Raw genomic sequence first — 57,671 nt, 5'->3', positions numbered from 1 at the left:
ATTACAAGCGGATTGCTTGCAGAGACTGAATCACCGGTTATACTATTTTGCCATTTCTGAAAATGATAACCCTGATTCGGTATCGCGTGGACCCCGGTTGCGTCATTTCCATATTCAACAACCTGGATCGTATCTCCTGCCAATATTCCGTTACCTCCGGAAGTAAAAATCACATCATATGAATTTATAGTAAACAGGGCTTCGTATGAAGCATCAAAATCCAATATTCTTGTAACAGAGCTTGAATCGCTGTTATTTTGCCAATTGATGAATGTATATCCGTCCCTGGTAACATCGGGTAATTCCACGGAAGCTAACCCCACATTTCCCGCAAACGCTTTCTTACCAATAAAATTGATATGATCGGGTAAGATGATGTTTCGCAAAGAATTGCCGTTAAAGGCACGGTCGTCAATTGACAGAATACCGGCCGGAAGAATTAACGAATCCAATTTGTTGTTCTCAAAAACTCCAATACTCAGGTTTGTCATGTTTTCGGAAAGCGTTACCCTGTTAATTAAATTATTAGAGAATGCAAAAGTTCCGACAGAATTGATTGTATTATTAAGGAATATACCGGATAACTGATTATCGGCAAAAGCACAACTACCTATAGAAATAACAGTTTCAGGTATATAAATGCTGTCCAGTAAATTGTTCTGAAAAACGCATGATTCCAAATGAGTAAGACTTCCCGGTATCCGGACATATTTGAGTACATTATACTGAAAGGCATTGCCTCCAACTGAATTCAAATTCTCAGGCAATTGAAGCGTATCGATCAGATTATTCATAAACGCCCCGGAACCAAGGGATACCAGAGAATTTGGCAGAGTTATTTTTTTGATATGGCAATAGGCAAAGGCATTGAAATCAATTGATGTGATTCCTTCAGAAAAATTTACTTCGATGATTGTCCGATAATCAAAGGAGGCGCCCGGAATGGTATTAATTGCAATTCCGTCTATTTCATGCGGAATAATAATTTTCGGGTAGCTTCCTGAATAATCAATAATCTGGTCATTGTTAAACTGCACATCTTTTGTGGTCAGAATGTGAGGCGGGATATCGGCAAAATATATACCTGAAAAATCCGTGATTGAATTTCCTTCATTATACACATTACCTTGTAAATCCCTGTATGCGGTAAATCCGGGGTTCATATTGGTTGGAAGAGTGACGGATGTAAGGCTTGAGTAACCACCGTCCTGGAAACAATTCTCATCGATTAACCGGATGTTACTGTTTTCTTCAAATTCAACATGCTTTACATTATTATGCTGAAAGATACTTTTACCCAGGTAAGCTACACTTTGAGGGATAACAACACTGTCAATTGAGTTGTAGCCAAAAGCGCTGCTGCCGATATATTCAATGTTAACCGGCAACGTAATTTTGGTCAGGGAGCAATGTTCAAATACACCGGCGTTAATTTTCAGAAGACTGGCCGGAAAGTGGATTTCAATGATAGGATTTGAACCGAATGAATACGCTTTAATTTCTTCAATACCTTCGGCCAGGGTTAATTTTGTAATACCTTTTGATGAAAACACATTGTAACTGATACCTTTTACATTCTGTCCGTCAAGCACCGCGGGGATATTCAGTTCTCCTGTTCCCCAATCCGAAGAAGCAGTGTTACATTGAGTAATAATGCCATTTTCGACTGTGACATCACTGTCCTGGATGGTGTATTGTGCGCTTGCGGCAATTGTGAAGGCTATTACAAAAGTAATAACACTGATCAGGTTTTTGTAAAATTGGTTCATTTTTGAGGTTTATAGTGGTCAATATTTTTTTTAAACGAGACTTTCAAGTAGTCAGTTTCATTTAAGCTAAAATCGACCTCTATAATAATTAAGCAACATGAAGATTTTTGCGATTCGGCCTGGTTAATACAATTTGAAGAAATATTTCGCCACACTCGCAAAAAGCCAAATGCCCAGTCCAAAAAAGAAGTGGGTCATGAGACTTTTGAACCTCGCTTGTGCAGGTATGGGAGTTTTTGATGAAGCAAGGCCTAATCCCAGCGAAGGCTGCAAAACAAATAGGGGAAATACGACTGTACAGATACCGTATAACAGGGCTGAGAAAATAGTCAACCTGATCCAATTCAGGATCACGAACAGAACAAAGAAAACTGTAAGTGAAATCCCAATGCTGTAATGGGCCAGCCATCCAATTGCACACTCATAGGACTTTGGTTGGGCCATTTTTATATTATCATGAATGAATTTACCATGAGGCATATACAATATCCAACGCCCCAGCAGGCAAAAATCAAGTGACCGGATATTGAAACTTCGTTTAAGGAAAAGGTTCCAGAGATCAGTGAACAACGTTGCGCCAAAACCTATGCATACTGCAGCAAGAAAATGACGATAATTCATAAGGGGATCAGCTGATTTTTGAATCAAGCAACGGAGATGAGCTGAAGCCCTTGAAAATGGAATAAAAAGTGATTGAAAGCTCCCAGATGATTTCAAGTGCTGTAAAAGCAAACAAACCCGGACTCAGGGGTTTAAGTACATCAAATAACACCATTATTCCTCCCAGGAATGCCAATGGACCTCCGATAAGTCCGATTAACGCTAAACGTTTTGGGACAGCCCCTGATCTATACATAAGATATCCCAGTAGCATGCCGTTACCAAAACCGGAGCAAAACTGGGGTCCAAGGAGGAATGTCCAGTCGTGAAAAGTAACGAATAGTTGCTTTGTCATAAGCAAGTCGTGTGTATCACCCCCTGAAATGAATCCGGCCCGGAAACTCATAACTGACATCAGACTGATCACACCTGTAAGAATCAGTAAGGACTCTACTGTCCGCGATGCCACATAACCGAGAGATACCGATTCACTGACACGTTTGAAAACCGGGAAAATAACAACAGCAGTGGCGATGTTACAAATGGCCAATAATATTTCGAATAACGCACCTATTGAAATCCGTGTGTCAAATCCGCCGAGAACAAGGTATTCATTGCTTTTAAATAATGGATCGTAGAAAAACAGGGCAGGTATGGAAAACACAAAAGTACCTGCAAAAAATAATCCAAAGACCAGCGAGGTTTTACGGGTAGTATTAATGGGGTTTGGTTTTAATGGTTTGGAAAATAGGGATTTGAAACTGAATTTTATTAGAGACAATTCAGTTTTAATTAAGTTCAATCTATTGGAGTAGCCCCGGCCTTAAGCGAAAAGAACCACCAAACCAATAAACAAAACAACTCCAATCAGGATTAAATACGTGAATGGATTGGCAAAATTGAAAGTCCAGCCGGAGTTCCGAAATCTTTTAGGAACAAGGACTCTTGAATCTTTTGAATTGAAATAGAAGAATACTAACCTGTAATTATCAGGATCATCTCTCAGACTATCGCGTTGGAAATCGTTGAATTTCATGCAATTTTTATTAAAAAGAAGTCGAAAGAATAATATTTACTCAGAACAGGGATGTTCTCATAAAAAAGAATAAAAACCTAATTGTATACTGAATCTTTTATTTTGATGTTGCTTTTTTTTAAGTATTCCTTATATGAATCATCTTGTTTTTTCCACCAATCAAGCCATAACTTTTTATATAGAATAGCCTGATCGTCTGAAACCCTTTCCGGAAAACTGTACAGAAGATAATCCCAGGATGATTCTGTTTTAACAGGCGCATCTTTGAGATGGTAAGTGTTCAAGGCTTTTGTTATCGCCCAGCAATTTGTTTTTACCGAATCCATGATATTCAAAAGAACCGGAATATCAGATTCTTTTGGGTCTCTGTTCAATAATGACATTATCAGAGGCTGGAGACTATCATATTTCACTAAAAGGCTTAGAAGCGCCCGGCGTGCTTGTTTATTGGAAAATTGTTCATATGTTCTTCCTGCTATTCTGCAATTAATCCCTATTAAGTGCAATGTATATATAGCCGGTATTCTGGATTCAATATTTGTTGTATCAATAAAATCAATTAACGGTTTTATTGCCCTTTCAGAATACACGGCAATTGAAAACATTAAATCATTATATCCGATCCAATAACCTTTGTAGGTTTCATATAATTGGTTTTTGTATCTTAATTGGGGTATTAAACTATCCACAGGAGTAATACTGTCCAATTTCATATCGATATGTCCGCCCTCTACAGGAATAAAATAAGCTGAGAAGCGGATTTTATTTTCTTCCTGTCTAACAGCATTCGAATTACAGCCCTGCAAAAAAGGAATGCAAAAAATTAAGAATACTCTTATTAACTCACACGTATATAAAGATAGTTGACGCATTCAGATTTATTACTTCCGGATTTCTATCACCGTATTTTTGTTTATATACGGATAAATTTCATTCACATCTTTATTTTTTAACGAAATACATCCCAGCGTCCAGTTATATTTCAAATCAATGAGGTAATCCATTCCTTTTGGAACGCCATGGATGCCCACGCTGCCACCAATCTCAGCATTTTTTGGAATCGTACCGTTCTTTTTTGCCTCATTATGTTTTCTCCATGAATCCTGGTTCGGGTAATTGATCCAGATGAATTTTGACCACTCCTTGTGCGGGTATTTCGAGATGATATTGAATTTGCCTTCCGGAGTGCACTTATCGCCCTGCATCAATTTATCCTGGTTGTCTTTTTTCCCGAAAACAACCGGATACTCTTTGATTATTTTTTCATTGCTGCAGATATAAAGCCTGTAATCCGATTTATCGATAAGGATTGAAATGGTGTTCTTGTCGATTTTAAGCGAGTCAATTATCCTGGATAATGATAAATCATGATTAACAACATTTCGGCCCTGAGCGTTGCATGCATAGGCCAGTAAAAGAATAAAAATTTTAAATACTGACTTCATGAGGTCGTTTGGGTGAATTGACCGTTGGGTGTTTGTAATTCGAATATAAACATTATTCCTGCTTAATATAATTTCTCAATTCAAATATTAGTATCGCTAACTTCGTTTTAAGCGACCCTGAAACAAATGCAAGCGCCTTATGTTCTTTCTGCATGGATCAGTATACCAAAGATGCAATTGCGGAAATGAAGAGATGGCAAAAAGCTATGATGCGTAAACCATCCATCCTGGGCAGAATGTCAAAAAGTATCCAGGACCGTATTAATAAATGGATACCCGAAAAAATTCATAAAGCAATAACCACAACGCTCAAACAAATGGTTCGAGTTGTGTTGTTCGGTGCTACCTACACCACTTTTAAACAACCCGATGAAAAATCTTTGGAATTGCTAGAAAAAACTGTTATCAAACGAACCGAGTTCTATCGGACAACAGCTGCTGTTGAAGGCGGAATCACCGGTGCAGGAGGGTTTTTGCTCGGACTTGCCGACTTTCCGATTTTAATCGGTATAAAACTGAAGTTATTATATGATATCGGCTCAATATATGGATTTGATATAAAAAACTACAAGGAAAGAATATATATCCTCCATATTTTTGAACTGGCTTTTTCAAGCGACATTCACCGCAAAAATGTCTATTTAAAAATGGCAGATTGGGATAAAAAAAGCGCGAAACTCCCGGATGACATACATGAGTTTGATTGGAGAACATTTCAGCAGGAATACAGGGACTACATAGACCTGGCTAAAATGGCCCAACTGGTTCCCGTTATCGGGGCCCCTGTAGGTGCCATTGTTAATTATAAGCTGATTAAGAAACTGGGCTTTACGGCAATGAATGCGTATCGCATGAGGTTAATCGGATAGTCACCCTCTTAAATCCATATCATTCAAAACTTGTTCGAGTTGCCTGTTGAATTCATCAGGTTTCTCAAGCATCGGGTAATGGCCGGTTCCCATAATGGTTGTGTAATTAAAATCATTGAAGTATTTGCGGTTGGATTCAAGGTTGGTGGGACTATAGTCGGAATTAATTGCCCTTACCGGCACCATGACTTCCTTTGCCAGGGCACGGATATCCGCTTTATATAACGGTTCAATGACTTTAATGGCCATGTCACCTTTGTAATTGAGAAATTCATCCTGAAGCCTTCTTTGAACACCGGCAGGTGTTGTTTCTACGAACAGATACTTTGGTATTATATTTTCAACGGCCGCTTTGAAATCTTTCCTGTAATTACTGAACATGAAATCCTCTGCCTGGTCATAGGTTATAAGCTGATCCAGGTCTCGCAATGTATCAACCAGTATTATGGCTATTGTTTCAGGGATAATCAACGAAGCCTGGATGACATAGGCACCCGACATGGAATGACCTATCAGAATTATTTTCCGGGCATCGATTTCATCGGCAACAGCTTTTATATCCGCAGCATATTGCTCTGATGACCAAAGCTGCCTGTTTTTAGCCGATTGTCCATGTCCTGCCAGGTCGATCTGAACGACTATGAATCTCTTTGCAAAATAATCACATTGACTGTTCCACCAACCGGCGTTTCCAAGCCAGCCATGCACAAAGAAAAGGGCAACTGAGCCGGTTCCGGTTATCCTATAATGGATTCTCACACCATCTCCGGACAAAACTTCTTTATCCATGATTGTGGTTAATAATTAGTAGTTTACATAAGTAACAATTTATATGAAGTCAAGTTGTGTTGAATTCTGCAAAATCAGTCTTTGCAGGGTCCTTCCTGTGCCGGCAGATTGCTTCGTCACGTTAAATTCTAACTATAATCATTTATTAATCAAGCTCCTCGCAATGACGGGCTTTTAGCATCCAACATCCAGCATCCAGTATCCAGTATCCAGTATCTACTCCCTGCTCTCCTCTCTCCTCTCTTCTCTCACCTCTTCTTCACCTCCTGTCAATCAACTTCACAGGCTTGCGGCTCATGGGGGGTTGTTGCAGGCTGCTGATATAATCAACGGTTTCAAAGGAGATGGATGGCGCTACCCGCAATTTGGCCCGGAAATGATCTTTTATCGTTTTCTCAAAACTTTCGGAATGATCGTTAGAACCCACCCGGATCAGGATCTCATCCGTTCCGATCTGGTTTGTATATACTTCAACCACATAATTTTTCACTCCTTCAATATTCTCAAGAATATCATACAAAGCGGGCGGATACAGAGTAGTGCCCTTGAATTTGATCATTTGCTTTTTACGACCTAATACCGGTCCTATACGTATTGTATTTCTTCCGCATTTGCAGGGCTCTGTATGACACTGGGCGATATCGCCTGTTTTAAACCGTAACAGCGGCATGCCTTCCACACCAAGTGTTGTAATGGTTACCTCACCCGGTGTCCCCGGTGAAACCGGATTGTCCTGCTCATCAAGAAATTCAACGATGATCAGGTCGGGATTATGATGCCCGCCCACTCCATGCTCACACTCAGTAAACGAGGTAGCCATTTCAGTTGAGGCATAGGTTGAATACAATTTCAATTCGGGCCAATGCCCGGAAATTTTTGTTCCCAGTGTATTGTAGGTAAAATCAGTGTTGCGGATTGAATCGCCTATACATATGGCTCTTTTTACACCTGATTCCCTGTAATTAATACCATGCTTTTCAGCATAATCAATAATGCTTACAAGAAATGACGGCACAGCCACCAGGGTGGTTGGCTGAAAACGAAGTATGGAATCCCACTGCAATTCAGGAATACCGTTACCCACTCTTATCATGGCCGATTTCAGCATCCTTGATCCCAGGAAATATGCAAGTCCTGCCATAAATCTCCTGTCGATTGTTGTCATTAGCTGGAATACGTCATTGCTCGTGCAACCTGCGATTTTAAAACCCAGGTATTCATTATAAGCTAGCCTGTTCAAATCATTGTCAGTCATTGCGAAAACAACAGGATCACCAAGGGTACCCGAAGTGGTGATATAATCCACTATTTTGTTTTTTTCGACGCATACAAAATCGTTACCGTGAATCTGAAGATCTTCTTTTGTTGTTAATGGCAGAAGACGCAGGTCTTCCAGCGTTTTAATTTTTTCAGTATCGATTTTGTGCCTTTTGAAAGAGGCATTGTAAAACTTTGAATTGAGCTTCAGGTATGATAGAAGTTTCATCAGTTCCTGTTCCTGGAAGCGCCTGATTTCCTCAGGACTGCCGGTTTCAATGCTGCGTTTGACCATTGTGAACCTTTTTTCTTAATTTTTGAGAACGTTCAGTAAGCTTTATCTTTTCATCCAGTCCGGGCAAAATCTTCCGTAGTGCCGTTTCGGTATATTTCAGCGCATCAGCATAATCACCTGTTTTTTCGAAATAGGATGAAAGATTTACATATTCCTGGTAGAACTCAGGATTTTTTGTTTCATATTCATCAATGAACCCTTCCGGCAATGGCTCTTTATTTTTTCCGTAAGTTCTTAATTCGGCCGACATTTTTCTGAAATCAATGAATTTCATGTAATCAGGTGAATTCAGGAATGTATCTGCAGGAATTACCCTGTTTTCCAGAGCAATCTCATGACATGCACTTACCGGTGATTTTTTACTACCGAAAACTTCATGAAGGTCATATGCGACGTATTGACCCAACTGCCAGGGCGAAGTGGAAACCCAAACGAGCAGGCTGTCGGGTTTAAAGATTACCGAATGATGGGCAATCAGCTGGTTAATCGAAAGCTGGTTACCCATCCCGGCGTTCCTGTCGCCCATTACCCGCTGGTCACGCAAAACCGCTGCCACATCCGATTCGTTCATTTTCTCATGCCTTTTCAGCAGTTCTTCCACCCTCTGATACCGCATGTAGGAATCCGAACCTTTAATATTTTCAATATTATCCTCGTCGTTGGCAAAAGCATCACTCTGAAAATGATTGGAACAGATAATCTGGTTTCCTGTTGAGCGGAAAAGAGATGTTTTCAGAGGCGATTTCTCAATGATAGCCGTACTATGATCTTTTGCTGACCCGATCATCAGGGATTCTGAAACAAACAGCTTACGCCTTTTTGCAATGGTATAAGCCTCATCAATTGTTGATGCATATTGCAGGATTTCCCTGGCCAGCAGGGTAACCGGCGTTGCTGCCTGCTTTGGAACCGATGAACGGGATGCATTCAGAGTTATGGTAAGGCCTTTTTCGTTCATTCCGGATACAACACCGATCAGATCGGCCCAGGTGATCATCATAAACCGGTTGCCTTCGGAGGGATTGACAAAACATACGATTTTGTTTTCAGCAAATTTATCGCCCATGTAAAAGTCAAAGTTCCGACCCACCAGCAGGCAGGAATCCGATGCTTTTGCATCCCACACCGAGAATGATGTACATCCTACGAGGTTAAGGCCCTGTAAGGCATGGCCAATGTCGTGAGCGGCATGGTAATTCAGTTGTCGCTGATATCCGCTGCCGATGAAATCGTATTCAGGAGCACAGGCAAATGATGTACCGTAAATTTCATCCTTGTATTCTTCGGGTATACTTTTGTCCAGGTTCCGGTTAAAGAAAGCGGTGAAATATTTCAGAACCTTCAGATACCGGTCGGAGGGTACAAGTTCCCTGATCTGGTCAAAGAATGTGGTTTCCTGGTAATAGAGCAGCTCCTTTGTAAGCTGGCCAAATGCCGCACCCCTTTCAAAAGGCTTACCTTCAAGGTAAACTTCCCACAAACCACTCTTGCTCTTATGCATCCAATTGTTTCCATAGACCCAGGTTGTTGAATCGGGATGTTGTCTTTGAATGGAAAGGCTTGATTTGTCAGCAATATGCGGGGGACGGTCAACAGCCACAATGGTAAAGTAGATCACAAGGACTACAATTAGCACCAAAAATCCGAGCAGGACCCTGACACCGGTACGGCGGAAGAATGTTTTCTTTTTAGCACTCATTGTACAGCTTATCCATCAGGTATTTTTTGCCCAGAAGTTCAGAACAGGTAAGGAAAGAACCAATGGTTACCCCCACTACACCGTGTACATTGGTGTTCTGACCGGTGAGCAAAAGATTTCTCAGGTGTGTGCGGGGTAAAATTAATGTTTTCATCGGGTTTTTGTAATCCTTTTGAATGCCATAAACTGATCCCTCCCACGTACCTGTGTAATCACGATAGGTTAGCGGTGATGAAGTATAAATTGCACGAACCGCCTGCTTTATTCCGGGAAAATCTTTTTCTACCTGGTTCATCACCAGTTCCGATTTGTGCTTTTTGAAATCACGGTATGAATCGCCCCTGTTTTCAACGGTTGTATTAAGCCATGGCATCATTTCTTCCCACCGCATAATAGTGTTTACAATAATTCCATCCGTATGGTCGGGATTTTCAAGGCCTGGTGAAAAATGAATCATATAACCGCCGGGCCAGGTATCTTCTGTGTAATGAAAGTCATTCCACAGGTCTTTCACCTGGTAGCAGAAATAATTACGGTTCCTGTAAGGAAAGGCATTTGCTTTCATCGCAAGGTAAACAGTAAACATACCATACGTTTCTGTAATGCTTGCTATACGGTGTTTATAGGCTGCCTTGAATGCATTCTCATCGAGGAGTTTTAACAGGGTCTTTGGATGAATATCAGAAATGTAATTCGTTGCTTCAATCCGCTCTTCATGGTTGATTTCGAGTGAGGTCACCCTGCCCCCTTCATGATAAATCCGGGTCACCTCGGCCTTTGGAATGATTGTGCCTCCGAAAAATTTTACCGAATCAGCCAGGCAGTCGCTCAATTGAGAGCCTCCGCCGAGGAAACGGTAGGCGCCTTCGATATAAGAAGAATGAATGACAAGCGGGACGTAAATAGGGGATGTTTCCTTCATTCCGCCATAAAGGGGAGCCAAACCCGCCAATACGTTGCGTAAGACCTTGTTTTCCGTTATTGACTCGAGGAATTCGGCTATGCTGATACCGTAATATTTAAGATAAGCAGTGTTTGACGTGGTTATGTTTTCGAGGTTGTACATATCCACCGAGTCGCGGATTTCTTTAACCATTGAAATGTAAGTGTCAATAGACTTTGCCTCACCGGGGAACTGATCAATCATGGTATCCCTGAAGCGCTCATAGCCCATTGCAAATTTATAGTCTGTGCCGTCATAGCGGATTATATCATAGCCATCCTCATCAAGGCGCTTCAACTTCAGCCTTGAATTCAGGTCGAAATAGTTGAACAACCGGTTTAATACCCGGCCTTCATCCATTCCGCCGATATAATGCATGCCGGTGTCGAATACAGTGCCGCATCTCTTGAATGTCTGCAGGCATCCCCCGAGCACCCTGTTTTTTTCGAGTACGCAAACATTATATCCTTCCTTCGCCAGGATGTAAGCACACTCGAGTCCGCCTAATCCGCTTCCTATAATAGCTATATCATATTTCATAGTTTTCCTTTCATGCGCTTTTTATCTTCTTAACCAGGTATCCCTCGTCAATCAGGCCTGAGCAGGTAACAACCGAACTGATTGTAACCCCTAGAATACCATGCACATAGTTATTCTGACCGGTAAGGAAGAAATTCGGAATATGTGTCCTTGGCAATATCAGGGTTTCCAGCGGACGGTTGAAGTCCTTTACAATGCCATAAGCAGATCCGTTGCGGGTGCCTGTATAATCCCTCCATGTTAGCGGTGTTGAGGTATAATAGGAATCAATATGTTCCCTGAATCCCGGGAATTGCTTTTCAACAGAATCAAGCAGTATCTCAGCCTTTTCATTCTTGAATTCAATATAATCATCGCCGCGTTCGCCGGTGAAAGTATTTTCCCATTTCTGAACTTCCTTATAATTCATATAAGTTATTACCGAACCGCTCTTTGCAAATTGGTCATCCCGTGTCATGGCTACCGGCATGTAAAGATAGTTCTGTGGCCAATGCTCAGAACGGTAATCCGAAGCAACCCATGTATTATCCTGGTTAAAATGGTAAAAATTATAATTGTGATAAGGAAACGATTCTTTTTTAAATACAAGATACAGGGTGAACATCCCCATAGTATCTTCCAGGCTTTTAATCCGGGTTGTATAGGTTTTTCTGAGACTGGATGGCTCTACAATTTTCAATACTTCGGCCGGATGAATGTTGGCGATAAAATTTTTACCGTGAACCTGTTCTCCATCTTCAAGCTCAACAAATGATGCCCTGCCGTTTTCAAGACCAAGGCGTGCTACTTTTCGTTGTTTAAGGATAGTTCCCCCGTTATCGGTAATATTATTTGCAAGAATATTCACTAACAGATGGCTGCCGCCTGCAATGCGCCAGGCACTTTCGATGAATGAATTATTAATTAGAGCGTGAATATAAAGGGGCGTGTAATTGGCTGTTCCGGAATACAGCATGCTGTTTCCGGCAAGTATATTTTGCAACCTGGGATTGCTGATTACCGATTTAATGTAATTATAGGCTCCCTGGTTGAGACTTGTATTGTCGATAATATTGGAAGGCGCACCAGAAAAAGTGTACAGCGGGATAGCCATACATATGTCATGGATTTTTTTCAGGTAGGTTTTAAGTCCGTCCTTTTCACCCGGAAAATCGCTGATCATTGCTTCCAGGAAAGATTCAGCGCCCATGGCAAAGCGGAATTGACGATCGTTAAAGCTGATAACTTCAAAGCCTTTCTCGTCAAGTTTTTTGAATGTGAGCCTGTCAGTCAGCCCAAAATACTTGAAATACTGGTTAAGAACCTGCCCGGAGCCCAAACTTTCAGTATAGTTCAGACCTGTATTGAAAATGGTTCCCCTGCGGCCGAATGTTTGCAATGACCCCCCCAGCTTATGGTTTTTTTCGATAAGACATACCTTTAAACCTTCCTTGCTCAGAATATTACCGCAGAGTAACCCACCCAGGCCTCCTCCGATTATAATTGCATCATAAACGGCCATGTCTCAGATAAATCAGCGAATGTTCAGAGTTTTTAACCTGATTATATATCAATATGTTTTTGACATCCTTTTTGTTACTGCTGTTCAACTTTATAACTTCAGGAATCTGACCATCCTCAAGAATCAAGGAGCCAACCCAGAGTGCAAATGCGGAGGATGTATAATATTCACCGCACAGATGTTTATAGTACATATGTGTTTTATTCTTAAGAAACCCGGCCATCAGCTCCTCATAATTGCTGTCGTATCTTACATCACCGTTCAATCCGAATAAAACTCCGTCAATTTCGTTTGCCGGTACACCGGTATCCCGGAGGAATAGAATGATCTCATGCTCTACGGTTTGGGCCGGGGCATTTTCAGGCGTTAAGAAGGTTCTCACTCCTTCGATTACTGCACCTTCCTGCGATGAATCGGCTGAAAGCATGAAAAAGCAGGAACCTTCGCCGGCAATGGTTCCGTTTGATTTTTCGTCAAGCAGTTCCAGGTTATTGACCGGTTGCTTCCAGTCATCGAGGTAACTGTGAAGAAGCATGAAATCGTCAGTACATTCATCAATGCCTCCCACCAGCACATTCGCAGCTTTGTTTTCATGAATCAGCATGAGGGCATCCTGTACCGCGCTTTCGAACGAGAAACCACGATGGCAATATGTTGTATTGTAATTATGATTTTTAAGCATAAGCGAAATCTGCGCAGCAACAGCATTATGCGTTGAATTGATAAACGGAAGCACACTGGTCACGTGCTCTTCATTATCAATCACATCCATCAGAAATTTTTCGAGATTGTCGATACATCCAAGGCCTGTCCCCACAATAATGCCATCCGGACTGATACCTCCGGCCCGGTTTATACAAAGCAGGGAAGATGCAAGTCCCATTTTAAGTATCCTTGGCATTCTCCTCAGCTGCAGCGGATTTATGAGGTTCCTGTATTCGGGTTCAACGCAAACAAGCCTGTTGCTCAAAGTCTGACACACCTCAGCAGGAAAGTGCATTGCGCTATGGCTTAGCTGCGGTGAAATAACACCGTTTGATTTAATCAATGCCTTCATGTCAGACCTTTGAAAAGATAAGTGTTGTGTTACTGCCTCCAAATCCGAATGAATTCGACATTACGTTTTTCACAACCGCCGTTTCCGTTTTTATTTGCGGCTCAAAATCCAATTCAGGCATCCGTTGACTGAAATTGAGCGCCGGCAAAAGAAGATTGTTCTGAATGGCAAGTGCTGAGAAAACAGCTTCTACAGCGCCAGCAGCACCCAATGTGTGGCCAGTAAAACCCTTTGTTGAACTAACAGGCGGAATTGCACCTGAAAAAACCCTGCCAATGGCTGTTCCCTCTGAAAGATCATTTATTTCGGTGCCTGTACCATGCGCATTGATATAGCTTATTTCTGATGGTTGTAATCCGGCTGAAGCCAGTGCCTGGCTCATAGCCATGGCTGCCCCCAATCCTTCTTCGGAGGATGCAGTAGCATGAAATGCTTCATTTACATTTGCATAACCGGTTACTTCACAGATAACTTTTGCAGGATCGGCGGTTTTTTCGGATTCAAGGACAAGGAATGCGGCACCCTCACCTATTGTAAGTCCGTTACGGTTCATGTCAAAAGGACGGCAACCGGTTGGCGATAATATTTCAAGGGCGAAAAATCCGTTCAGCGTAAAGCGCGTAAGAGAGTCGTTACCTCCTGCAAGAACCCGGTCAACCAGGCCGTTCTTTATCATTCTTGACCCTGTAAGAATGGCATTTGCCGATGAGGAGCAGGCAGTTGAAATCGTTGTAATATGCCTGCGAATTCCGTGGTATGAAGCAACTTTCTCTGAAGAATCGGAGCTGTCAAACAAACGGATGTAATCTTTATATTCACTGCTGCTGAGAAGTGATTTATAATACTTCTCGTTATAATCCATTCCGCCTACGGTGGTGGCAAAAACAGCCCCTGTGCGTTTTTCCTCCGCATCTTTCCATCCTGAAGATGCAAGGGCCTGCTTTGAGGCTATGAGCGAAAGCAGCGAATTACGGGTATAGTCTTTTTTTGAATTGTTCAAGGCAGCCAGCAGGGCCAGTTCTGAATCACTGTACCTGATTTGGGCAACAGGAATATTATGATGCACCGACTCAAACAGGGATAACGGTCCGATTCCCGATTTCAGCGCAAACAACGATTTGAGGGTTTCTTCCGTACCGTTACCTATCGCCGAAATTATGCCCAGTCCGGTAACAAAAACCCTGTGATTCATTATTTTCCCTTATTTCTTTCGGCCATTATGCATTCGGCCATGGCCCTAACATTGCGCAGTACATTGCGCCTCTCCTTGGGATCTTCCACTTTAACACCATATTTGCGTTCCATGAGCAGGATCAGCTCAAGCGCATCAATTGAATCGAGACCAAGGCCTTCGACAAAAAGAGGTGTGTCAGCATCAAAATCATCAGCAACCACATCTTCAAGTGAAAGGGCTTCTATAATATCCAGTTTCAACTGTTTGATCAGATCATCAATTTCTGCCATAAAAAAATACTTTTACGTCCTGAAATAAATTCCAGGTTCCAGGTTCTTAAGCAATTATACTATGAGGTCAGGTCAGAATTCAGGCGTGCAATTTAAAAAAAGTAATTAATATAGTCCTGTAACGCAACTAAATATTATTTGGTTCATCTTTATTTGTAAATTAGGTTAACAAACCGGAATATAGTATGAGAAAAGTATGGTTCCTGTTCGTGATTCTGGTCCTTTTCAGAACCGGATTGTATGCGGGCAATCCCCCTGATCCCAATTGGCCGAAAAACAGTATTTCGTTTAACCTTGTCACTCCTTTTGATCTTAATTTTCCACGGTTCAGGCTGGGATATACGAACTTTTTTTCAGATCACTGGTCACACTCCATCCAGGTCGGCTTTGGTTCTCACATGATTTTTCCTGATTCTACATTTTACTACAACCATCCGCTCGAGGATAACTATAAGCTTTGGGAGATCAGGTCCGAAGGCAGGTATTATGTTTCAGGAATGCGGGAACATGTTATGCCATATGTGGGCCTGGATATTTTTTACATACACCACACGCAAACCATGCACAACAGTTCGTTTATAGCCACAAACGGAACGGAATGGACGTATGGGACAGCGGATTATTTGCGCCGAAAGGCAGGATTTAACATAATCGGGGGTGCTGTCTTCAGAATGAATCGGATACTTGCCATTGAGACATACGGGGGTGTTGGTGTCAGAATGCGAAACAATTCCTATTACAATGTGGAAAGTTTAACACCCGGGGAAAAGTGGTTTGAATCCTTGAATTATTATTACAAAGAAGGCGTCCACTGGACCTATAATCTCACCTGCGGAGTGCGTATATCCTTTATGTTTTAGGAGCGGTTCTTTTTGCTCTGATGAAACCACAAGGCAACCAACAGGCAAAAAGCAGCAAAAAGAATTAGCCAGAAGCTGTAATGAATTACCTGGCTCAGCATCGCATTCCGCACCAGTATATCGTAAAAACCGTTCAGGCCCCAGTTCAGCGGAGATGCTACACTGATTTCCCTCATAAAGGGTGGCATAATGAATACAGGGACCCAGATTCCGCCAATGGCGGCAAGGATCACGACTGAAATAGATGCGAATATTGCGGCCTGCTGGTGTGTTTTGGCAATTGTGCCTACAGCCACTCCATAACTTACGGCAGCCAGGGCTGCAGAAATGGCTATAACTGAAAGGTTCAGCAGTTTTCCGGTAATATCAAGCCGGGGTAACCCGATCAAAGGGAACAGATACACACCCATAAGCATGATCAGCAGGAACTGGATAAAGCAAATGATGAGATTTACAGCAATCTTACTCAGCAGGATTGTTGCATACGTGCATGGCATCGTCAGCAGTCGGTCAAGGCTGCTGTCTTCCCTTTCCTTAATCATAGCGCTCGCAAACGGAATCACGATAAAAAACATGGCAAACAGCGTCCAGGCTGGTATATTATGCTGAACCGCATTGGGAATAACGGTCTGGTTATTTCTGGCCACATATTCTTCTTTATAAATCACAGTCTCCTGCCTGATTTCATTCAGGTTAGGAATGTTGATCATCATTCGGTTGCTTATTTCTTTAGTCAGTTCATTCAAAACGATCCGTGATTCAACCTGCGCTGTGTACTGCCTGATAGAACCCTGTAAAGTGGAGCGCATCGAGTTTTTCGTAGCCGGGTCAACGTACAGCATAATGACAACCTGCTCATTCCCTGGCTGAGCGCTTGAATCGCCCATGAATATGCGGTTTACGTTGTGTTTTACCTTTTCACGGATCAGCGATGTGGCGCTTTCAGGTATAACAATACCAATCTGGTATTTGCCGGAAGCTACCGCTTCTTTTACCTGTGCTTCAGAAGGAGTTTTACCACCGATCTCACGGTGTACATTGAAAAAACCGGAATTGACAATTTCTTTCTCGATGGCAAGGCCCAGTGAATCGGTATCGTTGTTTACCATCACCAGATTGATCCCGCTTTCATTGATTGCTTTAAAGGTATTATTCTGCAGGCTTGTCATGATCAAAACAAGGGCCATAGGCATGATAAACAGCATGGCAAGTCCGCCCCTGTCCCTGATCATAACCAGGAAATCCTTATAAACCAGTTTTGAAAATACTTTCATAATTAATCTCTCAGTTCCCTGCCGGTCAGGTGGAGGAATATGTCCTCAAGTTTAGAATCAATCCCGTGCTTTTTGCGCATTTCCTGAAGGGTACCTCTTGAAATGATATTGCCTTCATCAATAATGGCAATATCGGAACACAGGTTTTCGGCCTCTTCAAGATAATGTGACGTATAGACTATGGTTGTACCCGTCCGGTTAATTTCAAAAAGATTATCAATGATGACTTTTTTCGATTGCACATCCACACCAACCGTAGGCTCATCAAGGAAAAGGATCTTAGGATCATGAATAATCCCGGCAATCAGGTTTATCCTGCGTTTCATGCCACCTGAGTAAAAACCGGTTTGCTGATTTTTACTTTTTTCAAGTCCGAACACTTCCAGCCATTTATTAATTCTTTTTTTCAGATCGGAACCGCTCAGTCCGCAGATTCCTCCGTAAATCGTGAGATTTTCAGTAGCTGTGAGCGTTGGGTATATGGCTATTTCCTGTGGAACAACCCCGATTATTCTTTTGATTTTACTTTTCTCCGTATGAAGTGAGTAACCACCAATGGTAACTGAACCCCCTGAAGGAGGTAACAATCCGCAAAGTATCCGGATCATTGTTGTTTTGCCGGCGCCATTAGGCCCAAGAAGTCCGAAGATCCTCCCTTCCGGAATGTCCAGATCGATTGTGTTAAGGGCAGGCCGCGGACTGTTCTTATACCACTTGCCCAGCTTTTCGATATGTATGACGGGAGGTGTGTTCATCGAACTGAAATATCCTTCAGCTGCTGAAACACGTGCTCTTCACGGTCGGCAATATACATGAGCCTGTCAGCAAGTGAATCATAGGTAATATTGGCATTGTCACGATTCTTAAAACAGCGGGCTGCCATTACGGCAAACTCCCGCCACGCATCCCCTGTTGCAGTCATTTCAACGCTGACATCATTTAACCAGCGCTTGTTAAGTCTTTCAGCACTTTCCTGCAGAAAAGCGGCATAAATAAACCGGAATCCTGCTCCGCCTGTTCCGATCTCTTCCAGCATGCGGATAACCTGTCCCAGATTAAGGATGGCCATTTTCTGACCGTATTTCTCAGGCCATGTGCGCATTCGTTTGGCGAGAAAGCGAATCCCTTTTATTCCGAACATCGGCACCGGGATTCCAAGCATGTCTTTTGCCGTTTTATTGATGCCCGTTATTATTGCTGAATTAATATCAATATTCTTCGGCACATGGGTAATATGGTACATTCTTCCTTTTGGCGGATAAGTGCCATGTGCAAAGCGAACCCTGACCAGCTCGTCATATGTAAGAGTTTCAATATGCTCCATTATGGGATCGCTGATTAGGTAATGGCCGTTTTCCCTGCCAAAAACAGTAAGGTTATGGGCATTGAAATGGAAACGGTATTCTTTAGGAAAGTAAGGCAACTGGAAAACACCGACGAGCATACCAGTAGGAATTCCCTTGTTCAGCAGGTCATCCAGTTCTTTCATGGAACTGTCCGGATTGGTGAATTTTTTACGTTCAACTTTTATTCCCAGGCGATGTGTTACCCTTTTGAATATCCATCCCGGCAGCACCCTGAAAGATGTAACAGGCATGCCGTTAAGTTTATAAAAGGGCATATGGGAAAAGAAATAACCCGAGCCGATACCGAACACCATCGGTTCACTCAGCTTTATTCCGTAATAATTCAGAAGATTGGATGTTACACCGTTTTCACAATGAGCCGATTGTTTATGCTGAAAGTCAATTTTCATGACCGATTTTAACCTCCCTTATTTTATTCACATCTGACAGTTCACAGGGTGCCATTTTAAATGCTTCGGCATACCTGGAAAGCACCTCCGGTTTCATCTTTAAAAAATTCTTCATTTTAAGGTGTCTTTTCACCTTCCATTTTGAAATGCCGGTATAGCTGGATAATATGTGAACATCCATTATATTCAGTTCCATATAAAAAGCCACAGGACTTAAAATGCCAGCCAACACAAGGTTTCTTGCATTCTCAGCCCGTTCGTAAACCACATCCCAGGCAAGCGACATCGCTTCATTCTTGGGCGCCCAACCCTGGCTTTGCCTGCTAATATATTTACCGTCATTACCAACGGCATAACTCAGATCGCTGATCCTTCCCTTAACAAGGTACCCTTTATCCTGTGGAACTTCATCAATTTTCATACTTTCCGGCTATAATTGTTTCCGGTAATTCTAACCAATTAAAATCTGAAATTGTTCTGATAACGCTTAAATATCGGACAATGTGCATCTAAAAAGGATTCAATTAACAAACTGTCAGAAGTGCATAAGCATAGGTAAACCGGGCACTTTCAGGAACCTGGATAAGGATTTTCTGACCTTTTTTTAATTCCTTTGTACGGATGAGTTCCTCAAGCATCAGGATGAATGAAACCGTGGCCACATTGCCTACAGTGGTAAGATTGGTAAACCATTTTTCTTTGGGAATGGGAATACCAATCAGATCAAGCTCCTTAAATATTGCATCCCTGAAAAACTCGGATGAAAGATGTGGAAGGAAATAATCCACTTCATGAATGTCAAATTTCCTTTCTTCAAGGACTTCTTTCAGAAATCTGCCGCCGATCTGAACTATGTTTTCGCCCAGCATACGGGTATCCTGCTTCAGTGAAAATATCGATTTATTCAGCCAGTCTTCGGCTTCAAACCTGCACCATCCTCTCAATTGTCCATCAGCGTCTTTATCAGCACCTGCATACATACAGGTCTCCTTTTCGCTGGCATATGACCTGATTTCAATCCACTCAATTTTCAAGGGATGTTTTCCTGCCGGTTTATTTTCAATAAGCACAGCTCCTGCGCCATCCGAAAGCATCCAGCGCAAAAACTCCTTCTCAAAAGCAATAAGAGGATTTTCCTTCAGTTTAGCTTCGTTTTCGGATTCCTTTTCAAAATATTTTGAGAGCATCCAGTGCGAAAGTATTTCAGAACCTGTAACAATACCGTTTTGTGTATTGCCTGCCAGAACAGATAAATAGCCGAACTTCAAAGCCTGGATACTGGCACAGCATGAACCTGCAAAGGATGCGATTTCAATTGCCGGAATGTCAAGTAAGCCATGAACCATGGATGCCTGCGACGGCATGATCTGGTCGGGTGAAGCGGTACCACAGGCCAGAAGTTGTACATTTTCCCTTTTAAACCGGTCGTCAAACAATAAATTGACTGCCTCAGCCGCCAGTTCCGCATTGCTGTGTGTGGGAATACCTCCTTTTTTAAGAGCATAATGCCGGTTTACAATGCCGTTGTTTCTCAACACTATCCTCCGGGCCTTTGAGGGCCTGTTATCGATCATTCCAAGGTATTCTTCCATTTCATCATTAGAAACAGGGCTGTTAGGAAGGTACCTAGTAATGTTGGTAATGAAAACCTCGTTTGACATACACTAAAATAAATGGAATGTTACTGCGTCAGGGCCATCCGACATTGACGATTCATACAAAAGTGCAAAGCTAAAAAAAACAATCATACGTGATTAAAGCGATTGATATAAAGATATCTGTTTTTTAATAGTGTTCTTCCTGAAGGGTTTTATGACCCTGTAGAGGATGGATGCAAACGGAGACACAAGATACAGCACGGCAAGCAGATAGTATTTGAATAACCGCACTCTCACCAGTCGCGATTTTTCTCCGTAAGAACCTTTCTTTAATATAAAAGAAGACCATATCCTGAAAAATATAATCCCTCTTTTTTCAATCATCACAACAGATGGATCCACATCTACGGCACCCATGGATATGAGCCGGGGATGAAGCTGGTCATAGTTCCCGGTTTTTACACTGTCAAGAATTGTGGCTCCGTATTTTGATGCATTGGCAATATCGGCATCTGAAACTCCTGCCGGAGGAATGATTTTCATATACCTGTCCTTTTTGCCTTTGAACATCCACCGGATAATCGAAATGACGCTCAAAAGGTTGGCGGCCCGGTCAAACAACAGGATATTCCCTACAAGTCGTCCGCCACAATCCTTAATGTAGGTTTTAATTGTGTTTTGGGCCATTACCCACATATTCCGGCTTCCGATAACTGTTATCACAGGTTTGCCGTTGAGCAATTTTTTTGCTGATTCACTCCTGAAAAAAGCATGGGTCGGAATTGAGGGGGAAAGATACCATGGCTGCCAGGCTACTATGACAAGATCGAAGTCCTCATTTTCATTCACTTTCAGTGGTTCCAGTTCGCAAGGTATGCCCTTAACGGATTCCGGCATAGCCTGGAAAAACTGATCCGATGTCCATGGAAAAGGAAAAGCAGGTTTCGGCTTTAATTCTTCATAGGTTACCTGAACATCGGCATCAGCTATGATGCCTGACATCAACGAATCAACAATTTCTTTAAGCTGACCCGTTTGGGTATAATACACAACCAAAATCTTTTTCATGGAGAAACAACACGATTTGATTATAAATGTAAAAAGATTTTTGGATCAGCGGAAAAATAAAACCGGTCCGTTAGAGATTCCCGACTGGACCGGTCTTAGGTAGGAAAGCACAGATGTTTGAGTGTTCGGTAGTGCCAAAATAATACATTAAATGGTCGGTTATATGAGTTTCCTTACCAAAAGTGGTATATTTCCAATGGAATGGGAGTTTGAGCTAATAAACATTTTGGCCTGAAGGCCCATTATCTTTATTGGTAATTAAATCCCCGGCCTTCGGCCGGGGCTAATGACTACCTTCTCTTCTTGAACTGCTCCATGAACTTTTGCTTGAAGGCATTGCCCAACGGGCAACTTATATTTTGCGTAAGAATGATTTCACCCTGGTTGCTGTAGCTTTTTATATGTTTTGTATTCAGAAGAAAAGAATTATGCACTCTTATAAAGCCATGACCGGTAAGCAATTCCTCATAATGCTTCAGGTTCTTGGAACTTGTAATTTTCCCTTCGCCCTTAATGACAAAATGTGTACAGTAACCGTCTGCTTCACAAAGAATAATATCCCTGGTTTCAATCACCCTGAAGCCGGAGCTGTCCGATACAACAATCTGGTTGAAATCGTCCTGTCGTAAGGTAAGGTATTCAATCAGCTTTCTGAGATTCATTGTATCCAATTCGGTTGAAATTTCAGATTTGACCTTATTTACAGCCGATTTCAGATCATCGATCATGACGGGTTTCAGCAGGTAATCAGTGGCCGAGAATCGGAATGCTTTAATGGCATATTCGGCATAGGCTGTAACGAAAACAACACGAAAAGTAATTTTTTCGAACATTTGCAGTAACTCGAAGCCGTTTTTGCCGGGCATTTCGATATCAAGGAAAACAAGATGCGGATTATGCTTTAAAATCGCACTATATGCACTCTGTGCAGAATTACAGGAAGCCACAACTTCCACATCGGGACAAAAATCGCTGAGGTATTTAACGAGGGCCTCTCTTGAGGGTTTTTCATCATCGGCTACAATGGTTTTGAGTATCATATGAGATTGGATTAAGGAGTTCGGATTCTGGAAGGAATGTCAATTCTGACAAGGGTACCGCAATTTTCCTCAGCAGGATTCAGATCATCAATTACAACATTGTAGCTGGTTCCCTGCAAATTATTGATGATCTGCAAACGCTCCCTGATAAGGCTGATACCGCGGGATTTTCGCACGTTAACATTGTTTTTAAGTGCTTCTGATTGCTTTCTGCCGATGCCGTCATCCGAAATCAGGCAGTACAATCCATTTTCAGGCGTATAAATAAATCGGATGCTTAAAAATCCTTTATGCCTGAGACTCCGGACTCCATGCCAGATGGCATTTTCAATAAAAGGCTGAGCCATACCCGGAAACACTTCCCAATGATCAATGAATTCTACTTTCGATGTATCGATTTCATACGTAAATTTATCTCCGAATCTAAGGTATTCAAGGGCCAGGTAATCACTGATTGTTGCTATTTCTTCGGCCAGAGGTATGTAGTCCTGAGCCATGTTGTTAAGGAAAGCACGGATAAGCTTTGAGAAATTGGCAATATACCGGTTTGCCGAAATGCGGTCGCTTTTAGCTATAAAGTAATTGATTGAATTCAATGAATTGAAAATGAAATGCGGATTCATCTGTCCGCGGATGCTTTCAAGTTTGAGATAATGCTGCTTATTCAGCTCCTGCATCCGGATGCGGCGATTGTATAAATAAATCAGATAACCTGCAATGGCTAAAAACAATAGTATGAGGAGAATGAGAAATGCCGAGGTCTGATAAAAGAACGGAGGAATTGTAACCAGTAAAGAAACGTGGTGTACCCACTCTCCGCTGTTGCTGGTGGACTCCACTTCAAAAAGATATTTGCCCGGTTTAAGTCCGGCAAAATTAACCCGTCGCTGCAGATAACCCGTTTCTACCCAATTATCCGATTCTCCTGATAACCTGTAACGGTATGAGATTTTTTCAGCATTTCGGAAATCGATAGTTGCAAATGAAACACCGAAATTGTTATCTCCTTTCTTCAATTTGACTTCATTGCATTCATATACCGGTTTATCAAAATACCTTGAAATTCCTGAAGATGTAAAATCGGTTATGATGAGCCTTTGGCTGCTGCTCTCGGGCTCCAGTTCAAGGCTATCCGGGTAAAATGAAACCACCCCGCCCATTCCGCCGAAATACATTTCACCGTCTTTAGCCATAAAGGCCGCATCTGAATTAAATTCATGGATTTTAAGGCCGTCAGTATATCCATAAATTCTGAATTTACCCGTCTCCGGATTGAACCTGGAAATTCCATTGTCGGTTGTTATCCAGAAGATATCATTTTTATCCCTGAGGATGCTGTAAGTTGTGTTATGGGAGAGGCCGTCAGCCGTAGTGAAATATTTAACTTTACCCGATTTCGGGTCAAAATTTTCAATTCCTCCACCCAACAGCGCAAGCCAAAGGGTTCCATCCTTTCCGAAACTAAGATCTTCAATGGAATACAACGTTTTGCCGATTGGATAAATGGTTTCTACTTCATACCGGTCGTTTAACCTGATTATTTTACTATTGCTGCCAGCCCATATGTTTCCTGCTGAATCAGAATGAATGCAATATATATTATCACCATCATGACTCCAGATTTTTCTAAAAGGCCTGCTTTCATCCGGGGTGTAAAGAAACAGGCCAATGGTGCCAATTAATAATCTGTTATTCCTGTCGAGATATAATACCCTGAATCCATAAGGAACTGAGTCAAAACGAGGTTCTTTTCCTAAATAGATATATTTAGTCCGGTATGATTTGTCGAGATAATCAAGGCGGCTGTGCATATATCCAAGCCATACACCGCCTGAATCAATTGCCATTGACCTGGGATGAACTGATCTGAGCGCATCACTGTCGCTTAATAAATTAAGCTTACTAATCGTTCCGTCTGTTTTAAGACATGCCACGAAATTATTATTTTGCGAACCAATCAGCAGATTTTTATTTTTATCACGGACAACGGAATAAACCATTGAGGATTCTCCTTTATATTCTGTAAAATGGTGTCTGAAATAGTCCGGAGTGACATAATAAGCATGAAGACCCATTCCAACACCGTCCTTATTATAGGTGCAGTACCAGATTGTTCCATCCTTGTCGAGTAATAAAGATCTTGGAAACGAAGCAGCATCAATATCGACAGTATATTTTGTACCAGTAGGTGAATAAACGATAATACTGTTTCTGTATTTATACCAGTTTGTACTTTTGAACTCATTTATGCAAGGCTGATCGGGATAATTAAGATTGAACAACTGTGTCTCAGATTTCAGCGGCATGCATCCATAGTTTGATAATAACCAGGGGTGACCTTTTAAATCAAGCGCTATTTGGGATAAATAATGCAATCCATTGGGCATAATAAGGTTTGTCCTGGAAATAAGAGGGACTGCATCTGAAACAATCACTTTCTTGTTCACAAAATCATAAGTGCCTTTGACGTATTTGTCAGGCAGGCCAATCCAAATGTTATTATAATTGTCGAAATCAATAGTTTCTATTACCCAGTCACCTTTTAAAAAATGGGCTGAATCAATGATTTTAATCCGGAAAAACTTTCCGGTTGAATTATTATATTCTGCAATTCCCTTGGTTCCGCCAATCCATAATTCACCCGATGGGTTAACCTTAATTGTATTCAACCCTATTTTCATAAGAACACTATCTTCGTCCTTACTTATCGTATTAAAATGGTCTTCTGAACGGATGTATATACCAACAGCATTTATTGCAAAAATCCAGACATTATTATGCTTGTCGACGACAACATTTTGCACGCTGAAAAAGGGAATACTGGTGGAATCATTCGGATTATGATAATAATTTCGGAATTCATACCCGTCAAAGCGACTCAGACCATCCCATGTGCCAAGCCATAAGAATCCGGAACTGTCCTGGGCAATCGACATAATTGAATTATGGCAAAGCCCGTTCTCAATTGTATATATCTTTTCAAAGTAATTTTCCTGCCCAAATAAAAAATTGAGCGGATAGAGCAGGATTGCTGCAAGCACAACCTGTCTGACTGGTATACAGGCAGGAACATGTGGGCGGATCATGGGGTCTGGTAAAACATATTAAATATAAATATTTTTTTCACTAATCCTATCCCTGCCACCCCGTCGGGGTGGTTTTGTGACTTTTGTCATGTTTTTTAATGCCGTATTTCAGCCATGTATTTGTTTTACTGTTAATTAACTTATCGGGCTTTCTTACCACCCCGACGGGGTGGGTACACCCCGACGGGGTGGTATGGATTTACTAAAAGTCTATCTTTGGGGCATGAACGCACAGGAAAAAGTAGTTAGGGGACCGGTAAAGGCCGGGCAGATCCATTCTTCCGGAAAAGTTGTGGCTGAAATTGGCGGAAAGAACTATTTCCTGGATGGCGGAATTCCGGGTGAGGATATTCTGTTTGTTTCCGGAAGAAGAAAGATGGGATTCAGAACGGGTGATATCACTGAAATAGTTGAACCGTCTCCGTTCAGGATACATCCTTATTGCCGGCATCATGGAGAATGTAACGGATGCAACTGGCAGCACATTGACTATTCGCATCAGCTTGAGCTCAAACGCAGAATTTTGCTAAATGCGCTTGAAAAATACGGAATTGAGGTTGCTGAAATTCCTGCCGTGATTCCGTCTCCTTCAGTCAGTCATTACAGGCACAGAACTGAATACACATTTTCTGCGCGCAACAATGCTTTCGGATTTCATAACGGGGAAGCCGGGGAAGTGAGCGACATAACCGAATGCCAATTGCAGCCAGAACCAGCCGGCAGCATCTGCCAATTTGTGCGGGAATACATCAGGACTGAAAACCCGGGGTTGTATGATCACAATCAGAAAACAGGCTTCCTGAGGAGTTTTTCCATAAGGATCAGTACAACCGGCGAAACCATGGTAATTGCCGGATTCGGTGAAGACGATCCATCAAAAAGAAATGCATTCCTGCATGCCCTGCAACAAAATTTCCCGGTAATAACTTCAATTAACTGGACAATCCATGAGTCACCACGGCACAGCCAGATGCAGGGAACAATTCATTCAACCGGAAAAAGTGTCCCTTATATTTTCGAAAAAGCGGGTAACCTTGATTTCAGGGTCCACGCCGGCTCTTTTTACCAACCAAATCCGGCGCAGGCTTCAGTTATATTTTCAAAAGTAAGGGAATGGGCTGACTTAACAGGAAATGAGCTTATTTACGATTTGTACACAGGGGTGGGAACCATTGCCCTGTATCTTGCAGCTTCTGCAATGAAGGTTATCGGCATTGAAGGATCAGCACAGGCTATTGAAGATGCAACAGAAAACGCCCGAATTAACGGTATTATTAATGCAGAATTTATAACTGGCGATATTCTTGAAACCTTCAGACCGGAGTTTCTGAAAAAGCATGGTAATCCGGATGTAATTGTACTTGACCCTCCCCGATCGGGTACTCTCATTGAGATAAAGAAAACGATCAACAGTTCGGGTGCAGCAAAAGTTATTTACCTGAGCTGCAATCCGGTGTCACTTGCCTTTGACCTGAAACAGCTTACCGAAGTTTATAGAGTAAACCGTATTCAGCCTTTTGATATGCTGCCTAATACACACCATTTGGAGACGCTGGTTATGCTGAAGCGATAAGCAAACGTCATTGCGAACCCGGTTCCTACGGGTGAAGCAATCTGCCAGCACAGGCAGAGCGAAAATTTTGTTTTTAATTAATATATTTAATCAAGCTCTCGCAATGATGAAAAAAATTTATTATATTTGCATCCGAATAGTATAAATATGAAACATAATACGACACATCATCACCATCATAAGCCGTGAAACGGACAATGGCAGTATGTGTCTCTAACAATATTTAAAGGGGTTTGCAATACTGCAAGCCCCTTTTTTTATATCGGAATGCAGTAAAATAACACGATAACAAACCATGGAAAAATTAAAGATCGCCATTCAGAAAGAAGGCAGATTAAGTGAAAAATCGCTTGAACTTATCCGCGAGTCGGGCATACGCCATAACCAGGACAGTAAAAGAAAGCTTATATCAATAGGGGATAATTTCCCGGTTGAGATCCTTTACCTTCGTGATGATGACATACCGCAGTATGTGGCCGATGCCGTGGCAGACATTGGTATTGTGGGTGAAAATGAAGTAATGGAACGCGATAAGCCGGTATCCATCGTAGAGAGGCTCGGTTTTGCCAAATGCCGTCTTTCGCTTGCCATTCCTCAATCGGAGACATACGGTGACCTTTCATGGTTCAACAATAAAAGAATTGCCACCTCTTACCCTACCATTCTCAAAAAATTTCTTGAAAAGAACAATCTCAATTCCGAGATCCATGAAATCAGCGGTTCGGTTGAAATCGCTCCGGGAATTGGCCTGGCCGAAGCCATCTTTGATATAGTTAGCACCGGAAGCACGCTTATTTCAAACCGTCTCAAGGAAATTGAAGTAGTAACCCGTTCGGAAGCCGTTGTTATCGCCACTCCTCATCTAAGCGAGGGAAAAAAGAAAATACTCTCCGACCTGCTTTTCAGGTTCCAGGCTGTTCGTATGTCAAAGAACAATAAGTACATACTTCTGAATGCACCTAATGAAAATCTCGAAAAAATAGTCAGCCTTTTACCGGGTATGAAAAGCCCAACGGTATTACCTTTATATGAGAAAGGATGGAGTTCGGTTCATTCCGTTGTAAATGAAAATGAATTCTGGGAAATAATCGGAAAGCTGAAGGAATATGGAGCCCAGGGTATACTTGTGATCCCTATTGAAAAGATGATTGTTTAGGGATTAAGTAATAAGGTGATTAAGGGATTAGTGATTAGTGATTAGTGATTAGGAACCGAAATGAATACAATAAAATATCCTGAAAGAAGTAAGTGGCCGGAAATACTAAGTCGTCCGGTGATGAAGCATGCCCAGATCGATTCACTTGTGATGCCGGTTATTGAGGATGTGCGTTTGCGCGGAGATAAAGCATTGTATGAATATACATCCAGATTTGACAAGGCAGAATTAACAGCTCTCGAAATTTCAGCTGAGGAATTCGCCGAAGCCGGAATATTTGTCTCCGACGAGCTTAAAAATGCACTTTCGGTTGCTATAGCTAATATTGAAAGGTTTCATGAAGCCCAGCGTTTGCAAAAGCAGGTGATTTCAACTATGGATGGCGTGGATTGCTGGCAGAAAGCCGTCGCGATCCAAAAAGTGGGGTTATATGTACCGGGAGGCTCTGCCCCTCTTTTTTCCACAGTTCTGATGCTTGCCATTCCTGCCCGCATTGCCGGGTGCAGTGAAATCGTGCTTTGTACGCCCCCGTCACATACAGGCAAAGTATATCCCGCTATTTTGTATGCAGCAAAAATCACAGGTGTCACCAGGGTGTTTAAAGTTGGAGGTGCCCAGGCAATAGCTGCCATGGCTTATGGAACTCAAACGATACCTGCTGTCCACAAGATTTTCGGGCCGGGTAACCAGTATGTGACTGCGGCCAAACAGATCGTTTCCCGCAACAACGTAGCCATCGATATGCCTGCCGGTCCGTCAGAGCTTGCTGTTGTTGCCGATGAATCGGCTAATCCTGCATTTGTTGCTGCCGATCTGCTTTCACAGGCTGAACATGGAACCGACAGCCAGGTGCTGCTTATTTCCCCGAGCGAAGACATGGCAAACAGGACGATGGCAGAAATTGATAAGCAGGTTGAACAACTACCCCGAAAGGAAATTGCTTTAGGCGCGTTAAAAAACAGCAGGGCAATCATACTGCATCAAATGCCTGATGTGATTGAAATGGTAAATGAATACGCTCCTGAACACCTTATCCTTGCCACCCGGGATGCCATGGCGCTTGCTGAACGGGTAATCAATGCAGGTTCAGTATTTATCGGGCATTATGCTACTGAAAGTGCCGGCGATTATGCCTCAGGCACCAATCATACCCTGCCCACAAACGGGTATGCAAAAATGTACAGTGGAGTGAACCTCGACAGCTTCACGAAAAAGATCACCTTTCAGCACATCAGCAGAGAGGGTCTTGAAAACATCGGGCCGTCAATCATGACAATGTCTGAGAATGAAGAACTCATGGCTCACAGGAATGCCGTTTCTATCAGGTTACAACATAAATGAATAGTATGAATATCAAAGATCTCATAAGGCCGAATATTGCTTCACTGATTCCTTATTCATCCGCACGCGATGAGTATAAAGGTGAAGAGGCCATTTTCCTCGATGCCAATGAAAATCCGTTCAATGCCCCGCTAAACCGTTATCCTGATCCGCAGCAGCGAAAACTGAAAAAGAGAATTGCTGACATTAAAGAAGTTCCTGCAGATTGCATATTTCTGGGCAACGGCAGTGATGAGGCCATTGACCTGCTGATCCGTGCCTTTTGTGAACCCGGTAAAGACAATATTGTGAGCATAAAGCCCACATATGGCATGTATAAGGTGTGCGCCGACATTAACAATGTGGAATACCGTGAAGTTCTTCTGAACAAGGAGTTCCAGCCGGACGCAGATGCTCTTCTTGCAGCATCGGATTCAAACAGCAAAATTTTATTCCTGTGTTCGCCCAACAACCCTACTTCAAACAGTCTGAACAGGGATGACATGATACGACTTATCCAGCAGTTCAAAGGTATTGTTGTGGTTGATGAGGCGTATATCGACTTTTCTTCATCAGGATCGTTATCGCCGTTGCTTTCAAAGTATCATAACCTGGTATTATTGCAGACGTTCAGCAAAGCCTGGGGAATGGCTGGTATCAGGCTGGGATTTGCTTTTGCATCTGTAGAAATTACCGAGGTACTGACCCGGATCAAATATCCTTATAATATCAATGTTCTCACCCAGCGAACGGCTCTGGAATACCTGGCCGATGTGACCCGGAAGGACGAGTGGATCAGGAATATTCTTAAGCAGAGAACTCATCTGAGCAACCAGCTATCGAGATTGCCCATGGTAAAAAGCATTCTTCCCAGTGATGCCAATTTCCTGATGGTTAAATTTGATAATCCCCGTGAAGTGTTTTCATACCTGGTTTGCAAAAAGATCATTGTTAGGGATCGGTCGAAAGTAAGCCTGTGCGAAGGCTACCTTCGGATTACAGTTGGCTCGGAAGAAGAAAATAATGCGCTGCTGGAAGCGCTGAGGAGGTATTAGTGAAGAAAGATGCTGGATGCTGGATTGGATACTGGATACTGGATGCTGGATACTGGATGCTGGATGCCTGCGGTCCCATGTGTCCCATAGGTCGCTTTGGTCCCTGAAACGAACACTGAACACCGAATTAAGATTTGAGTCGATTTAAGAATATAAAGCACATGAAAAAAGCCCTATTCATCGACCGAGACGGAACGCTTATCGTGGAGCCGCAGGATGATTTCCAGGTGGATACCCTTGACGAACTTGAATTCCTTCCCGGAGTGATCCGCAACCTCTATCTTATCCGTAAGAACCTGGATTACGAACTGGTGATTGTATCCAACCAGGATGGATTGGGAACAGCCGGTTACCCTGAAGAAAACTTTCTCTCCGTGCAGGGGAAAATGCTGAATGTGTTTGGAAACGAAGGAATCCGGTTTGACAATGTGCTGATTGATCGTTCTTTTGAATCGGACAACCTCCCCACACGCAAACCCGGAACCGCCATGCTCAAACACTATATGAACGGTGATTATGATCTGAAAAACTCCTTTGTTATCGGTGACCGTCAAACGGACATTCAGCTGGCCAGGAACCTCGGTACAAAGGCAATTTTCTATGCCCATGAAGGCAGTGTGATTCCTGAATTAAAGCAAAACGAGTGGCAGGTAAAAAGCTGGGATGAGATTTATAAAATTGTAGCCACAGGCATCCGGAATGCATCTGTTACAAGAAATACAGCAGAAACTCAGATCAACGTGCAACTGGATATTGATGGCACCGGCCAATTTGATATTCATACGGGAATAGGATTTTTCGATCATATGATCAGCCAGCTGGCAAAGCATTCGGGCTGCGATCTGAAAATAAATGTAAATGGCGACCTTGAAGTGGATGAACACCATACAATTGAAGACACGGCCCTGGCCATAGGAGAAGCATTTCTAATTGCCATGGGAAATAAAAAAGGCATGGAACGCTATGGGTTTGCGCTGCCTATGGATGACTGCATGGCACAGGTGTTGATTGATTTCAGCGGAAGGCCCTGGCTGGTGTGGGATGCTAAGTTTTCACGTGAAAAAATTGGTGAAATGCCTACTGAAATGTTCATGCACTTCTTCAAATCGTTTTCCGATGCAGCCCGCTGCAATCTGAATATTAAAGCGGAAGGTGAAAATGAACATCATAAGATTGAAGCCATTTTCAAGGCACTGGCACGGTCGATAAAAATGGCCGTCCGGCGTGATCTCCTTAATTCTTCACTTCCCTCAACAAAAGGAACATTATAAACCCATGACAAAAAGAAATAAAAATTCGGCCATCCTTCTCATGCACTGCCCCGATGCCAAAGGCATTGTTGCGCAGGTCACGGCTTTTATTAACGATAACAATGGAAACATCATTACGCTGGACGAGCATGTTGACCGGCATGACAAGACCTTTTACATGCGCATTGAATGGGAGCTTGACGGTTTTCTTATCCCCCAGCCAAAAATTGCCGATTTCTTCAATACTCTTATCGCCACACGCTACAATATGACCTGGAAAATATACTTCAGCGATCAGCAGCCGCGAATGGCCCTTTTCGTATCGAAGTTGTCGCATTGTTTATACGATATCCTTTCCAGGGTACACTCGGGTGAATGGGAAGTGGATATCCCGCTCATAATAGGCAATCACAATGATCTTGAGCCTGTCGCCCGCCAGTTCGGTATTCCTTTTTTTCATATTGAAAAGAATGAGTCGAACAAAGTTGAAATGGAACAGAAAGAGCTTGACCTGCTAAAAAAGCACCAGGTTACTTTTGTAGTACTTGCCCGCTATATGCAAATCATAAGTGATGATTTTATCAGCAATTACCCGAATGCCATTATCAATATTCATCACTCCTTTCTTCCGGCATTTCCCGGAGCACGGCCTTATCATTCTGCTTATGAACGCGGGGTAAAGATCATTGGAGCGACAAGCCACTATGTTACCTCTGAACTGGATGCCGGACCGATAATCGACCAGGATGTGGTAAGGGTATCGCATCGTGATTCAATCGACAGGCTGATTATGAAAGGGAAAGATGTCGAAAAACTTGTTTTGTCGCGCGCCATTTTGCTGCACCTGAACCGGAGGATTCTGGTGTATAATAATAAGACGGTGGTGTTTAATTAGGTCACCCTGACATCTGAAAACTCTTTACTTAACAATCTGTTATTAAATCATGAAGGTAGCCATCATTAAATACAACGCAGGAAACATAATGTCAGTGGATTACGCATTGCAGCGGCTTGGCATTTCGGCTGTGATCACCGATGACTTTGACGAAATAGCCTCAGCTGACAAGGTTATCTTTCCCGGCGTTGGTGAAGCCAGCACTACGATGTTATATCTCAGGGAAAAGAAAATGGATATATTGATTTCCTGCCTGCGTCAGCCGGTGCTTGGTATCTGCCTGGGTCTGCAATTGATGTGCAAATATTCCGAAGAAGGTAACACAACCTGTTTAGGTATTTTTAGTGAAGAGGTGAAGAAGTTCACTGTTAACGACACGGAACAAAACCGGGTCAAAGTACCTCATATGGGATGGAATAAAGTATATGATTTGAAAACTCCGCTTTTCTCAGGTGATTTGGGAAACTCATATACGTATTTCGTTCACAGCTACTATGCTGCATTGGGTCCGGAAACAATAGCATCGTGTAGTTACGGCACAGCCTTCAGTGCGGCCCTGCACCGTGATAATTTTTATGCGACACAGTTCCATCCTGAAAAAAGCGGGAAACCGGGTCATCGCATACTTGAAAATTTTATTGCATTATGATAACCATAATTCCAGCCATTGACATAATTGGCGGCAAATGTGTGCGCCTTGAGAAAGGCGATTACAGTCAGAAAAAGGTATATGATGAAGATCCTCTTGATGCCGCTCTCAGGTTTGAGGACAAGGGGCTAAAGCGGATTCATATCGTGGATCTTGACGGCGCCAGGTCAAGTCATGTAATCAATTACGGACCTCTTGAGAGAATCGCTTCACGAACATCGCTGATCATCGATTTTGGCGGCGGTATCAAATCCGATTGTGATTTAAAAACAGTTTTTGACAGCGGGGCTCAGATGGCAGTGATCGGCAGTATTGCCGTTTCTGAAAGGGACTTGTTCCAGGATTGGCTTTTTGCTTATGGCCCCGAAAAAATTATTTTGGGAGCGGATATCCGTAATGGCCTGATCGCTGTGTCGGGATGGACAGAGACAACCGATATAGGGCTTTCTGATTTCCTGAATTTCTATAAATGCATGGGCATCAAAAACGTCCTGTGCACTGATATTTCCCGTGACGGTATGATGCAGGGATCATCGGTGGATTTGTACACGCAGATGGTTAAGGATTTTCCCACCATGCAAATTATTGCAAGCGGCGGAATTTCTTCTGCCGATGAAATCCGCAACCTTGAAAAAGCCGGAGTTGCAGGAGCCATAATCGGGAAATCGCTGTATGAAGGAAAGATCAGTTTTGAAGATCTTAAACCCTTTCTTTCTGAGTCATAATTCAAACTTATAGATATGCTTGCCAAACGCATAATTCCCTGCCTGGATGTCAGGGACGGCCAGACGGTAAAAGGTATAAATTTTGTAAACATCCGTGAAGTCGGCGATCCTGTTGAAATGGGAGCTTTTTATGCCGAGCAGGGTGCCGACGAACTAGTTTTTCTTGATATAACAGCCAGTCACGAAGGCCGTAAGACATTCGCTTCACTTGTAAAAAAGATTGCACTTCACCTGAATATCCCTTTTACAGTGGGTGGCGGAATCAGCGAACTCAGTGATATTGAAACATTATTGTCGGCCGGAGCCGATAAGGTATCATTGAATACTGCAGCTATTCTTAATCCCGATCTGGTGGATCAGATGGCTCTTAACTTCGGATCACAGTTTGTCGTAGTAGCCATTGACGCTAAACTCGAAAACGGAACATGGACGGCTTATATTCATGGCGGACGTAAACCAACAGAAAAAGAGCTGTTCTCATGGGCAAAAGAAGTTCAGGATCGGGGTGCCGGTGAAATCCTTTTCACATCCATGAACCACGACGGGACACGCAATGGATTTGCATGCGAAGCGCTTGCCCGCTTGTCTGAAGATTTGTCCATTCCTGTTATTGCCTCCGGGGGAGCAGGAAATATGGAACATTTTGCCGAGGTTTTCACAAAGGGAAAGGCAGATGCCGGGTTAGCTGCAAGCATATTTCATTTCAACGAAATAACAGTACCCCAACTAAAAACCTTTCTTGCCGAAAAAAATATTCCGGTACGGATATAATATCGGGAAATCGCATTTGAACACTGTTTATATTTACGTATAAAATTAAACCATGGCAGATATCAATTTCCTTGTAAAGCTTCAGGATGTAATCGACCGGCGAAAAAAAGAAATGCCGGAAAACTCCTATACAACAAGTCTTTTTAAAAAGGGGGTAAACAAGATTGCACAGAAAGTCGGCGAAGAAGCCGTTGAGCTTGTCATTGAAGCCAAAGATGACAACAGGGAATTGTTCCTGAATGAGTCGGCCGACCTTATGTATCACATGCTGGTTTTGCTGTCATACAAGGGTTACCGTATTGAGGATGTTGTTGAAATACTCGAAGGCAGACATAAATAATCTCCTATGAAACCCGGTTTGTCGGTGGTGGTTTTGCTGATTTCTTTATCAATGATCAGTTGCAAACCCAAAAAGCAGTCAGTTCCCTTTGATATAACCATGCCGGAAGTAGTATCGGTTGAAAGGCCGGTTGATTCATTGCTTACAAAAGAAACAAAGGCATTATGGATTAACCTGAGGAAAATGCGCGGAAAAGGTATCCTTTTCGGCCAACAGGACGCCAATCTTTCAGGGATAAACTGGAAGCTTACGCAGGACAGTTCGGATATCAAGACATTAACCGGCACATATCCTGCCGTGTATGGTTATGAATTAGCCGGAATTGGAAATGCTGTTAATATGGACAGCGTGCCTTTTAACCTGATAAAGCTGCGCATTGCAGAAGCGTTTGACAGGGGCGGAGTAAACACGGTAACCTGGCATATGAATAATCCGGTTACCGGTGGGAATGCCTGGGATGTAACGCCTGCAGTGAGACAAATTCTGCCTGACAGCAGCCTTGAAAGTTTTTACAAAGGTGAGTTGCGTAAACTGGGTGAATTCTTCCGCGAATTGAAGAATAAAGAAGGAGTGCAGGTCCCTGTAATATTCAGGCCTTTTCATGAAAGCAACGGTAACTGGTTCTGGTGGGGGAAAGGCCGATGCACACCTGAAGAATACAAACGGTTATGGGTATTCACAGTGCAGTTTTTGAGGGATTCACTTCAGGTTCATAATGTACTTTATGCCTATTCAACCGATATTTTTGAGAATGAAGATCAATATATGGAGCGCTACCCGGGTGATTTCTGGGTTGATATACTGGGATGCGAAAATTACTGGGATTTTCAGTGGGGGTCTTCAGTATCAAACGGTATAGCCCAGTTGAGGATGCTTGTGGGAATGTCCGACCAGCATAAGAAACTGGCAGCACTAACCGAGTGCGGCTTCAACGGAATACCTGTGAATAACTGGTGGACTCAGTTCCTGTTGCAATCAATTAAAGAAGATTCGGTGGCAAGGAACATCTCATACATGATGGTATGGAGAAACGCGAATCTCAAACAGTATTACACTCCCTTTCGCGGCCATCGCTCCGCATTGGATTTCATAACTTTTGAAAAAGACAGTTTTACCCTGTTTGAAAAGGATTTACCCAAACTATATGATAGCCATTAAGTCTGATGGTTTTGACAGCGTTGTCTCTTTCGTCCCATGGGTCGCATAGGTCTCATAAAAATGAAACAAATGAAAGACGATGAAATCGGCAAAATTATCCGGCAGCTGGATGCTGAACGTCAGCAGTTAAGAATCAAAGCCATTAATGAACTCGGGGAAATTGGCGATGAACTCTGCCTGAAGGAACTCAGGGAACGCCTGAAGATCCTGACCCTTGAGCACAAGGCACTTGTTATTGCCGTGGCAAAGCTTAAGAAAAAGTTAGGAATTGTTTGAAACCGAACGCAACCCCTTACATTTGGAATTCATCTTTCTTAAAACTAATTACCCGATGAAAACCACCGTTTGCCTTATTCTCTTTTCCATCTTACTTTGCATTCCTCTTGTTTCCAAGGCTGATGTGATTTATACGCCCTACCGGACATTCGGAACGTTTATATCTTTTGAAGGTATTGCTTCGTATGAATACAGCCTTTCTCCTCATCATACCGTGGATTTCTGGAGCGGTGCGGGACTTGTCGCATCAACGGGTGATCTGTGGCATCCTGCCGCAGGAGCAGAAGCTGCTATTGAGTTCAGGCACTATTTTGCAAAAAACAGTTTCAAAAATTTCAACCTGGGTTTATACCTGGGTATGGCTTATATGAAACTGCCTGATTACTATGAAGAATGGCCATATTCAGACAAGTATTCGTTCGGAGTGGTTCCGGGTTTAAAATTCTCGTACAAGCACCGTTTTAATTCGTGGCTGGTTGCCGAACCCTATGCCGGAATAAGCTTACCCATTTATACAAGCAAAAATCCGGAAATAGATCTGCTGAATGTATACCTGACTTTTGGTGTCAGAATCGGATTAAATAAAGTAAAATAGGTATATAAAGAAAATATAAAGAATGTATCACTTAACTAATTTTTAACCCTTTCGTTTTTGTTTAATCTCATTCATTCAATATTTTAGCATTGGAATTACCTTTATCCTCCTTTCAAACTCCAATGAATATGAAAAGAATCATCTCACAAATTATTCTGATACTAGGATTTCCATTCACATTTTTATCGGCCTTCTGGCTTAAAATCGTAAAAAAAGCGGGAACCGGAAGGTTTGGTGATAAAATATTCATGATGCTTGGCATTCTCCCCATTCTGGATGATTTCTACCAACCCCTGATAAACCCGGCAAGGCATTTAAAGAAAGGCTTCATTGAGAATCGAGAAATTACTTGTATTGACTTCAACATTAATGAACAGCTAAAAATACTTCAGGGCTTTGATTATAATGCAGAGCTGATAAAAATTCCCATAAAAGAGGCAAAAGAATTTGGATACTTTTATGACAACGATTCCTATTGTTCTGGGGATGGCGAATACCTCTACAACATGATACGATATTATAAGCCGAAAACCATTATTGAAATAGGAAGCGGCTTTTCGACCTTAATGGCCTGCAATGCAATAAAACAAAATAAATCAGAGGATCCGTCTTATTCTTGTGATCAGACCTGCATAGAACCTTATCGCCACGGCTGGCTTGACAATATCGGGATTAACATTGTCCGAAAAAAGGTTGAGGATGTCGATAAAATGATGGTAAAAAAACTTCAGGCAAATGATATCCTTTTCATTGATTCTTCTCACATCATCAGGCCACAAGGAGATGTCCTCTTTGAATATTTCAGCCTTTTGCCCGAACTAAATCCAGGTGTTTTTGTACATATTCATGATATTTTTACACCCAGGGATTATCCCGAAGAATGGATATATGACCACTGTTTATGGAATGAACAATACCTTGTTGAGGCCCTTCTCATGTATAATAAAGATTTCAGGATTACCGGGGCTTTGAATTATCTCGCTCATAATTACAGGAAGGAACTGGGAGAAAAATGTCCCGTGTTTGCCATTCAAAGAGATAGGGAACCAGGTGCTTTATGGCTTGTTAAAGCTTAAATCACAGGCGGATTTTAAGCATATCAACCAGGTCTTCCTTTTGAAATTTTACCGGGTTTGCCTTGTGGTCGGTTACTTCAGCTATTCGACCTATATCTTCTTTCTGAATTCCGAATTCAGATAACCTTTTTAAAAGAAGTTTTTCGGTAAGTTCATCAATGTAATTAGCTGTAAAATTAAGGTACCATTCAATGCTTTTACCCGCTTCACCGGAAAGGACTTTACCCGTTTCAGCGTATTTCCGATGTGAAACCGTTTGTTCAGTCTGTTTTAGTAATGCCTTAATATTGTACCGGTTTACCACACCCATCATCGTTCCGCAAACCGTACCATGAGGAATTTCAAAAAAGCCACCGACTGATGACGCAAATCCGTGAATTAATCCCAATCCTGCATTGGCCAGTGTTATACCCGACAATAATGCCGCATAGGCCATATCGGTGCGTGCTTCCAAATCATCACCGTTTGTAAATGCTCTCATCAGGCTCTTATGAACACACCTGATCCCGTCAAGTGCAAAAGCATCCGTTAGTGAATTTGATTTTACCGAAACATACGATTCGAGCAACTGGGTAAAGGCATCCATGCCGCTTCTGGCTGTAATTGACGGGGGACAATTTATAGTCAGCCGTGGATCGACAAGGGCAATATCGGGCACGAAACTTTCATGCCTTAAAGATCGTTTGAACCCGTTAATCCCGGTTTGTGACAGCACAGCATTTGAAGTCGCTTCACTGCCCGTGCCGGAAGTGGTGGGAATGGCAATGAAAAACTTCTTTGTGCCGGGATGTTTTGAATGTCCGACACCTTCAAGGTAATTCAACACCGAATCATTTAACGGAATCATGGCAGACACCGCTTTCCCTGCATCAAGGACACTCCCCCCTCCTATGGCTATCACCGCATCAACATCGTGATAAATCGAATTGCGGGCAATGTTATCAATATCCTTCGGCGATGGTTCATTTTCTATTTTTTCAAAACCAAGGCGGATGCCTGTTTTTTCAAGATCTTTATGGATTGTCTCAAATACAGGATTATTCTCATGCGACTTTGAGCCCGTCAAAATGAGAATGTGCTTCCATCCGGGACTGATCAGCGTTGAAATCCTATCAGCCTCTCCCGATCCGAATAAGATACGGGGCGTCCGGATCAGGCTGAAGTTAGTTACCATACTGCAGGATCGAGAGGTGAAATCACACTGTGTTTCACACCTTTTCTCGGTTGCTGCATCCAGTCGGCCACAATGTCTCTCCAGGTCATGTAATGTGTTGTGGCTTTATGGTCAAGGATAGCCTGTTCATCGGCAAACACCTCATAAAGGACAAACTTGAGCGGATCGTCGCTATCCTGTAAAAAATCAAACCTCAGGTTGCCCGGCTCCTTAAGCGTTTCAGCCTGGTTTTTCACCGTGGCGTCTATAAAGGCATCTTTATAGTCGCCCTTCACCCATATTTGAACCAATGTAACAATCATGACTTATTATTTTACTAAAGTAAGTTCATTGATTAACCTGTCGTTTCCGGCATATTTATCAATAACAAACAAAACATACCGGATATCCACTGTTATATTTCTGCAAAAATCCGGATCAAACGCGTAATCACTCACTGTTCCTTCCCAGTTCCTGTCGAAATTCACTCCTATCAGCTCACCCTTGGCGTTCAATACAGGGCTCCCTGAATTTCCTCCTGATGTATGATTGGATGCAATGAAACATACAGGCATCTTTCCGTTAACACCCCAGGGACCGAAATCTCTTTGCCTGTTTAATTGCTTCAATTCGGGACTCACCCTATAATCTGTAATTTCCGGATCTTCCTTGTCAATTATGCCATCCACTGTGGTTTGGTATAGGTAATCAACGGCGTCGGCAGGTCTATATCCCTCAGCTTTTCCATATGCAACTCGCATGGTAAAATTGGCATCCGGGTACAATCGTTCCTGAGGATTCATCGCCATCATCCCGGAAACATATTTCCTGTAGTATTTCTTCATTACGTATTCAAGACTGTCCATCCGGCTTTCATTATTACCAAGAAGCAGTATGGAATAATCCCTGTAAATGGCCAGAAGAGGATCACTGATCAATGAGTTTCTGATCTTTTCATAAGATTTGGAGAACGCCTTCTTAAACCTGACAGAGTCAGTAAAGAGGCTGTTTTCATATATCCATGAGACATATTTATCATAATCATTGTTGAATTCAGATTTAATGGTCTTATAGAAAGCAGGGTGATAGGCAGAATCCACATAGGTTGAATAAAGTGAAAGAAGAACAGGCAGATCTTTCCTGTCGATTTCAAGTCCGTTTCCTTTAAAGAATCCTCTTCCGGTTTTTTGAATTTGCAGGATTTGTGTCTTTTTAAAATTTTCCGAAGAGTCAAATGCTGTATAAAAATCGCGCTGCACCTTGTCGGTCATACGTGAAATTTCCAGCAGGTTAAGCGTTTCGCCGGCCAGGGAGTTAGCCACATAAAGAGGGGCATATGTGCTGTATGCCTTTTTGAGACCCGGGATGACTTCAGAATAACCGGCGCTGTCTGTTTTAAGGTTCGATGCCCAGTCAATAAATTCCTTCTCTTTGTTTTGTTTCCTGTTGAAAATATCTGCCCGTTCGACTCCTTTTGTCACCCCCATCCACTTTTTCCAGGCATTCGCAATAGATTTATGCCTTGCCGAATACCGTAATTTGTAAACAGTGCCTTTGTCGATTACCGATTGAATGGATTCAAGAACCTGTGTCCTCATTTTTACCCTGCCCGGCAATGCTTTAACAGCAATCATGCTGATGGCATCCGAGGTGAGGTATTCATCAGTCTGGGCAGGGTAACCCAATACCATGGTAAAGTCACCTTCCTTCACACCGCTTGTGCTGATGTTGAAATGTTTAACCGGTTTATACGGAACATTATCCTTTGAAAATCCTGCCGGTTTGTTATCCTTTCCTGCGTAAATTCTGAAGATCATAAAATCACCGGTATAGCGGGGCCAAATCCAGTTATCGGTATCGCCCCCGAAATTGCCGATTGTTTCCGGGGGGGCGGCCACGAGGCGGACATCATTAAAAATCTGGTAGACGTATAAAAAATATTCATTGCCAAAAAACAAAGGCTTGACTTCAGCATAATAACCGGTTTGAGTGGTTGCTTCAGACCTGATTTTCTGAATGTTTTCATTAAGGCGCATTGATGACTCACGCTCCGTCAAATTATCACTAACACCGGACAATACTCTTGATGTCACATCTTCCATTTTAACCAGGAAGGTGACAGTAAGGTCAGGATTAGGCAATTCTTCGCTTGTTGATGCCGCCCAGAAGCCATTGGTAAGGTAATTATGTTCAATAGTGCTGTGCGCCTGAAGCCGGCTATAGCCGCAATGGTGGTTGGTAATAATAAGACCCTGGTCGGAGATCACGGCTCCCGTGCAACCATCGCCGAAGAGAATAACGGCATCTTTAAGACTGGGCTGAACAGTATTATAAACGTCTGATGCGGTAAGGCGGAAGCCTTTTTCCTGCATATCCTTAAATGTAATACTGTCAAGCTTAACCGGCCACATTCCTTCGCCTGCAATAGCAATCATCGTAAAGGCCGCAAAAATGAGTGTGAGAGAGAATTTCATGAGTAGTTAGTATGTTAATATGTTTAAACAGGGCACGTCATTGCGAGGAGCTTGCGAAGCTTGCGACGAAGCAATCTGCCTGTGCAGGCAGATTGCTTCGCACCGTAGGAACCGGTGCTCGCAATGACGGCTTTTGGGTATCCGGCATCCAGTATCCATCATCATCTTTCCACAATTTTTACAAGTTCCGCATACAATTTCTGCAGTGGCATGCCCATTACATTATAATAAGATCCCTCGATGTGTTCGACTCCAACATAGCCGATCCATTCCTGGACACCGTACGCACCAGCCTTATCTAGTGGCTTATATTCCTTTACATAATACCGGATTTCTTCCTCGCTCAGTGTCCTGAAGAACACTTTTGTACTTCCGTAAAAAACGGATTCCTTCGAAAACGTTTTCAGGCATACCCCTGTGAACACTTCATGCATTTTTCCTGAAAGCTTCATAAGCATTTTCACGGCGTCTTCTTCGTTTTCAGGTTTCCCTATCACCTCGTCATCGAGCCATACTATCGTATCGGCAGTAATCAGTAAGGTTTTTTCCGACATGAATGAGTTGTAATGCTGCGCCTTTGCACGAGCCAGGTACACCGGTATATCGTGTCTTTTCAGCACTGAAGGAAACACTTCTTCCATTTCAGGAAGTTCAACAATTCTGAAATTAATACCAATGCCTTTAAGCAATTCCCTCCTTCGCGGAGAGCGTGAGGCAAGGAGGATATCGTATTGATTAAGGTGCTGAAGAGCCTGCAGATCCATCATTTCAGGTAATTAATCAACAAATTAACAACAACCATATAGCCAATACCGGTAAGCATAACTCCTTTGAGAAACAGGTTGGCCCTGTGAAACTGCATTTGGTCTGAAGCTTTTATAACAAGCCATGAAATAGCAAGCAGAGGTATAATTACAAGGGCAATGAAATATAGCAGGGTGAATTTATCCCTGACAAAATAAAACCATGCCATGATGAGAAGACCAATCATGACAGCAATAAGTGAAACAGCGATCGTTTTGGAAGCTCCTGTTCCCCACACTACAGAAATCGTATTTTTGCCATATGCACTGTCGCCTTCAAGATCTTCGGCATCTTTAACAATTTCCCTCAGGAGGTTTACAAGGAATGAAAACAATGAAAATCCCGTAACCCATATAAATAGTATCTTAGACACCGAAGGTGCCAGTATTCCATAAGTTCTTGGGAGAAGGGGCAATTCAAAAACAAGTACCATAAAAGGAACCATGCCTGTTAGTAAAGCCACGATGAAATTGCCCAGGAGCAACTGACGCTTATAGGTTGTGGAATAAAACCACAATAAACCGCTTACCATAATGAAAATAAGGGACAGATAAACTTGATGGATGCTTACTGCAACCCATGCACCACACAGGATGCCAATCGCCGTGAAAACAATATGATAGATCATTGCATGGCGGGGATAGATGAGCCGGCCCACAATAACGGTTTCCGGCCTGTTAACCCTGTCGATTTTCCGGTCAAAATAGTCGTTTATAATATACCCGCCAGCCGTAATGCAAACTGTGCCGGTTACAAGTAAAATGAAAAGGAATAGCGGCAATTGCGCATCCATATTCATTTGTCTTAGCACAGGGATCAGCACACACTGCCTCAGAAGGATCTGTGTAAGGGCAACGATCACAAGGTTAGGCCACCGGATAAGCCTCATAAGTGAAGCAATATGAGTTCCAGGTGTTACCATATAAAGCTGAAATCATTCATCCATTTATTCTGAACCCTCATTACCTGCTCGATAATATCGCGCACACACCCTTCGCCTCCGTTTTTAAATGAAATGTAATGGGATATCGCTTTGATTTCCTCGGCAGAATCAGCAGGACAGGCGGCAAAACCCGACTTCTTCATAATTTCATAATCGGGAAGATCATCCCCCATGTAAAGCACATCTCCTTCAGCAAGATTGTGTTTTTCAAGATATGCTTCAAATACTTTTATTTTATTGGCGCTTCGCATATAGATATCTTTCACTCCAAGGCTGAGAAACCGCTTTTTTACCATTCTTGAATAGCCGCCTGTAATAATGGCTATGGGGAAACCCATCTTAACAGCATGCTGCACGGCAAAACCGTCTTTAATATTCATCATGCGGATAAACTCTCCGCCCGGATGCAGCATCACCGCGCCGTTTGTGAATACTCCGTCGACATCAAATGCAAAGGCTTTTACAGCCAGTAGTTTATTTTTTATTTCAGGCATAAATTCAGAAACGTGTAAACAAATATAGCGACTTTAACGGTTTGCCTTTTTATTCGTTATACTTTCTGACATTACCCGGTAAATTTCCTGTATCTCCGGCCACGCTGAAAGCATATCGATATGTCGATTAATTGTTTTAGTGTTTCCGCGTAATGCCGGTCCTGTCTGCGCTTTACCCGGGTCGAGTTCAAATGCTTTCTTAATAGTTTCAAGCATCAGCGGTTCCAGTAATGAAAGCGGAATATTTTTACCGGCCAGTATCAGTCCTGCAATGTCAAGCAAATGATTAGAGAAATTGGATGCCATTACAGCAGCAAGATGAATAAGCGCGCGATCCTCCGAATTTACTACCTGCACATTTTCCGACAGTTTTATGGCCAACTGCCGGATAAGATTTGTAGTTTGTTCGTCGCTGCCTTCTATGAGTAACGGCACTTTGCTGAAATCAACGGGCCGGTCCTTACTGAAAGTCTGCAGCGGGTAAAGCACCCCATGTGCATTGTTTCCCGACAGCACTTTCAAACTCACACTGCCGGCAGTATGAACCACTATGCCCTTTAAATATGGTTTTAAATTTTCAAACTGTTCACCAATGGCATCATCCGACACACAAATTATGTATAAATCGGAACCAGCGATTTCTTCAGAAATACTCACTAAGGGCACGCCGATACTTTGTGCGAGGTGTTTACCTGATTCGGTGCTTCGATTGACAATCTGCCTGAACTCCAAAGGCAGATTTTTCAAGGCATGTCCAATATGCCAGGCAAGGTTTCCGGCACCAATTAAAACAACTGAGCGTATTTCGGTCAGATCGTGGTTTGTCAATCTACAATCCGTAAAATTTATAATTTATCTTATAGAGCCAGGTTGGTTCTTCAGCATCGCTGTTTCCTACCTGGTGCACCAGTTCAAGTATTCCCGGGTATTTTTGTTCAACAAAAAACAGGTACCGTTGAATATTATTAATTATGTTTCCCGTATTGGCATTGGGATTTGCCCGTAAACTGGCGACAATAATATATTCAACCTTGTTTTTTCGCAGGGTATTCAACAGCGAGTCGGGTGAAACAGCAAAGCAATTCTGTTTTGAAACATTGACCCGTTTAATGAGCGAATCAACGCTGAAGGGAATAACCTTGTTCTTGTAAAGAGATTGAATTATCTCGTTGCCTTCATTACTCTTGAAATCATATACACCGTATAATTCGCTGCCTTCAGCCACACATCCCACATTGGCTCTTTTGATTCCCCATTGCAACTGGGCAGGCCAATGTGTATCGACCAATTTGTTAGGCAGAACAAGCAAATTACCTGTGCGTTTCTCAAGTTTTTGAATAAACTGAACCGGTTCCTCGCTCGGAAAACGGTACATCCCGTAAAACTCCCGGCCTTTCCCGTAAATGTATGACATAGATGGCTTGCGGGAAGCCACCACCTTATCGGCCGGAATATTTTTCGAAACCCATTCGCTCATTTTCAAAAAGTTCTGCCAATCGGGCGTAAACCCGTAATACAAATTTCCTTTTATATTCCTTGAAAGGAACTTGCGGTTGACTTTCATTCTTTCCGATGTCTGATCAAAAGTTCTGACGAATACCACAACAAGGAAAATCATCAGTACGATGCCGAGGTAAGTATATCTCCTGTTGATTGAAATTTGCTGAATACCCCATGCAAGCATCAGAAGAAGCAGGGGAATAAAAATAACCACCATGCGCATCTGGTCCCAGCTCTGGTGCAGTGCGATGAATGTTGCAGTAATTGCCCCTCCAAGGTATATGGCAAGGAACAGCATGATCTTACTCCGCCTGAAGGCGAAATAGGTAGCCACAAGGAACAGGATAACAATTACCAGAGTAACAAAGCCGCTTTTATCAGGTGAAGCAGGATCATGCAGGCCAAGCCCGATCATAAAATGCCTTGAAAGGTAACTTTTGGCATTGAGAATAAAACGGTCGACCATTCCGGCGAAATCTTCAGTGCCAAGTGCCCTGTTATATGGATTCTTCCTTAGGATCTCCGATATCTGGTCGGGTCCCTGTGATAATTTCTCGTGCCAGGCAAGTGTTTTATATATCCGGAAAGGGAACAGAAAAATAAGAAAGGAAATGACAAGCATAACCGCTCCACGGAATTTCTTTTCCCATACAAGAAACAGCACCATAGCCAGGAGCATGACAATACCGATGTTACGGGTAAGTGATACGAGAAAAACAAAGAATCCCAGTATCAGCCATTGTAATGCTTCATGCTTTAAAGGCAACTTTTCATCAAGATTGACATTTTGGTAAATATTGAGGAAAATGAAGATCGAAAGTGATTGCAGAAACATAAACATAGCCTCGCTGTATGTCTGGCTTGCGAAGTAAAGCAAGGATGCATTCACTGCAAGCACCAGCATGATAAGAGTAAACAGCGTGGCGGATACATGACGCCTGAATGTATAGTAAAATAGCACAAGATGGGCGATCATGAAAAGAAACGAGAATATCTTAAGCCATATAACATTCACGCCGAATATCATGATGGGCACACTCAGAAAGATAGAATACAATGGCCCGTGCCATGATGGAAATGCCCTGCCTTTTAAAAATTCATTAGCCATTTCGATATAATGCGAATCATCACCGCCGGTACTGATCTTTACATCAAACAAAAAGGCGCCCATAAACGCCGACAAAAGGACAGAAAGCACAAGGACGGCATTCAGATGCTTAACAAAGAATTTGTCAAGGGTTGTCCACATGTCACTTTTAACTGCAGGTATTTTTGACTTTACCGGTTGCACTTTCGGCTGTGGATTCCCTTTTTTATCCGCCTGGTTACCGGCTTTTGATTTTGGGTTTTTGGAACTGGAAGCCATACGATTTCAGATTGATTTTTATGAATTGGCACGACGAAAATACAAAAAGACTGGCGTATAAAAGCTCAATGAATTAATTTATTATATTTGAGCCTTCCAAAATTTATAGTCTGATAACTGCTTATCCTTCATGTTAACCCCTCTTTCTGAAAACCTGAGATCGTTTTATAACAGCATTGCCGGCAGCCGAAAAAAATATTATAAAAGAAACAGGTATTACCACCGCAATGTGCTGAAGTATTACAGAATGTGCATTCCTGCAAATTCTGCCGTTCTTGAACTTGGCTGTGCCACAGGTGATCTGATTGGAAACCTGCATACCTCTCAGGGTGTAGGAATCGACATTAGCGACGCCATGATCAATATTGCCAGGGAGAAATATCCGGATGTTGAATTCGTGTGTGAAAATGCTGAGAATTATACAACGAACAGGGTTTTCGACTATATTATTTTCTCGGGAATTGCAGGAAGTATTGAAAATATCCAGGAATTGCTTGAAAAGGCTCAGAAATGGGCGACTACCGATACCCGGGTGTTTATCGACTTTTATAACCCGCTTTGGAATCCTCTCATCAAGCTGGGAGAAAAAACAGGGCTTAAAATGCCTGAGAAAACCCGTAACTGGCTGTCGATTGATGACCTTGAAAACTTCCTTTATATTTCAGGATACCAGGTGATCAAGCGCAAATACCTGATGTTCTTTCCGAAAAATATTCCGGTCATCAGTTATATCCTGAACAAATTCATTGGCAATCTGCCCTTCCTGCGTCGACTTTCTTTAAACCACATTGTTGTGGCAAGACCTTCAAGGCCCCTTGACAATCCTGAAACCAAAAAATGCTCGGTTGTCATTACCTGTAGGGATGAAGAAGGGAATATTGAAGGTTTGGTTACCCGAATGCCTAAAATGGGAAGCAATACCGAGATCATTTTTGTTGAAGGTCATTCACGGGATAACACGGTTGCGAAAATCCAGGAAATGATTACCAAATATCCTGAAAAGGATATCAAAATGCTGAAACAAAAAGGAATCGGACAAGGCGATGCCTTCCGGTATGGCTTTGATGAGGCACTGGGTGATTTTGTCATCTGGCTTGAAGCCGATTTAACCACTCCTCCGGAAGAGGCCATACATTTTTGGAATGCCTACCTGTATAACCAGGGCGAATATGTAAACGGAAGCCGCTTTATTTATAAAATGGAAAAGAGCGCCATGCCTTTGCTGAATTTCCTCGGGAACCGCTTTTTCGGAATCCTGTTCACAACACTTCTGAAACAGAGGTTTACCGATACGCTCTGCGGTTTCAAGGCAATTTCAAAAAAGAACTATATCAAAATCAGGAAGCAGATTGATTTCTTCGGCGACTTCGATCCTTTTGGTGATTTTGAACTTATCTTTGGCGCAATAAAAAATAATTTAAAAGTCGCTGAGATACCGGTACACTATCAACCCCGGCAATACGGCGAATCAAAGGCTTACGGTCAGTCATTTTTCAGTTTCATGAAACATGCCTGGCTGCTTATAAGAATGAGCTATATTGCATTCAGGAAATTTATTATGGCTTAAACTGGTAAAATAGTATGGAATACCGCATTCAACAAATACAACCGTTTTTCGATGAACATGAATCCAGAAACCTTGAAAAAGCAATTCAAACCGGTTGGGTTACCGAAGGTCCTTTTTCACAGGAGTTCCTGGCTTCATTGAAACAGTTCACCGGTGCAAAATACGCAGTGCTAGCTAACAACGGCACTCTCGGATTATACCTTGCCCTGATGTCTCTTGATATTAAGCAGGGGGATGAAGTGATTCTGCCGGATTTTTCGTTCAACGCATCCGCATCATCCATTGCCTTTACAGGGGCAACTCCGGTTTTTGTTGATATTAACCCGGCTGATCTTCAGGTTAACACCAGTCTCATTGAAAAGAAAATCACCTCACGGACCAAAGCCATCATGCCGGTTCACGTTTACGGACAGGCCTGTGATATGGATCCGATTATTGATATAGCCCGGAGGCATAATCTTAAAATTGTTGAAGATGCCGCCCAGGGTTTCGGTGTGTTTTATAAAGGAAGGCACACGGGGACGCTTGGAAACAACGGGGTAATTTCATTCTTTGCCGACAAAACGATCACAACAGGCGAAGGAGCGGTGGTACTCACCAATGACGAGCAGGTTTTTAACCGTCTGCGTATGCTGAGAAACCAGGGAAGACCGAATAGCGGAACATTCATACATCCCGAGCTGGGCATGAATTTCAGGATGACCGATCTTCAGTGTGCAGTAGGTGTTGCGCAATTCAACAAATTCGAAACCATCCGTCAGATCAAGCAAAGGAACTTCAATCAGTATTTTGAAGAATTGAAAAGTATACCTGAAGTTGAGTTTATCAGGCAGAGTGAATTCACGAATTTCATTCCTTTCAGGGTAAATGTAAAAGTTCCCCGCGTTGAACAACTGATTGAGCACCTTGAAAAGAACGCAGTGCAAACCCGCAGGATGTTTTACCCGCTTCACCGCCAGCCGTGCTTCAGCTACCTGACAAACAACGATTCGGATTTCCCCGCTTCAATTGACGCCTATGACAGGGGATTGTCGTTCCCGGTTCACTGCAGTCTGAAACCTGAAGATATTTCCTATTTGTGTGACCTTGTAAAAGGTTTTTATAAAAGCTGAAAAGCATGTACCTGAAACCGGTATTTGACAACAGGTTTTTTACTTTCCTTGCCCAGCTGGCTGTTGCAAAACCGGCCACCAGGAAGTTATTCCGGTTCATAGCAACACTTCTCCGCTTTAAAATCATTCAGATACCCCTTGTTATCGTTGAGCGGTTGATCGCATGGATTCTAGTTCTGCCGGTTCCGGTTTATGCACAACTCGTTTATGTTTTCATTAAGTCGGTGAACGGGTATGTAGGTTACTATATCCGGGGCCTTTATTACAGTGTTAAAGCCGGAAAGTGGGCTGGAAACATCATTATTGACGAGGATGTTGTTTTTGAAAATATCGGTGATTATGAATTCAGCGAATTCTGCATGATTGATAAGAAGGTGATAATCGGTGCCACCACTTTCAAAATTGGGACCGGATGTCACATCGCCATGGGGACTGTTCTCTCAAAGGGAGGTGAAATAATTCTTGAAGATTATGCATCCATCAGTTACGGATGTATCCTGATTGCTGCTTCAGACAGTCCTGAAGACGGGTACCGGACAAGTGGTCCGATGGTGCCTGATGTGCAAAGGAATGTTAAACATGGCAGGATATTACTGAAGAAGGATTCATGGGTAACCTCAAATGTGGTGGTTATGCCGGACACAGTAATTGGTGAAGGGGCCATTGTCCCTGCCAATTCAGTAATTTATAAAAACGTTAAAGATTGGAAAATCAGGTTAATTGAAATGCGGAAAGAATATATCGACCGTCCTAAAATCAAATTCCCCGATCCTGTTTATTAGTATCTGTTGTTTTTGATAAGGTATGCCTGTGCTGGCAGATTGCTTCTGACCGCAGGAAGCGGTCATCGCAATGACGTTCTTTACCCGGCGCTGTAACCGCCGTCAATGACGAAATCACTGCCGGTTATCCAGGAGGATTTGTCGGAGAGGAGGAATGTCACGAGGTTGGCTACATCAGAGGGCTTGCCCAGTCCCAGCGGATGACTGCTTATTATATTGTCCACCGAAGATTGAGGCAACGTCCGGAACATTTCTTCGGCCATTTCTGTCATTATCATTCCCGGCAACACCGTATTACACCTTATTTTTTTACTGCTGAGCTCAAGCGCCATGGCTTTAACCCCGCTGATCAGCGCAGATTTGCTTGCACAATACGCCACTTTTCCTTCCTTTCCTAGTATTCCCATAACCGAGCCCAGAAATACAAAACTACCTCCCTGAGCCTCACAGTTCTTCTTTTTTGACAGGATCCGGGCAAGCTCAAAACCTGCAATCACATTAACCCGGAACAGGTCTTCGTAAATAGAAGGTTTCATATTTCTGAAGGGTATTGTGGCTTCAATTCCTGCCGAGTGAACAAAACCATAAACAGGACCGCAGTTTGCAACCATTTCATCAACAAGTTTCTCAAACAGATCAGATTGGTTCAGGTCAACCGAGTGGATGCTGTGATTGCCTTTATCAAGTAATTCCATAGTTTGTTGAAGCCTTTCCACATTGCGTGCAACCAAAATGACATTGGCACCGCACCGGCTGGCTTCAACCGCAATCTGGCGCCCCAATCCTGAGGAAGCGCCCGTGATAACAATATTTTTATTGTTTAATCCGGTCAATCGGTAAAGTTTTCCCTTCCCAGGAAATCCATCAGGCTTCCGACGGTTGTAAGGTTCTGTATTTCGCGGGCATTGATTTTTTTGCTGAATTTCTCATCACAGAAGGCAATAAGTGACATAACCGCCATGGAATCGTAACCATCCAGCGATTTAAGCTCCGTGTTTTCTGTCAGAGTCACCGGTTCAAATTCAAGGAAATCAATCAGTTCAGTGTAAAAGTCCAGCTTTTTCATTGTATCTTATTTTCTTACTAAATCTGAATAATAGTTGCGCCCCATGAGTAGCCGACGCCGAAGCCGCAAAGAAGAACCCTGTCGCCTTCTTTAATGAGTCCTCTTTCAGTAGCCTTTTTCAATCCGATGGGAATTGTTGCGGACACAGTGTTTCCTGTATCTGCCATGTCCATAAAGAATTTTTCTTCGGGAATGGCTAATTTCTTCCTGAGAAAATCAATCATGTACTTATTGGCCTGGTGGAAAATCACATAATCGATATCTGAAAGAGAAACGCTATTTTTCTGAAGTACCTCGTTAAAAGCCAACGGAACCGCGTCAATTGTGAAATTGAAGATTTCCGGACCGTTCATATATAGGCAGTTCGCAGTGGATATATCGCCACTTGAATTGGTAATCTCAACTGCATCGGGGTTTTTTGCGCTTTTCATACCGCCGTTGGGAACTATCAGATTGGTCATCCCGCTGCCGTCTGTTCCAAGTACAAATTCGAATATTTTTTCTGAATCGCTTGCACCCACAATAGTGGCTGCAGCACCGTCACCAAATATAGTGCGGTTTGCCAGGTCGAGGGGATGAATATGACGGGTATAGGTTTCGCTGGTGACAAGCAGGACATTCCGGGCAATACCGGCAGAAATGAAACCCTTGCTCATGGCCAGTCCGTATACAAAACCGGAACAACCCAGGTTGAAGTCAAAGGCGCCAAGGTCCTTTCGCAGGCCCAATTTATCCTGCAGAACACAGGCACTCGTGGGTAAAAAATAATCAGGGCTTTGGGTGCAAAGGATCAGAAAGTCGATTTCTTTCCTGTCGAAATTTCCAAGTACCTTTTCGCAGGCATGAAAGGCCAGGTCGAGTGCGGTTTCCTCGTTACTCACCACATGCCTCTCGGCAATTCCGATCTTTTTATAAATCTTGTCCGCTTCCCATTTCTGAAACTGAAGCTCAAGATCCTTGTTGGTTACAACCTTTTCAGGCAGGTAATATTCTATACGTCTTACCGAGGCGCCCATTGCCAATCATTTTTCTGTATCGTTTGCCACCCAAAGCTACCTTTTTTTACGGGCATGTAAAATAATTTATTTCAAAATCTTAAGATTTCATTCAGAATTCATGTCCAATTTATTAATATTGTGCCCGTTCAATAAATACTGCAAAATTGAAGATACTTATAACCGGAGGGGCTGGCTACAAAGGCATTGTGCTAACCACCAAGTTACTTGAAAAAGGGTACAATGTTACCATACTCGACAATTTTATGTATGGTTATGAGCCGGTGTTGCACCTTGTAAAAAACAAAAATCTCACCATTATTAAAGGAGATATCCGGAATAAAATCAAAAACCTGCAGGAATTCGATTTCATTTATCACCTTGCAGGAATAAGCGGATACCCTGCCTGTTCTGCCAATCCGCATTCGGCACACCTCATCAATGTGCAGGCCACCCGTAATATATTGAGAGGACTGAGCCGCGATCAGCGCATTGTTTATGCTTCGACCACTTCTTTCTATGGAAGGTCAGGCGAACCATGTACTGAGGAGACACCTATCACTCCTTTCAGCGTATATGCAAATACAAAATACCTGGCTGAGCAGATCACAATGGAAAAGGAAAATGCCGTAGCTCTAAGGTTTGCCACTATATTCGGTTTCAGCCCGAAAATGCGCATCGACCTGATGGTGAATGATTTTACCTACAAGGCAGTAAAAGAAGGCGTTCTTGTGTTATTCGACAGCTTTGCCAAACGTACTTTCATGCATATTGAGGATGCTGCCGATTGTTACATCATGACGATGGAGAAGTTTGATCTGATGAAAGGCAATGTATTTAATGCAGGCGGTAATCATCTGAATTTCTCTAAGCTTGAAATTGCCAACTTCATTAAAGAAAAGGTAGATTTCAAAATCATCGATTCGCAGATGCAGGATAAAGATCTGCGTCATTTCATGGTGAATTATGATAAAATCGAAAAAGTAGGTTTCATCCCCAAAATCAGCGTCCAGGAAGGAATTGACGAGTTATTGAAGATTTACGCCTTTTTCGAGTATTACTCACATTTTAAGACGATATAGGATCCTTTATCGTCATTGCGAGGAGCTTGATAAATCTCTGATTATAAAAAAAGTAATGCGACGAAGCAATCTGCCCGCACAGGCAGGCCCTTAAAAAGAGAGATAATTCAGTATCCGTCTGTCTTGGCCAGGTCCTTCCTGTTCCGGCAGATTGCTTCGTCGCAATTTATTCCTGCTATAATCATTTATACTTCCTGCTCCTCGCAATGACGGTCGTTCTCCTCCCTACTTTCTTCCGACTCTCCTCTCTCCTCTTCCTCCGACTCTTCTTCCTCCTCTTCCTCCATATCGCTGATAAATTTTGTCGGACCCGGGCCTTCGTGCCTGTAGTTAAAGGAAAGGCCTACGCCGGTGAGCAGTCCCATCAGGTGCGATTCCCATGACATTTCAGGCATATAGGGGAAGATACCCCATACCATGCTTCCGTAGAGAAAAATGACAAGCAACGAAATGGCCAGCAGGTTGATGTTCCTCCGTATGATTCCGCTTGTGAAGAGAAAGGAAGCAAAACTGTATATAAGACCACTTGCACCTATGTGGTAGGATGAACGTGCCACAAGCCATACTAGAATTCCGGTTAGGATATAAGAATAAAACAGCACCCTCCAGGCAACTTTCTGGTAAAAATAAAATATGGCAGTCAGCAGGAAGAAAAAGGGAACTGTATTATTGATGAGGTGATTAAAGCCTGAATGAATAAAAGGTGCAGCAAAAATACCTGCAAGCCCTGATATTTTGCGTGGCAGAATGCCGTAATAATAGAGTTCAAGACCGCCTGCAAGCTCCACAATTTTAACAAGCCATATAATGAGCAGGATAAAGGCCGGCGGAATCATGCTCAGGATAAACCTTCTGTACTCAATATTGGTTTCGTTCTTCAATGAAAGAGTTGTGAAAGGGTAAATGTAAAAAAAAGAAACGAGTAACAGGTGACTATTCAGTCACCCTTACCCGTTTCAAGTATTCAGTATGAAATGACTTATTTTACTTTCGGTCGCAGGTTTCTTACCTGTTGTCCGGCCTGCCACATTTCGGATTCACGAAGCTCCTTGAGTTCTTTTTCAAGATATTCTCGATAATTCGACATTCCGGTAGATTCAAGAACACGTTTTGTTTCTGATCCCGATTTTACCTTGTTGTATAAATCGTTGAAAACAGGAAGCGTCGCTTCTTTAAACTTCGGTCTCCAGTCGAGTGCCCCACGCTGTGCTGTAGCGCTGCAGTTCGAATACATCCAGTCCATTCCGTTTTCATCAACCAGGCGGATAAGGCTCTGGGTAAGCTCTTCAACAGTCTCGTTGAATGCTTCGCTGGGTGAATGACCATTCTGGCGCAAAACCTGGTATTGTGCATCCATAATGCCGGCGAGTGCTCCCATCAGAACACCCCGTTCACCTGTAAGATCGCTGTAAACTTCCTGTTCGAAAGTAGTCGGGAAAAGGTAGCCTGAACCAATGGCGATTCCAACCGCAAGTGCTCTCTCTGTTGCTTTGCCTGTATAATCCTGGAATATGGCATAGCTTGAATTGATACCGGCGCCGGCAAGGAAGTTTCTCCTTACGCTGGTGCCCGAACCTTTAGGAGCTACAAGGATAACATCAACATCAGCAGGCGGAACAACGCCGGTCTGTTCTTTATAGGTAATTGAAAAACCGTGTGAGAAATAGAGGGCATCGCCTGCTTTCAGGCAGGGTTTCAGTTTTGGCCATATGGCCCTTTGTGCGGCGTCGGAAACGAGATACTGGATGATAGTACCTTTTGTTGCAGCCTCTTCAATTGAAAAGAGAGTCTTGCCGGGCACCCAGCCGTCTTTCACTGCTTTGTCCCAGTCGGATTTAAACTCCGGTGCCTGTCCGATAATGACATTGATGCCATTTTCTTTCATGTTCATAGCCTGTGCCGGGCCCTGAACACCGTAACCGATCACTGCAACAACTTCGTTTTTAAGAACTTCCTGTGCTTTTTTAAGAGGAAATTCTTCACGGGTTATAACGTCTTCAACAACACCTCCAAAATTAATTTTTGCCATAATGTATTAAATATTTAGTAATTAATTCTTTGCGTATTCTACTGAATTGGTTCCTGCATCTTTCATATAATTTGAAAATACCTCGCGGCTTGAACGGGTGATTGCGATCCGGCCTGAACGGGTGAATTGAAGCAGGCCATAATTATAGAGTTCATCAAACAGCGCCTGGGTCTCCTCTTTATGTCCTGTAAGTTCGATTACAGTATACTCAGGCTTCACCTCGAGAATGCGGGCATGATGCTTACGGATAATCTCCTCTACCACATTTCCTTCAACAATCGACTGTGTAGGAACTTTATAGAGTGCAATTTCCTGGTGGATGACTTCGTCTTCGGTATGATAGAAAGCCTTCAGCACTTCCACAAGTTTTTCAATCTGGGTAACGACTTTTTCCACCTTGTCGCGGGTATCGTTCACAACAATGGTGAATTTATGGATCCCCGGTAATGCAGAACCTGAAACCGTCAGACTGTCAATATTTACCTGCCGCCTTGTAAAGATAATTGTTATGCGGTTAAGAAGCCCTATATGGTTTTCAGAGAAAGCGGAAATAGTATAGGTCTGCTTGCCTCCATTGAGGCTGTTTTCGCTTATTTTTGACATGATCATTGCTTTTGTGGTTCAAGAATTACTTCAGAAACGGATGCACCGGTAGGTACCATCGGGAAAACGTTATCTTCTTTTTCAATCGATACTTCAAGGATATAGGGCCCGTTGTAATCAAGCATCTCCTGGATGGCCGGATCAAGGTCAGGGCGCTCAAGTACCTTACGGCCCTTGATACCAAAGCCTTCAGCCACTTTGATAAAATCAGGATTCATCAGGTAGGTCTCAGAGTACCTTTTCTCAAAAAACAACTGTTGCCACTGCCTTACCATTCCCAGGTATTTATTATTGAGCAGCACAATTTTAACTGCTGCCTGGGTCTGGTTGATGGTCCCCAGTTCCTGGATGGTCATCTGGAGTCCGCCGTCACCTACAAAAAGAACAACCTGCTTGTCGGGTGCGCCTATCTTCGCGCCATGTGCTGCCGGAAGTCCGAAACCCATTGTACCCAGCCCCCCCGATGTGATAAAACTCCTCTTGTTCTTAAAATTGAAATACCTTGATGCGATCATTTGGTGCTGGCCTACATCAGTTACAGCAACAGCATCACCTTTTGTTTTCTGGTTAATGATATGAATTACTTCACCCATTGTCAATCCCGGCTTTTCAGGAAGAAGATCATGACGGATTACCTTGTCATATTCTATTTTATCAATTTCCTTGAATTTATTCAGCCACTCATCATGGGTTCTTTTCTCGATCATCCTGGTAAGAACCGGCAGGGTATCCTTAACATCTCCGTGAATGGGAACATCAACCTTAACAACCTTATTGATCTCTGCCTTGTCAATTTCAAGATGGATAATTTTAGCCTGTTTCGCGTACCGGTTCACATCGCCGGTAACCCTGTCGTCAAACCTCATTCCAACGCCAATCAGCAAATCACATTCATTTGTAAGCAGGTTGGTTGCAT

57 protein-coding genes (1 of these 57 running past the window's edge) are annotated in these 57,671 nt (G+C 42.7%); 20 read left to right on the top strand and 37 right to left on the bottom strand.

Going from position 1 to position 57,671, the window contains the following annotated elements; all coding sequences use genetic code 11:
* From VK179_20850 to VK179_20825, 6 genes are all read right to left on the bottom strand, one after another.
* Positions 1 to 1,769, bottom strand: partial view of a leucine-rich repeat protein gene (locus tag VK179_20850; GenBank protein HLO61212.1) — the 5' portion only. 304 nt of this gene lie to the left of the window's left edge; only the first 1,769 of its 2,073 coding nucleotides appear in the window; it begins with the start codon at positions 1,767 to 1,769; its stop codon lies off the left edge, out of view.
* A gap of 123 nt (positions 1,770 to 1,892) precedes the next feature.
* Positions 1,893 to 2,390 (bottom strand): DUF2938 domain-containing protein, encoded by a 498-nt coding sequence (locus VK179_20845; GenBank protein ID HLO61211.1) that lies wholly within the window; start codon positions 2,388 to 2,390, stop codon positions 1,893 to 1,895.
* 7 nt (positions 2,391 to 2,397) lie between these two features.
* Positions 2,398 to 3,150, bottom strand: coding sequence for a DUF4386 domain-containing protein (locus tag VK179_20840; GenBank protein HLO61210.1), 753 nt, complete (start codon positions 3,148 to 3,150; stop codon positions 2,398 to 2,400).
* A gap of 42 nt (positions 3,151 to 3,192) precedes the next feature.
* The gene (locus VK179_20835; protein ID HLO61209.1) at positions 3,193 to 3,405 is read right to left on the bottom strand and encodes a DUF5808 domain-containing protein; all 213 of its coding nucleotides are present in this window, start codon (positions 3,403 to 3,405) and stop codon (positions 3,193 to 3,195) included.
* A 77-nt stretch (positions 3,406 to 3,482) separates the two neighbouring features.
* Positions 3,483 to 4,211, bottom strand: a complete 729-nt coding sequence (locus VK179_20830; protein ID HLO61208.1) for a hypothetical protein — start codon at positions 4,209 to 4,211, stop codon at positions 3,483 to 3,485.
* A 75-nt stretch (positions 4,212 to 4,286) separates the two neighbouring features.
* Complete coding sequence (locus VK179_20825; GenBank protein HLO61207.1) at positions 4,287 to 4,850, bottom strand: L,D-transpeptidase; 564 nt, start codon at positions 4,848 to 4,850, stop codon at positions 4,287 to 4,289.
* 152 nt (positions 4,851 to 5,002) lie between these two features.
* On the opposite strand from VK179_20825, the gene VK179_20820 reads away from it, so the two are divergent.
* Complete coding sequence (locus VK179_20820) at positions 5,003 to 5,719, top strand: EcsC family protein (GenBank protein HLO61206.1); 717 nt, start codon at positions 5,003 to 5,005, stop codon at positions 5,717 to 5,719.
* Here the strand turns inward: VK179_20820 and VK179_20815 are convergent, their stop codons facing one another.
* The 8 genes from VK179_20815 to VK179_20780 all read right to left on the bottom strand — a co-directional run bounded on the left by VK179_20815 (position 5,720) and on the right by VK179_20780 (position 15,264).
* Entirely contained in the window at positions 5,720 to 6,508 is a 789-nt protein-coding gene (locus VK179_20815) for an alpha/beta hydrolase (protein ID HLO61205.1), read from the bottom strand.
* Between the two features lie 259 nt (positions 6,509 to 6,767).
* Positions 6,768 to 8,060, bottom strand: a complete 1,293-nt coding sequence (locus VK179_20810; GenBank protein HLO61204.1) for an AMP-binding protein — start codon at positions 8,058 to 8,060, stop codon at positions 6,768 to 6,770.
* Entirely contained in the window at positions 8,041 to 9,759 is a 1,719-nt protein-coding gene (locus VK179_20805; GenBank protein HLO61203.1) for a C45 family peptidase, read from the bottom strand. Before VK179_20805 ends, VK179_20810 begins: the two co-directional genes overlap by 20 nt.
* Positions 9,749 to 11,242 (bottom strand): NAD(P)/FAD-dependent oxidoreductase, encoded by a 1,494-nt coding sequence (locus tag VK179_20800; GenBank protein HLO61202.1) that lies wholly within the window; start codon positions 11,240 to 11,242, stop codon positions 9,749 to 9,751. Before VK179_20800 ends, VK179_20805 begins: the two co-directional genes overlap by 11 nt.
* A gap of 10 nt (positions 11,243 to 11,252) precedes the next feature.
* Positions 11,253 to 12,743 (bottom strand): FAD-dependent oxidoreductase, encoded by a 1,491-nt coding sequence (locus VK179_20795; GenBank protein HLO61201.1) that lies wholly within the window; start codon positions 12,741 to 12,743, stop codon positions 11,253 to 11,255.
* Positions 12,730 to 13,800 carry a beta-ketoacyl synthase chain length factor gene (locus VK179_20790; protein HLO61200.1) on the bottom strand — a complete coding sequence of 357 codons (1,071 nt, stop codon included), beginning with the start codon at positions 13,798 to 13,800 and terminating at the stop codon, positions 12,730 to 12,732. The genes VK179_20795 and VK179_20790 overlap by 14 nt, the downstream gene beginning before the upstream one ends.
* Position 13,801: 1 nt before the next feature.
* Positions 13,802 to 14,992: a beta-ketoacyl-[acyl-carrier-protein] synthase family protein gene (locus tag VK179_20785; GenBank protein HLO61199.1), complete on the bottom strand. Its 1,191-nt coding sequence runs from the start codon at positions 14,990 to 14,992 to the stop codon at positions 13,802 to 13,804.
* Complete coding sequence (locus VK179_20780) at positions 14,992 to 15,264, bottom strand: phosphopantetheine-binding protein (protein HLO61198.1); 273 nt, start codon at positions 15,262 to 15,264, stop codon at positions 14,992 to 14,994. The genes VK179_20785 and VK179_20780 overlap by 1 nt, the downstream gene beginning before the upstream one ends.
* A 185-nt stretch (positions 15,265 to 15,449) precedes the next feature.
* Between VK179_20780 and VK179_20775 the strand changes: the two genes are divergently transcribed.
* Positions 15,450 to 16,124, top strand: a complete 675-nt coding sequence (locus VK179_20775) for a hypothetical protein (GenBank protein ID HLO61197.1) — start codon at positions 15,450 to 15,452, stop codon at positions 16,122 to 16,124.
* Here VK179_20775 and VK179_20770 read toward each other — a convergent pair.
* From VK179_20770 to VK179_20735, 8 genes are all read right to left on the bottom strand, one after another.
* On the bottom strand, positions 16,121 to 17,398 hold the full coding sequence (locus VK179_20770; GenBank protein HLO61196.1) for an ABC transporter permease: 1,278 nt from the start codon (positions 17,396 to 17,398) through the stop codon (positions 16,121 to 16,123). The two genes, VK179_20775 and VK179_20770, sit on opposite strands and share 4 nt — an antisense overlap.
* Positions 17,399 to 17,400: 2 nt before the next feature.
* Positions 17,401 to 18,153, bottom strand: a complete 753-nt coding sequence (locus tag VK179_20765; protein HLO61195.1) for an ABC transporter ATP-binding protein — start codon at positions 18,151 to 18,153, stop codon at positions 17,401 to 17,403.
* Positions 18,150 to 19,154 (bottom strand): BtrH N-terminal domain-containing protein, encoded by a 1,005-nt coding sequence (locus VK179_20760; protein HLO61194.1) that lies wholly within the window; start codon positions 19,152 to 19,154, stop codon positions 18,150 to 18,152. Before VK179_20760 ends, VK179_20765 begins: the two co-directional genes overlap by 4 nt.
* On the bottom strand, positions 19,144 to 19,575 hold the full coding sequence (locus VK179_20755; protein ID HLO61193.1) for a hypothetical protein: 432 nt from the start codon (positions 19,573 to 19,575) through the stop codon (positions 19,144 to 19,146). Before VK179_20755 ends, VK179_20760 begins: the two co-directional genes overlap by 11 nt.
* Positions 19,576 to 19,678: 103 nt before the next feature.
* On the bottom strand, positions 19,679 to 20,815 hold the full coding sequence (locus VK179_20750) for a beta-ketoacyl-ACP synthase III (GenBank protein ID HLO61192.1): 1,137 nt from the start codon (positions 20,813 to 20,815) through the stop codon (positions 19,679 to 19,681).
* A gap of 93 nt (positions 20,816 to 20,908) precedes the next feature.
* Positions 20,909 to 21,820, bottom strand: a complete 912-nt coding sequence (locus VK179_20745) for a hypothetical protein (protein HLO61191.1) — start codon at positions 21,818 to 21,820, stop codon at positions 20,909 to 20,911.
* A 290-nt stretch (positions 21,821 to 22,110) separates the two neighbouring features.
* Positions 22,111 to 22,860 (bottom strand): LytTR family DNA-binding domain-containing protein, encoded by a 750-nt coding sequence (locus VK179_20740; GenBank protein ID HLO61190.1) that lies wholly within the window; start codon positions 22,858 to 22,860, stop codon positions 22,111 to 22,113.
* Positions 22,861 to 22,871: 11 nt separating this feature from the next.
* The gene (locus VK179_20735; GenBank protein ID HLO61189.1) at positions 22,872 to 25,946 is read right to left on the bottom strand and encodes a two-component regulator propeller domain-containing protein; all 3,075 of its coding nucleotides are present in this window, start codon (positions 25,944 to 25,946) and stop codon (positions 22,872 to 22,874) included.
* Positions 25,947 to 26,139: 193 nt separating this feature from the next.
* Here VK179_20735 and rlmD point away from each other — a divergent pair, with 193 nt between their 5' ends.
* From rlmD to VK179_20665, 14 genes are all read left to right on the top strand, one after another.
* Positions 26,140 to 27,519, top strand: a complete 1,380-nt coding sequence (gene rlmD, locus VK179_20730) for a 23S rRNA (uracil(1939)-C(5))-methyltransferase RlmD (GenBank protein ID HLO61188.1) — start codon at positions 26,140 to 26,142, stop codon at positions 27,517 to 27,519.
* 295 nt (positions 27,520 to 27,814) lie between these two features.
* A complete protein-coding gene (hisG, locus tag VK179_20725; GenBank protein ID HLO61187.1) occupies positions 27,815 to 28,675 on the top strand; it encodes an ATP phosphoribosyltransferase in 861 nt (286 codons plus the stop codon).
* A gap of 60 nt (positions 28,676 to 28,735) precedes the next feature.
* Positions 28,736 to 30,016 carry a histidinol dehydrogenase gene (hisD, locus tag VK179_20720; GenBank protein HLO61186.1) on the top strand — a complete coding sequence of 427 codons (1,281 nt, stop codon included), beginning with the start codon at positions 28,736 to 28,738 and terminating at the stop codon, positions 30,014 to 30,016.
* 5 nt (positions 30,017 to 30,021) lie between these two features.
* Positions 30,022 to 31,050 (top strand): histidinol-phosphate transaminase, encoded by a 1,029-nt coding sequence (hisC, locus tag VK179_20715; GenBank protein ID HLO61185.1) that lies wholly within the window; start codon positions 30,022 to 30,024, stop codon positions 31,048 to 31,050.
* Between the two features lie 161 nt (positions 31,051 to 31,211).
* Positions 31,212 to 32,321, top strand: coding sequence for a bifunctional histidinol-phosphatase/imidazoleglycerol-phosphate dehydratase HisB (gene hisB / locus VK179_20710; protein HLO61184.1), 1,110 nt, complete (start codon positions 31,212 to 31,214; stop codon positions 32,319 to 32,321).
* Positions 32,322 to 32,325: 4 nt separating this feature from the next.
* Positions 32,326 to 33,195 (top strand): formyltetrahydrofolate deformylase, encoded by an 870-nt coding sequence (gene purU / locus VK179_20705; GenBank protein ID HLO61183.1) that lies wholly within the window; start codon positions 32,326 to 32,328, stop codon positions 33,193 to 33,195.
* Positions 33,196 to 33,244: 49 nt separating this feature from the next.
* Positions 33,245 to 33,844 carry an imidazole glycerol phosphate synthase subunit HisH gene (gene hisH / locus VK179_20700; protein ID HLO61182.1) on the top strand — a complete coding sequence of 200 codons (600 nt, stop codon included), beginning with the start codon at positions 33,245 to 33,247 and terminating at the stop codon, positions 33,842 to 33,844.
* Positions 33,841 to 34,569, top strand: coding sequence for a 1-(5-phosphoribosyl)-5-[(5-phosphoribosylamino)methylideneamino]imidazole-4-carboxamide isomerase (gene hisA, locus VK179_20695; GenBank protein ID HLO61181.1), 729 nt, complete (start codon positions 33,841 to 33,843; stop codon positions 34,567 to 34,569). The genes hisH and hisA overlap by 4 nt, the downstream gene beginning before the upstream one ends.
* Before the next feature lie 15 nt (positions 34,570 to 34,584).
* A complete protein-coding gene (gene hisF, locus VK179_20690) occupies positions 34,585 to 35,340 on the top strand; it encodes an imidazole glycerol phosphate synthase subunit HisF (GenBank protein ID HLO61180.1) in 756 nt (251 codons plus the stop codon).
* Positions 35,341 to 35,392: 52 nt separating this feature from the next.
* Entirely contained in the window at positions 35,393 to 35,680 is a 288-nt protein-coding gene (gene hisE / locus VK179_20685; protein HLO61179.1) for a phosphoribosyl-ATP diphosphatase, read from the top strand.
* Between the two features lie 6 nt (positions 35,681 to 35,686).
* Positions 35,687 to 36,838 carry a glycosyl hydrolase gene (locus tag VK179_20680; GenBank protein ID HLO61178.1) on the top strand — a complete coding sequence of 384 codons (1,152 nt, stop codon included), beginning with the start codon at positions 35,687 to 35,689 and terminating at the stop codon, positions 36,836 to 36,838.
* A gap of 69 nt (positions 36,839 to 36,907) precedes the next feature.
* A complete protein-coding gene (locus VK179_20675) occupies positions 36,908 to 37,114 on the top strand; it encodes a hypothetical protein (protein ID HLO61177.1) in 207 nt (68 codons plus the stop codon).
* 55 nt (positions 37,115 to 37,169) lie between these two features.
* Positions 37,170 to 37,709, top strand: coding sequence for a hypothetical protein (locus tag VK179_20670; GenBank protein ID HLO61176.1), 540 nt, complete (start codon positions 37,170 to 37,172; stop codon positions 37,707 to 37,709).
* Positions 37,710 to 37,837: 128 nt separating this feature from the next.
* The gene (locus tag VK179_20665) at positions 37,838 to 38,785 is read left to right on the top strand and encodes a class I SAM-dependent methyltransferase (protein HLO61175.1); all 948 of its coding nucleotides are present in this window, start codon (positions 37,838 to 37,840) and stop codon (positions 38,783 to 38,785) included.
* 1 nt (position 38,786) lies between these two features.
* Here the strand turns inward: VK179_20665 and VK179_20660 are convergent, their stop codons facing one another.
* The 8 genes from VK179_20660 to VK179_20625 all read right to left on the bottom strand — a co-directional run bounded on the left by VK179_20660 (position 38,787) and on the right by VK179_20625 (position 47,519).
* Complete coding sequence (locus tag VK179_20660) at positions 38,787 to 39,959, bottom strand: iron-containing alcohol dehydrogenase (GenBank protein ID HLO61174.1); 1,173 nt, start codon at positions 39,957 to 39,959, stop codon at positions 38,787 to 38,789.
* The gene (locus tag VK179_20655) at positions 39,953 to 40,261 is read right to left on the bottom strand and encodes an antibiotic biosynthesis monooxygenase (protein ID HLO61173.1); all 309 of its coding nucleotides are present in this window, start codon (positions 40,259 to 40,261) and stop codon (positions 39,953 to 39,955) included. Before VK179_20655 ends, VK179_20660 begins: the two co-directional genes overlap by 7 nt.
* A 6-nt stretch (positions 40,262 to 40,267) precedes the next feature.
* The gene (locus VK179_20650; protein ID HLO61172.1) at positions 40,268 to 42,412 is read right to left on the bottom strand and encodes a S46 family peptidase; all 2,145 of its coding nucleotides are present in this window, start codon (positions 42,410 to 42,412) and stop codon (positions 40,268 to 40,270) included.
* A 161-nt stretch (positions 42,413 to 42,573) separates the two neighbouring features.
* Positions 42,574 to 43,179, bottom strand: a complete 606-nt coding sequence (locus VK179_20645; GenBank protein ID HLO61171.1) for a Maf family nucleotide pyrophosphatase — start codon at positions 43,177 to 43,179, stop codon at positions 42,574 to 42,576.
* Positions 43,176 to 44,138: a geranylgeranylglycerol-phosphate geranylgeranyltransferase gene (locus tag VK179_20640; GenBank protein ID HLO61170.1), complete on the bottom strand. Its 963-nt coding sequence runs from the start codon at positions 44,136 to 44,138 to the stop codon at positions 43,176 to 43,178. Before VK179_20640 ends, VK179_20645 begins: the two co-directional genes overlap by 4 nt.
* Positions 44,132 to 44,653: an HAD hydrolase family protein gene (locus tag VK179_20635; protein HLO61169.1), complete on the bottom strand. Its 522-nt coding sequence runs from the start codon at positions 44,651 to 44,653 to the stop codon at positions 44,132 to 44,134. The genes VK179_20640 and VK179_20635 overlap by 7 nt, the downstream gene beginning before the upstream one ends.
* Positions 44,654 to 44,686: 33 nt before the next feature.
* A complete protein-coding gene (locus VK179_20630; GenBank protein ID HLO61168.1) occupies positions 44,687 to 45,481 on the bottom strand; it encodes a DUF2520 domain-containing protein in 795 nt (264 codons plus the stop codon).
* Between the two features lies 1 nt (position 45,482).
* Positions 45,483 to 47,519, bottom strand: coding sequence for a hypothetical protein (locus VK179_20625; protein ID HLO61167.1), 2,037 nt, complete (start codon positions 47,517 to 47,519; stop codon positions 45,483 to 45,485).
* A 130-nt stretch (positions 47,520 to 47,649) separates the two neighbouring features.
* Between VK179_20625 and VK179_20620 the strand changes: the two genes are divergently transcribed.
* From VK179_20620 to VK179_20610, 3 genes are read left to right on the top strand one after another with little or no spacing between them, the layout of a single operon-like run.
* The gene (locus VK179_20620) at positions 47,650 to 49,086 is read left to right on the top strand and encodes a glycosyltransferase (GenBank protein HLO61166.1); all 1,437 of its coding nucleotides are present in this window, start codon (positions 47,650 to 47,652) and stop codon (positions 49,084 to 49,086) included.
* A gap of 14 nt (positions 49,087 to 49,100) precedes the next feature.
* The gene (locus tag VK179_20615) at positions 49,101 to 50,198 is read left to right on the top strand and encodes a DegT/DnrJ/EryC1/StrS family aminotransferase (protein ID HLO61165.1); all 1,098 of its coding nucleotides are present in this window, start codon (positions 49,101 to 49,103) and stop codon (positions 50,196 to 50,198) included.
* Between the two features lie 5 nt (positions 50,199 to 50,203).
* Positions 50,204 to 50,980, top strand: coding sequence for a hypothetical protein (locus VK179_20610; protein HLO61164.1), 777 nt, complete (start codon positions 50,204 to 50,206; stop codon positions 50,978 to 50,980).
* Positions 50,981 to 51,060: 80 nt separating this feature from the next.
* Here VK179_20610 and VK179_20605 read toward each other — a convergent pair whose 3' ends face one another.
* The 3 genes from VK179_20605 to VK179_20595 are packed head-to-tail and all read right to left on the bottom strand — an operon-like array spanning position 51,061 to position 53,062.
* Positions 51,061 to 51,813 carry an SDR family oxidoreductase gene (locus VK179_20605; protein HLO61163.1) on the bottom strand — a complete coding sequence of 251 codons (753 nt, stop codon included), beginning with the start codon at positions 51,811 to 51,813 and terminating at the stop codon, positions 51,061 to 51,063.
* Positions 51,810 to 52,046 carry an acyl carrier protein gene (locus tag VK179_20600; protein ID HLO61162.1) on the bottom strand — a complete coding sequence of 79 codons (237 nt, stop codon included), beginning with the start codon at positions 52,044 to 52,046 and terminating at the stop codon, positions 51,810 to 51,812. The genes VK179_20605 and VK179_20600 overlap by 4 nt, the downstream gene beginning before the upstream one ends.
* Before the next feature lie 17 nt (positions 52,047 to 52,063).
* Entirely contained in the window at positions 52,064 to 53,062 is a 999-nt protein-coding gene (locus VK179_20595) for a ketoacyl-ACP synthase III (protein HLO61161.1), read from the bottom strand.
* Positions 53,063 to 53,208: 146 nt separating this feature from the next.
* On the opposite strand from VK179_20595, the gene VK179_20590 reads away from it, so the two are divergent.
* Positions 53,209 to 54,123 (top strand): SDR family oxidoreductase, encoded by a 915-nt coding sequence (locus VK179_20590; protein ID HLO61160.1) that lies wholly within the window; start codon positions 53,209 to 53,211, stop codon positions 54,121 to 54,123.
* A 185-nt stretch (positions 54,124 to 54,308) separates the two neighbouring features.
* Here the strand turns inward: VK179_20590 and VK179_20585 are convergent, their stop codons facing one another.
* The 4 genes from VK179_20585 to VK179_20570 all read right to left on the bottom strand — a co-directional run.
* On the bottom strand, positions 54,309 to 55,004 hold the full coding sequence (locus VK179_20585) for a rhomboid family intramembrane serine protease (GenBank protein ID HLO61159.1): 696 nt from the start codon (positions 55,002 to 55,004) through the stop codon (positions 54,309 to 54,311).
* A 98-nt stretch (positions 55,005 to 55,102) separates the two neighbouring features.
* Positions 55,103 to 56,152, bottom strand: coding sequence for a ketol-acid reductoisomerase (ilvC, locus tag VK179_20580; protein ID HLO61158.1), 1,050 nt, complete (start codon positions 56,150 to 56,152; stop codon positions 55,103 to 55,105).
* Between the two features lie 21 nt (positions 56,153 to 56,173).
* Positions 56,174 to 56,755 (bottom strand): acetolactate synthase small subunit, encoded by a 582-nt coding sequence (gene ilvN, locus VK179_20575; GenBank protein HLO61157.1) that lies wholly within the window; start codon positions 56,753 to 56,755, stop codon positions 56,174 to 56,176.
* A 2-nt stretch (positions 56,756 to 56,757) separates the two neighbouring features.
* On the bottom strand, positions 56,758 to 57,671 hold a 914-nt coding region (locus tag VK179_20570; protein HLO61156.1), incomplete at its 5' end, for a thiamine pyrophosphate-dependent enzyme.

The sequence above is a fragment of the Bacteroidales bacterium genome (genome assembly GCA_035299085.1).
GTDB lineage: Bacteria > Bacteroidota > Bacteroidia > Bacteroidales > UBA10428 > UBA5072.
This window is presented reverse-complemented; position numbering and strand designations above follow the sequence as displayed.

What these genes read in the sequence shown, in the direction of transcription:
- VK179_20845 (HLO61211.1), bottom strand. Translation starts at nt 2,390, where the DNA reads ATGAATTATCGTCATTTTCTTGCTGCAGTATGCATAGGTTTTGGCGCA.
- VK179_20835 (HLO61209.1), bottom strand. Translation starts at nt 3,405, where the DNA reads ATGAAATTCAACGATTTCCAACGCGATAGTCTGAGAGATGATCCTGAT.
- VK179_20825 (HLO61207.1), bottom strand. Translation starts at nt 4,850, where the DNA reads ATGAAGTCAGTATTTAAAATTTTTATTCTTTTACTGGCCTATGCATGC.
- VK179_20820 (HLO61206.1), top strand. Translation starts at nt 5,003, where the DNA reads ATGGATCAGTATACCAAAGATGCAATTGCGGAAATGAAGAGATGGCAA.
- VK179_20815 (HLO61205.1), bottom strand. Translation starts at nt 6,508, where the DNA reads ATGGATAAAGAAGTTTTGTCCGGAGATGGTGTGAGAATCCATTATAGG.
- VK179_20810 (HLO61204.1), bottom strand. Translation starts at nt 8,060, where the DNA reads ATGGTCAAACGCAGCATTGAAACCGGCAGTCCTGAGGAAATCAGGCGC.
- VK179_20805 (HLO61203.1), bottom strand. Translation starts at nt 9,759, where the DNA reads ATGAGTGCTAAAAAGAAAACATTCTTCCGCCGTACCGGTGTCAGGGTC.
- VK179_20800 (HLO61202.1), bottom strand. Translation starts at nt 11,242, where the DNA reads ATGAAATATGATATAGCTATTATAGGAAGCGGATTAGGCGGACTCGAG.
- VK179_20795 (HLO61201.1), bottom strand. Translation starts at nt 12,743, where the DNA reads ATGGCCGTTTATGATGCAATTATAATCGGAGGAGGCCTGGGTGGGTTA.
- VK179_20790 (HLO61200.1), bottom strand. Translation starts at nt 13,800, where the DNA reads ATGAAGGCATTGATTAAATCAAACGGTGTTATTTCACCGCAGCTAAGC.
- VK179_20785 (HLO61199.1), bottom strand. Translation starts at nt 14,992, where the DNA reads ATGAATCACAGGGTTTTTGTTACCGGACTGGGCATAATTTCGGCGATA.
- VK179_20780 (HLO61198.1), bottom strand. Translation starts at nt 15,264, where the DNA reads ATGGCAGAAATTGATGATCTGATCAAACAGTTGAAACTGGATATTATA.
- VK179_20775 (HLO61197.1), top strand. Translation starts at nt 15,450, where the DNA reads ATGAGAAAAGTATGGTTCCTGTTCGTGATTCTGGTCCTTTTCAGAACC.
- VK179_20770 (HLO61196.1), bottom strand. Translation starts at nt 17,398, where the DNA reads ATGAAAGTATTTTCAAAACTGGTTTATAAGGATTTCCTGGTTATGATC.
- VK179_20765 (HLO61195.1), bottom strand. Translation starts at nt 18,153, where the DNA reads ATGAACACACCTCCCGTCATACATATCGAAAAGCTGGGCAAGTGGTAT.
- VK179_20760 (HLO61194.1), bottom strand. Translation starts at nt 19,154, where the DNA reads ATGAAAATTGACTTTCAGCATAAACAATCGGCTCATTGTGAAAACGGT.
- VK179_20755 (HLO61193.1), bottom strand. Translation starts at nt 19,575, where the DNA reads ATGAAAATTGATGAAGTTCCACAGGATAAAGGGTACCTTGTTAAGGGA.
- VK179_20750 (HLO61192.1), bottom strand. Translation starts at nt 20,815, where the DNA reads ATGTCAAACGAGGTTTTCATTACCAACATTACTAGGTACCTTCCTAAC.
- VK179_20745 (HLO61191.1), bottom strand. Translation starts at nt 21,820, where the DNA reads ATGAAAAAGATTTTGGTTGTGTATTATACCCAAACGGGTCAGCTTAAA.
- VK179_20740 (HLO61190.1), bottom strand. Translation starts at nt 22,860, where the DNA reads ATGATACTCAAAACCATTGTAGCCGATGATGAAAAACCCTCAAGAGAG.
- VK179_20735 (HLO61189.1), bottom strand. Translation starts at nt 25,946, where the DNA reads ATGATCCGCCCACATGTTCCTGCCTGTATACCAGTCAGACAGGTTGTG.
- rlmD (HLO61188.1), top strand. Translation starts at nt 26,140, where the DNA reads ATGGATTTACTAAAAGTCTATCTTTGGGGCATGAACGCACAGGAAAAA.
- hisG (HLO61187.1), top strand. Translation starts at nt 27,815, where the DNA reads ATGGAAAAATTAAAGATCGCCATTCAGAAAGAAGGCAGATTAAGTGAA.
- hisD (HLO61186.1), top strand. Translation starts at nt 28,736, where the DNA reads ATGAATACAATAAAATATCCTGAAAGAAGTAAGTGGCCGGAAATACTA.
- hisC (HLO61185.1), top strand. Translation starts at nt 30,022, where the DNA reads ATGAATATCAAAGATCTCATAAGGCCGAATATTGCTTCACTGATTCCT.
- hisB (HLO61184.1), top strand. Translation starts at nt 31,212, where the DNA reads ATGAAAAAAGCCCTATTCATCGACCGAGACGGAACGCTTATCGTGGAG.
- purU (HLO61183.1), top strand. Translation starts at nt 32,326, where the DNA reads ATGACAAAAAGAAATAAAAATTCGGCCATCCTTCTCATGCACTGCCCC.
- hisH (HLO61182.1), top strand. Translation starts at nt 33,245, where the DNA reads ATGAAGGTAGCCATCATTAAATACAACGCAGGAAACATAATGTCAGTG.
- hisA (HLO61181.1), top strand. Translation starts at nt 33,841, where the DNA reads ATGATAACCATAATTCCAGCCATTGACATAATTGGCGGCAAATGTGTG.
- hisF (HLO61180.1), top strand. Translation starts at nt 34,585, where the DNA reads ATGCTTGCCAAACGCATAATTCCCTGCCTGGATGTCAGGGACGGCCAG.
- hisE (HLO61179.1), top strand. Translation starts at nt 35,393, where the DNA reads ATGGCAGATATCAATTTCCTTGTAAAGCTTCAGGATGTAATCGACCGG.
- VK179_20680 (HLO61178.1), top strand. Translation starts at nt 35,687, where the DNA reads ATGAAACCCGGTTTGTCGGTGGTGGTTTTGCTGATTTCTTTATCAATG.
- VK179_20675 (HLO61177.1), top strand. Translation starts at nt 36,908, where the DNA reads ATGAAAGACGATGAAATCGGCAAAATTATCCGGCAGCTGGATGCTGAA.
- VK179_20670 (HLO61176.1), top strand. Translation starts at nt 37,170, where the DNA reads ATGAAAACCACCGTTTGCCTTATTCTCTTTTCCATCTTACTTTGCATT.
- VK179_20665 (HLO61175.1), top strand. Translation starts at nt 37,838, where the DNA reads ATGAAAAGAATCATCTCACAAATTATTCTGATACTAGGATTTCCATTC.
- VK179_20660 (HLO61174.1), bottom strand. Translation starts at nt 39,959, where the DNA reads ATGGTAACTAACTTCAGCCTGATCCGGACGCCCCGTATCTTATTCGGA.
- VK179_20655 (HLO61173.1), bottom strand. Translation starts at nt 40,261, where the DNA reads ATGATTGTTACATTGGTTCAAATATGGGTGAAGGGCGACTATAAAGAT.
- VK179_20650 (HLO61172.1), bottom strand. Translation starts at nt 42,412, where the DNA reads ATGAAATTCTCTCTCACACTCATTTTTGCGGCCTTTACGATGATTGCT.
- VK179_20645 (HLO61171.1), bottom strand. Translation starts at nt 43,179, where the DNA reads ATGATGGATCTGCAGGCTCTTCAGCACCTTAATCAATACGATATCCTC.
- VK179_20640 (HLO61170.1), bottom strand. Translation starts at nt 44,138, where the DNA reads ATGGTAACACCTGGAACTCATATTGCTTCACTTATGAGGCTTATCCGG.
- VK179_20635 (HLO61169.1), bottom strand. Translation starts at nt 44,653, where the DNA reads ATGCCTGAAATAAAAAATAAACTACTGGCTGTAAAAGCCTTTGCATTT.
- VK179_20625 (HLO61167.1), bottom strand. Translation starts at nt 47,519, where the DNA reads ATGGCTTCCAGTTCCAAAAACCCAAAATCAAAAGCCGGTAACCAGGCG.
- VK179_20620 (HLO61166.1), top strand. Translation starts at nt 47,650, where the DNA reads ATGTTAACCCCTCTTTCTGAAAACCTGAGATCGTTTTATAACAGCATT.
- VK179_20615 (HLO61165.1), top strand. Translation starts at nt 49,101, where the DNA reads ATGGAATACCGCATTCAACAAATACAACCGTTTTTCGATGAACATGAA.
- VK179_20610 (HLO61164.1), top strand. Translation starts at nt 50,204, where the DNA reads ATGTACCTGAAACCGGTATTTGACAACAGGTTTTTTACTTTCCTTGCC.
- VK179_20600 (HLO61162.1), bottom strand. Translation starts at nt 52,046, where the DNA reads ATGAAAAAGCTGGACTTTTACACTGAACTGATTGATTTCCTTGAATTT.
- VK179_20595 (HLO61161.1), bottom strand. Translation starts at nt 53,062, where the DNA reads ATGGGCGCCTCGGTAAGACGTATAGAATATTACCTGCCTGAAAAGGTT.
- ilvC (HLO61158.1), bottom strand. Translation starts at nt 56,152, where the DNA reads ATGGCAAAAATTAATTTTGGAGGTGTTGTTGAAGACGTTATAACCCGT.
- ilvN (HLO61157.1), bottom strand. Translation starts at nt 56,755, where the DNA reads ATGTCAAAAATAAGCGAAAACAGCCTCAATGGAGGCAAGCAGACCTAT.